We start from the raw sequence: 49,744 nt of genomic DNA on the forward strand, positions 1-49,744 counted from the left end.
GTCGTTGGGCTCGCCGTTGGCGTGATTCTGGGCCTGGTGACCAAAAGCCGCTCGGGCAGTTGGTGCCCCCGGTGTGGTGACCTCAAACGCTGCCTACGTGACCACGCGGGCGGGAACCGACCATGATCCGCGCACACGACCCCATGCGCCCGCTCTGGCGGTGCCGGGCCTGCGGCGCCGACTGGCCCTGCCAACCCGCGCGGCTCGCGTTGCTGGCCGAGTATCGCGGCAGGAGGTCAGCACTACTGGCCCACCAGGACAAGCTCCTGGCCGAGGCATCAGATCAGCTATCCCGACTCAACGGCACCAGACCCGACCTCAGGGAAAGGTTCGTCAACTGGTGCTGGCGGGCGGAACCCGAACACCCCACAACCAGCGCCTCCGAACCGGGAGACCTGGACCTGGACCTGGACTTGGTGTTTCGCGGAATCGAAATGATCATCCGTAGCCACTGGGGAGGACGAACCTGCCCCCGATGCGTGAACAAAGGCTGTCCGCACCTCGACTGGGCCGACGACTGGCTGGCCCACCTACGACGATCACCGCAAGGCGGTTAGACAGAACGCCCCGGGTAGCGTTTCGTCACTACTTCCAGCGGAAGTGAACGAAGAGCCGGCCGAAGTTCTTCGAGTCCTTCTCCACCCGGTGGTAAAGCGCCTTTACGTCCTTCTGATCAAGGAACCGCAGCACCCGCTTCTTGAGCTGGCCGGACCCCTTGCCTGGGATGATCTCCACCAGGGTGGCCTTCTTCGCCACCGCCTCGTCGATGATTCCGCGCAAGGCCCGGTCGATGTCAGTGCCCCGGTTGTAAATGTCGTGTAGGTCCAGCTTCAGCTTCACGGCCGGGCCTCCGCCGGGTCGATTCCGTTGCCAGCACCATGGTAGGTGGCCGGACGGGCGACGGGCCGCCCGGTGCGGGTCAACGACCGACCCGGGCCTGCACCCGACGTAACGCCGTCTGATAGTCGGCGTTGCCGTGGTGCATCGCCGCCGCGATGCGCAGATGCCGCAGCGCGTCCACCGGCCGATTCAGCCGCTCCAGCGTCCGGCCCAACACGTGGTGGGCGTAGTGGTCACTCGGGTCTCGATCAACCAACTCGCGTAGCTGCTCTTCGGCTCGGCTGAGCTGCGCCGAGGAGAAGTACGCCCGGGCCAGCAGTTGGCGCACGGCGGTGTTGCCGGGCTCGGCCGCGAGGATGGGCTCGAGCAGCCGAGCCGCTTCGGACGGATCCCCGGCTTCGAAGCACCGGGTCGCCCGTCGATACTCGGCCAGCAAATCCATCCGCCCCACCCCTCCTGTCGTGTCGACACCCTGCCCCGCCGCCGACATCACGACACGCTGGGCACCCTGCACCTCACCCGGCGGAAGCGAGCCGTCCTACCGGTTGAGAATATGTTCACCGGCCGAGGGCGGGAACCCGAAGCGACCCACGGCTGGATTCAGCGCGCCGAGACCAGGGGCATACCGGGCGGATTTTCGGGTAACGGGCGGCCGGAGGTGGGCCATGGTCGCGCTGGCACAGACACCGCCCTCAGCCCAGCGGCTGCGGGCGGTTGACGAATTCCTCGCCGAAGCCTGGGCAGACCAGGCGCGGCACGACAGCCGACTGCGGGATCTCGCCGTCGAGGTGGACTTCGACCGGGGAGTGGCCCACCTGACCGGGGAGGTCGATGAGCCGGGTGACCTACATCTGGTGCGGGAGCGGGTCGGCCGGCTCGCCGGGGTCCTGGCCGTCTGGGCCCGGGTCCGGGTCGGGGGCCGGAATCCGGTCGTCGTGGACCTGGGCTGCGGGGGGACCAAGCAGTGGCCGGACAACCTGGGCCTGGACATCTACCCCGCGGTCGGGGTGGACGCGGTAGCCGACCTGTCGCGCACCCTGCCGCTGGCCGACGACTCGGTGGACGTCTTCTTCGCCGTCCACATCCTGGAGCACCTGATCGACTTCCTGCCGTTGGTGGACGAGGCGCACCGAGTTCTCCGGCCCGGTGGCGTCCTGCACGTGATGAGCCCCTGGTGGGGGCATGTCAACGCGGTCGCCGACCCCACCCACGTACGGCTGCTGGACATCCAGACCATCAAGGGCATCTGCCTCCAACGCCCGCCGGACGCTCCGCGCTGGTACCCCCTGCACGCCGGCTGCGACGGGGCCAGCATCTTCGCCGACCTGACCCTCCTGCCGCCCGATGCGCCACCCCCCACGCCGGCCCACCTGGCCCGCTTCTTCGCCTGACCTCAGTCGGGCTCGGGACCAACCCGGGTGGGGTCCGGTGCACTCGGGGCGCGAAGTGGCCGCTCCAACGGACTGGCGAGTGCGGATGGGGCGACGCCAGTGGCGAAGCGGGTCGAATCAGCGGCCAAGTCCGGGTGTTCGACGCCGAGGGCAACCGCCGCCGCCTCCCGAATGCCCAACCCCGCGCCGTCGCCGTACGTCCGGTCGAAGGTGACATCGCCGAGCACCTCGCGCACCTGCGCCTGCCACCGCGCAAGGTAGTCGCCGTTGATGCCCGGCACCGCGCCCAGGGCGGCACCCCTCGCCTGCGCCGCGCCGAAGAGCCGGGCGGCGGTCAGCGGATCACCCCCTGCGGCGCAGCGCACCGCGATCGCCTGCATCGTGTCGCAGGCGCGGCGGTGGAAGCCGTGCGCCATCCGGGACCGCAGCGAGACCAACAGATGCTCGTGCGCGGCGATCAGGTCGCCGCGGGCCAGCGCCACCAGACCGAGCAGCATGTCCACCGTCCGGCGGCCCCGTTCCACCGGACGTCCCGCCTCCACCGGACGGGCCGCGCCGAGTAGTTCCGCCGCCTCGTCCAAGGCACCCCGACGCCACAACAACTCCGCCAGGCTGAGGACGGCGAAAAGGGCGTCGTCCACCACGTCCTGCCGCTGCGCCCAGTCAATGACCTCCCGGCACCCCTGCTCCGCCTCGGCGAACTGCCCCAGGTCAACCAGGGGGGCCGCCCGGCTGGCCAGCACCCGGGCCAGCAGACCGGCGTCGCCGGACCGCCGGGCCACCACCTCCGCCTGCTGCGATAGGCGCAACTCCTCGACGAAGTCGCCGTCCGCCCCGGCGTGCAACGAATGCGTGTGGTGCGCCGCCGCCAGCTCCACATCCGGGATGCGCTCACCGGTCTCGACGCTCCGGTCGTACAACTGGGACAACCAGAGCCGGCCTCGCCTGGCCAGGCCCCGCTCCCGCCACCATTGGTCCAGCCCGACGACGAGCGCGAGCCCCGCCCGAGCGCTACCGCCCGTCACGCACCAACGCAGCGCGGTTCGCAGTTCCCCGGCCAGCGGGTCGAACGCGTACAACGAGAGCGTTGCCGGCCGGCCGTCCGCTCCCACACCCAACCGCCGTAACGCGTGTGCGGACCAGGCCACGTGTCGATTCCGCGCCGCCGGCTCCTCCCCCGCCGCCGCCAACCGGCCGATCGCGTACGCACGAATCGGGTCGAGCATTCGATAGGTGCTACCGCCGATGTCCGGCTCGGCCAACACCATCGACTTCTCCACCAGCACCGACAGCGAATCGAGCTGGTCGTCCTCCAGCAGCCACTCCACTGTTGCCAGGTCCACCGGCTCGGCGAACACCGCCAGCCAGCGCAGCAGCCGGGCCGCTCCCACGCCCAGCTGCCGGTACGACCAGCGGAGGTTTGCCTGCATGCTGCGGTGACGCGCGACCAGCCCGGTCGCGGAATCACCCCGGCCGGCGTCGAGGACGCCCAGGACGTCATCGAGACGGTCGGCGAGCTGCCCGACCGAGAGCACCCGCAGCCGGACAGCGGCCAATTCGATGGCGAGCGGCAGGCCCTCCAACCGACGTACGACCCGATGCAGGTCCACCCACTCCGCCGGGTCCGGCCGCCGGCCGCCCCGCGCCGCCGTGGCGCGGTCGAGCAGCAGGGCAACCGCGTCGCTCTCCGCTCCGGCTATTGGTGGGTCAACCGAGAGTGGCGGAATTCTCCACACCACCTCGCCGGGAAGTCCGAAGGATTCCCGACTGGTCGCGAGCACCCGCACCCCCACCCCACCGGCGAGCAGCTGGGAGATCACCTGAGCTGACGCCGACAGCTGGGCGTCACCGGTGTCCAGCAGCATCAGCATCCGACGGGCAGCGGCGTGCTCCACCAGCGTGTCCACTATCGGGCGGCCCGGCTCCGGGCGGAGGCCGAGCTGGGCGGCGACCGCGTACGCCACCAGCCCCGGCTCTGCCACCGCGGCGAGGTCAACGAACCAAACACCGTCCGGATGGGACTCGAGCAGGTCGGCGGCGAGCTCCACCGCCAGCCGGGTCTTGCCGGCTCCCCCCGCGCCGACCACCGTGACCAGACGGTAGTTCTGCACCAGCCGGCGCAGCTCGGCCCGCTCGGCCCGCCGACCAACGAACGAGGTGACCGGAGTGGGTAGGTTGTGCGCCGCCGCGTCAGCGGTACGCGGACGGGGGAACTGCCGCTCCAAACCCGCTGCGGTCAGCTGGAAGAGCCGTTCCCGGTCATCGAAGCCACGAAGTCGGTGCAACCCCAGGTCGAGTAGGGAGGCGCCACCGGGCAACGGGTGGGCGTGCTGGGCAGTCGCTGCGGAGCAGAGCACCTGTCCACCGTGCGCAGCGGCGGCGATCCGGGCAGCCCGATGCACCTCTGCACTCACGTACTCACCGTCGCGGGGCTCCGCCCACCCGGTGTGCAACCCCATCCGTACCCGCGGGGTGGCATCCGGGGTTGGCCAGTCGTGGTTGGTCAGGGCACGTTGGGCGGCCAGACAGGCGGCCAGCGCGGCGGACGCGTCGGCGAAGACCAAGAAGAACGAGTCGCCCTCGGTGAGCAACTCCGCCCCCTTGGTGGCGACTACGGTCCGGCGCAGCAGGCGCCGGTGTTCCCGCAGCACTGGCCGGTAGTCCGGTCCGAGCAGTTGGGCCAGCCGGGTGGAGCCCTCGATGTCGGTGAAGACGAAGGTCACCCACCCGGTCGGGAGGTGGATCCGTGGCGACATGCGTGGAACCTCCGCCCAGGACGTCTGGTTCATGCTGCCTGAATGCTGCCTGAATCCAGCCCGTCACACATGGCGAGAATGACGGCCCGGTTCTGCTCCAACGTGCCACTCCGCGCCAGCGTCGGCAAGCACGGTGAGACGTCGACGAACCGATTGCCGACTCAGCAGCCGCAGCCACCGCCGCAGCAGCCACCACCTGCGGTGGGAGCGATCCCACCAGATCCGCTTCGACCGATTGTCGCGACCGTGGAAAGGAGTTTGACGGTGTTGTCGTGCCCCTGCGGGCAGCGGGTCGGCTCGGCGGCTCGGGCCATAGGCCGATTGACCTCGAAGGTGTCGCCGCAGTCGCGGCAGCGGAACTCGTACCGGGGCATGCCTCCAGCCTACGACCGCCCCGGACCATCGACCGAACATGGGTAATACTCGACAGGTGGTGGACGGCGAGGAGAAGCAGACCCTCCGGCCCCTGCGTCCGGCCGCACCGGGCGAGGGCGCACAGAGTGGATCTGGCGTGGCCGCGGGCGGACGGCTCGGGCCGGTGCCCCGACCGCGCCGACCGTGGCTGCAACCGCCGACGGACGAAGATGCGGAGCCGGCGCGGAGCCCCGACGCGAACCGGGCCGACGAGGTCAAGCCATCGAGCTCCACCGACGCCGACGCCACCGACAAGGCCAAACCAGCAAACTCCGCCGACGCCGACTCCGACTCCGACTCCACCGGCAAGGCCAAACCAGCAAACTCCGCCGACGCCGACGCCGACGCCGACGCCGACGCCGACTCCAGCTCCGGCTCCGACTCCGGCTCCGACTCTGACGCCGCCACGCCGGAGCGGGCCGCGAGAACCGGACGGCGCCGGGTTCGCTTCGCGCACGCCATCCGCGTCTCACCCGCCCGATTGACGGTCGGCGCGGCGCGTTCGGTACACCGTTGGTCACGGCGTCCCAGCGGCCAGCTCACCCTCCCTGGTAGCTTCCTGCTGCTCCTGGTCGCGGCGACCGTGGCGGCCGGCGCCCTGCTGGTGCCCACCACAGTGGGCTCCGGCCCGGATACCGCCATCACCGACGACGCGACGGCCGCGCCCGGCGGGCCGCCACCCGCCGGCACGCTGCCGCCGCCCGACGCCACGACGGCCGTCCCACCCCCCGGCCTCGGCCGACCCGCCGACACGCTCGCGGGCTGGGCAGCCCAGACCGGCCCGAAGGTTGGCATCGCACCGGTCGCGTTGCAGGCCTACGGCTACGCCGAACTAGTCCTCGCCCAGACCAACCGCAGCTGTGGTCTGAGCTGGACCACGCTCGCTGCGATCGGGCATGTCGAGTCGGGGCACGGGCAGGCCAACAACGCCCAGCTCGGGTCGGACGGGCGGGCCGCCCCAGAGATCATCGGCCTGCCACTGGACGGGCAAGGCGGGCGAATGCTGATCCGCGACACCGACCGCGGCACGCTGGACCAGGACGCCACCTACGACCGGGCGGTCGGGCCAATGCAGTTCATTCCGACCACCTGGCAGGAGATTGGGGCCGACGCGGATAACGACGGCCGCAAGGACCCACACGACATCGACGACGCCGCCCTGGCCGCCGCCAATTACCTGTGCAAAGGCGGCCGGAATCTGACTACCGCCACCGACTGGTGGAACGCCGTCCTGTCGTACAACGATGTGCGACAGTACGCTCAGGACGTCTTCGACAAGGCCAACCAGTACGGGCAAGCAAGCCGGAGCTGACGTGATCGTCCATGTTTCCGGGGAATCCCCTACTTCCCCCGAGCAGCGGTAGGCGGCAAGCTAGACGGGTGATGATGCGCGAATGGGATCTTAGGGCCGCGTCGTCCGCCGAGATGGCGTCCCTGCTGGACACGTTGAACGCGGTCCTCGCCGCCGACCTGCCGCAGGACCCGCCCTGGCAAGGGAGCTTCCTGCGGGAGTACCTGACTGAGATGATGCCGGGTGAACGGCGGATCTCCTGGGTGGCCAAGGCCGACCCGACCGAGGACGGCGGCGTGGCCGTGCCGGGGATGGTCAACGTGCTGCTGCTCGGCAGCATCGGCGTGCTTGAGGTGCTGGTGCACCCGTCGATGCGCCGCAGCGGCCTCGGCCGCGAGCTGGTCCTGACCGCTGCCCGCCGGGTCTACCAGGAGGGATTCCAGGCGATCGGCGTGGAGGTAGTCGGCGACACCCCAGCGGTCGCCTTCTTCGAGGCGCTCGGCTTCACCCGAGAATACGTCGAAACCCGCAGCGTGCTCGACCTGGCCGGAGTGGACTGGGCGGAGCTGGGCAAGACGGCCGACGGCGTCAGCCCGGGGTACGACGTGCAGTTCCACCCCGGCGGGCTGCCCGATCAGCTCATCGACGCGTACGCGCGGGCCAAGGCGGAGGCGCGCGATGTCGAGGAGGGTGAGCTCCGCCCCAGCTCCTACGACCCGCAGCGGCTCCGCGACAGCCTCGACTGCCTGCACCGACGGGGGATGACCCCATACATCGTCCTGGCGCTGCACGAGCAGACCGGGGAGGTGGCCGGGCTGACCGAGGTGGTGGTGCCGGCGCAGCATCCGACCCGGGCCGACCAGTACGACACGATCGTGGTGCCGGAGCACCGCGGGCACGACATTGACCGGGCGATGAAAGCACGCATGCTGTTGGAGTTGCGCTCGGCCGAGCCGGCGCTCACCGAAGTGCAGACCTGGAACGCGCAGGAGAACGAGGCGATGCTGAAGGTCAACGCCGAGCTGGGCTACCGCTCAGACCGGGAGTGGTACGAGTACAGCGTTGATGTCGCCGAGCTGGTGCATCGGGTCGACGCCACGCGCCAATAGTTCACCATCGGGCCCTTCAGGGGATAGAGCGAGGTAGGGCGGACCCTCTAGCCTTCGCTCGTTACCATCCACCCACCGTGGAGGCTCCATGCGCCCGCGCCGCGCACTCGCTCTATTCGCCACCGTCACCGCTACCGTGAGCATCGCGGCCGTCGGGGTCACGCCCAACGCCGCCGTCGCTGCCCCCACCGACCTGTTCATCTCCGAGTACGTCGAAGGCTCGTCCAACAACAAGGCGATCGAGCTCTTCAACGGCACCGGCGCGCCGGTCGACCTCGCCACCGGCGGCTATCAACTGCTGCTCTACTTCAACGGCTCCACCACGCCGACCACCATTTCCTTGACCGGCACGGTTGCGGCGGGAGATGTCTTCGTCTTCGCCCACTCATCGGCGAACGCGGCGATCCTCGCCCAGGCCGACCAGGTCACCGGTGCTGGCCTCTTCAACGGTGACGACGCGGTCGTACTGCGCCGCGGCGATGCCGTGCTCGACGCGATCGGTCAGGTCGGCGTCGATCCGGGCAGCGGGTGGGGCAGCGGCCTGACCAACACCGCCAACCACACCCTCCGCCGGCTGGGCAGCATCGCCTCGGGGGACACCGACCCCGGCGACAGCTTCGACCCTGCCACCGAGTGGGCCGGCTTCGACACCGACACGGTGGACGGGCTCGGCGCGCACCACTTCGGCGACGGCCCGGTAGACACCCCCGCCACCATCACCTGCGGCGATCCCCTGGTAACGCCGGCGGGCACCGCGGCCTCCCGGGAGGTCACCGCGACCGACCCGGACGATGAGATCGTCGACCTGGCGGTCACGTCAGTCAGCCCGACGCCGTCCACCGGCGCGATCAGCCGGACGGCGTTCACCCCGGCCGGAGCGGTCGGTGGCACCGCCCGGGCCACTGTCAGCGCGAGCGCCGACCTGGCCGCCGGGGCGTACTCGGTGGTCCTGAGGGCGACCGACACCGACGGCACCACCGCGACCTGCACCCTGCCGGTGCAGGCCACCCGGGAGCTGACGGTCGGTGAGGTGCAGGGCCCGACCACCGACGCCGAGGAGGGCGGCACCGACCGCTCGCCGCTCGCGCCGACCAGCGGCAACGGTGCCAGCAACGCGCGGTACGACGTCCGTGGCGTGATCACCCAGCGCACCCTGGCCCGTGACTCCGCTGGCGGGGACCAGCACGGATTCTTCCTCCAAAGCCGCGCCGACGCGACCGACGGCGACCTCACCAGCTCCGACGGCATCTTTGTCTTCATGGGCTCGCACACGTCGCTCATCGGGGGTTACGTACCGACCGTCGGCGACGAGGTGGTGCTCCGCGCCCGGGTCTCCGAGTACTACCACATGACGCAGCTCTCCAGCGCCTCGCTGGTCCGTCAGATCTCCACCGGGCTGGACGTGGACCGGGTGGTCACGGTGACCGACGCGGCGCCACCGGCCGACCTGGCCGACGCGCAGCGCTTCTGGGAACGGCACGAGGGGGCCCGACTGCGGGTACGCGCGGACAGTCAAACGGTGAGCGGCCGCAACGTCTACGCCTCCACCGCTGACGCCGAGACCTGGCTGGTCGACCGGGATGACCCGCTCCTGGACCGGAGCGACCCGCACACCCGCCGCGTGTTCCGCGACGCCCACCCGCTGGACAACGACCCCACCCAGATCTTCGACGACGGCAACGGCCAGCGGATCATGCTGGGCAGCCTGGGCGTCAAGGCCGTCAGCGGCGACAACACCACGCTGCTCCCACCGGCACGCACCTTCGACACGCTGACCGACGATGCGGTGGGTGGTCTTTACTACTCGTTCCAGAAGTACGGCGTCCAGGTCGAGTCCGCCGCCTTCGCGGCCGGAGCCGACCCGGCAACTAACCACCCGCCGCAGCCGGCCCAGCGGTCGACGGAGTACGCGGTCGCTGCGTACAACGTGGAGAACCTGTACGACTTCCGCGACGACCCCTTCGACGGCTGCGACTTCGCCGGAAACGACGGCTGCACCGGCGTACGACCGCCGTTCGACTACGTTCCGGGCAGCGAGCAGGAGTACGAGGATCAACTCGCCGCGCTCGCCGACCAGATCACCAACGACCTGCACTCCCCCGACCTGATCCTGGTCCAGGAGACCGAGGACCAGGACATCTGCGTGGTTGATGGCAACCAGTTGGTCTGCGGTAATACCAATGACGCCGACGGCGCTCCGGACTCGCTCCAGGAGCTCGCGCTGACCATCGCCGACATCGGTGGCCCGGCCTACGCGGCCGCCTACGACCGCAGCGGCGCCGATGCCCGGGGCATCACCTCGGCCTTCCTCTACCGCACTGACCGGGTCGCACTGGCCGAGGCGACCACTGACGATCCGCTACTCGGCGCCGCCCCGACCGTCCAGTACCGCGCGCCCGGGCTCCCGTCCAACGCCGACGTGCAGAACCCCAAGACACTCAACGCGGTCCTGCCGCCCGATGTGGATACCAGCACCGGCAAGGACGGCGACAACGTCTTCACCCGCGCGCCGCAGCTCGGCCGGTTCACGATCGCCGCCGCCCCCGGTTCGGAGGAACGGCTGACGGTCTGGGCGGCCAGCAACCACTACTCGTCCGGCCCGGACCGACGGGTGGGGCAGCGCCGGGAGCAGGCGGCGTACGGGGCTGCGATCGTCTCCGCGATCACGGCGGCGGACCCGGACGCCCGAGTGGTGTTCGGCGGGGACCTGAACGTCTTTCCCCGTCCCGACGATCCGATCGCGACGGCCGCGGACCCGACCCCGTCGGACCAGCTCGCTCCCCTGTACGAGGTGGGGCTGCGCAACCTCTGGGATGACCTGCTCGCCGACGCGCCGTCGTCCGCCTACTCGTACGGCTTCGCCGGCCAGGCACAGACGCTGGACCACCTCTTCGTCACCGCGGCGCTCCACGACGATCTGGTGCAGATGCGGGCCGCGCACATCAACGCCGATTGGCCGGCGGAGTACGCGGGGGACGGCTCGCGGGGCGCCAGCGACCACGATCCGCAGGTGGCCCGGTTCCGGTCCCGCCCGACGCTGACCGTCGCCGACGCCTCGGTGGTCGAAGGCGATCGGGGCCGCAGCGAGCTGGCCTTCACCGTCACCGTCTCGCGTCCCCTCTCCGAGTCGGCCCTGGTCTGCGCCCTGACCCTGGGCCGAAGCGCACGGCCGGGCGTTGACTACCGGTCGTACGCCGGTTGCCAGACGCTGCCGGCCGGCCAGACAGCGCTGACCTTCCCGGTGTCGGTGCGCGGGGACCGGAAGCGCGAGACCGACGAGAAGCTGACTCTGCTGGTGGTTGGGGGCCCGGGGCTCCAGATCGCCGATCCGTTCGGCACCGGGACCATCGTCAACGACGACTGACCGCCAACTGACCTCACCACCGCCGACTGATCGCCAACTGACCTCACCACCGGCGACTGATCGCCACTGACGTCGCCACCGGCGACCGGCCGACCTCAGAAGGCGCCACGGGCGACCTTGGAAGCGGCACGGCCCGCCGGCCCGGTACTCGACCGGGCCGGCGGGCCGTTGCGGTGCTGCGGACCCGGCTGCCGCCAGTGGGGCGACCGGGCGCGGCGGCGTCAGTAGCGCTGACGCAGCAGCTGCGCGGCCTCGACCGCCCAGTAGGTAAGGATGATCTGCGCTCCGGCCCGACGAATCGAGGTGAGTGTCTCCAGCATCACCTGCTCCCGGTCGATCCAACCGTTCGCCGCGGCCGCCTCGACCATCGCGTACTCGCCGGAGACCTGGTAGGCGGCGACTGGCACGTCAACGGCGGCCCGGACCGCCGCGACCACGTCGAGGTACGGCAGCGCTGGCTTGACCATCACCATGTCCGCGCCCTCGGCCACATCCAGCGCCACCTCGCGCAGGGACTCCCGCAGGTTCGCCGGATCCTGCTGGTAGGTCCGACGGTCGCCGTCCAGCGTTGATTCCACCGCGTCCCGGAACGGGCCAAAGAACGCGGACGCGTACTTCGCCGCGTAGGCGAGGACGGTCACGTCCTGGTGGCCGGCGGCGTCCAACGCCCGCCGGACCACGCCGACCTGACCATCCATCATTCCGGACGGCCCGACCACGTGCACCCCGGCCTGCGCCTGCGCCACCGCCATCTCGGCGTACGCGGCGAGGGTGGCGTCGTTCGCCACCGACCCGTCGGACGCCAACACACCGCAGTGGCCGTGCGAGGTGAACTCGTCCAGGCAGAGGTCGCTCATCACCACGGTGGCGTCGCCCACCTCGGAGACCACGTCCCGGATGGCGGCGTTCAGGATGCCGTTCGGGTTGGCCCCGCCGGAGCCGAGTTCGTCCCGGTGAGCCGGCACCCCGAAGAGCATGATCCCGCCAACCCCGGCCTGGACCGCCGCGACCGCGGCCTTGCGCAGCGACTCCCGGGAGTGCTGGAGCACCCCCGGCAGGGATGACACGGACCGGGGCTCGGTCAACCCCTCCTTGACGAACATCGGTACGACCAGCTCGGCCGGGTCGACCCGGGTCTCGGCGACCAGCCGCCGCAGAGCCGGGCTGCGACGCAGCCGCCGGGGTCGGATCTCGGGGTACGGCACGGGTCCTCCAGGGTCAGCGGAACCGGAGGGCGGTCGGCCCCTGCACCTTCGAGCCGCGCCGCTGCTTCGCCGGCATCGCGGCAAGCTTCTCGCGCAGCTCGACGGCGTAGCCGGCCAGCGCCTCCACCAGGTCGGGGACCGAGGCGTGCGGTGGCTGCACGTCAACCCGAAGGCCGAACTCGGTGGCGGTCTCCGCCGTCTTGGGCCCAATTACCGCAACAACGGTCCGCGCGTGTGGCTTCCCGGCGATGCCGACCAGATTCCGGACCGTGGACGACGAGGTGAAGAGCACCGCGTCGAACCCACCCGACTTGATCGCGTCGCGGATCTCGGCCGGCGGCGGCGCCGCCCGAACCGTCCGGTAGGCGGTCACGTCGTCAACCTCCCAGCCGCGCTCGGTGAGCCCGGCGGCTAGGGTTTCGGTGGCGATGTCGGCGCGCGGCAGCAGCACCCGACCGACCGGGTCAAGCACCTCGTCGTGCGGCGAGAACTCGGCCAGCAGCCCCTCCGAGGACTGCTCCCCGGCGGGGATCAGCTCCGGCCGGATCCCGAAGGCGCGTACCGCGTCGGCGGTCGCGTCGCCGATACAGGCGATCTTCACGCCACCGAAGTGGCGGGCGTCGAGGCCGTGCTCGGCGAACTTCTCCCAGACCGCCCGGACCGCATTCACCGAAGTGAAGATCACCCAGGCGTACCGGCCGTCGACCAGCCCCTTGACCGCACGCTCCATCTGCGCGGGGGTACGCGGCGGCTCGACCGCGATGGTCGGCACCTCGCAGGGGATCGCGCCGTACGCGCGCAGTCGGGCGCTCATCACCCCCGCCTGCTCCTTGGTCCGCGGTACGAGCACCTTCCAGCCGTACAGCGGGCGGTTCTCCCACCAGCTGAGCTTGTCCCGCTGGCCGACGCCCTCGCCGAGGGTGAGCACGACCCGGCCGGTGAACCCGAGCGCCGCCGCGACGAAAGAGTCCACTGTCGACGTGGTCGTGTACTGGGTCTCGCCGGTGCCGTCGCCGGTCACGCCGACCGCGGTCGCATCGTCGACTCCGGCGGCGAGCAACCCGTCCCGGATCGCGGCGAGGTCCCCGGCGTCCACCGCGAGGGCCAACGGACCCCGGGTGACGGCGGCGGCCAGCGCCTCGAAGTCGAGCGTGGTGACATCCTCGACGTCGGCCGCCGTCCGGACCCCGGGCAGCGGCACACCCGCGTAGGTCGCCACCCCCTCGGCCTGGCCGACGCCCGGGACCACCTCGAACTGGCCGGCGGTTCGGGCGACCGCCTGCACCTCCCGGACCACCGCCTCGTGGCCGAACGGGTCACCGGCGACCAGGTGCACCGCGTTCAGCCCGGAACGGGCCGCCGAGATCAGGACCTTCGCCACATCGCCCGATCCGCCCTCGGCCAGGGTTAGCTGAGCCTCCTGCTTCGCCTGGCCGCGGACGACATCGAGCAGCGCCTCGGGGACTCCCCGGTCATATACCACCTGGTCGGCGCTGACCAGGGCGTCGTATCCCCGGCGGGTCAGCAGGCCCGGATCGCCGGGACCGGCCCCGACGAACGCGATGCGGCCTACGGGCTTACGGGTGCGGGTCATACTGTGCTCCCAAATTGCTGGGTCCCCGGGCCAAGGTTCCGTTGCTGGCCGAGGATCGAGTCGGCGCCGAGGTCGAGGAGATCAGTGGCGAGGGCCTTACCGATCTCCACCGCGTCGGCGGGCGTTCCGGTGCGGGACAGCCGGAGGTCACGAGTACCGTCCGGACTGATCACCGCCCCGCGCAGGTAGATCTCTTCACCGACGTCGCCTTCGGCGAGTTCGGCGTAGGCGGCGACCGGGGCACTGCACCCGGCCTCCAGGGTGGCGAGCAGCGCCCGCTCCGCGACGACCGTGGCGCGGGACGGTGCGTGGTCGAGTACCGCAAGCAGCTCGACCAGAGCCGAATCGTCGGACCGGCACTCCACCGCCAGCGCCCCTTGAGCGGGAGCGGGCAGCATCAGCATCGGGTCGAGCGTCTCGGTGATCGTGTCGGTGCGATCCAGGCGGGCCAGCCCGGCCCGCGCCAGAACCACCGCGTCCAGGTCGGCCTCCGGCCCGAGCACCCGCGCCAGCCGGGTACCGACGTTACCCCGGATCGGCTCGACCTCGAGCTGAAGCCCAAGCGCGTGCAGCTGGGCGATGCGACGCAGCGCGCCGGTGCCGACCCGGGCGCCGGGCGGCAGCTCGGCGAGGGTACGACCACCGGTGGCCACGAGCGCGTCCCGGGGATCCTGCCGGGCTGGGACGGCGGCGACGTACAGGCCGGGGGCCGCCGCGGTCGGCAGGTCCTTGTACGAGTGCACCGCGAAGTCGATGGTGCCCGCGGCGAGGGCGTCCCGAAGCGCGGAGACGAACACGCCGACACCGAGCTGGTGCACTGGGGCCGCGGAGCGGTCACCGGTGGTCACCACCTCGACCAACTCCACCGGGGTGCCGGTGGCCGCGGTGAGGGCCGCCGCGACCTGCCCGGACTGGGCCATCGCCAGGGCGCTGCCCCGAGTACCAAGGCGTAGGGGGACCTTCATCACTCACCTCCGGTGGGTAGCGCCTCGGCGTCGCCGCCGAGCTGGGGATCGACGTCGGGCACCACCACATCGGGGACGGTGCCGACCGCGGAGGTCTGTGGCACCTCCAGGTCGAAAAGCTCACGCAGCAGCGCCGTGTACTGGTCCCCGCCGGGCTCCGCCGCGAGCTGGCGAACCCGTACGGTCGGCTGGTGCAGGAGGCGCTGGACGACCCGGTGCACTGTCCGGGCGACCTCGGCCCGCTGGTCGTCGGTCAGATCCGGGCGACGCTGGGTGAGCCGGCCCAGCTCCGCGGCGACCACGTCGTCGGCGCGCCCCCGCAGCGCGGCCACGGTCGGTGCGACGTCCGCTCCCCGCAGCCAGGTGAGGAAGGCGTCAACCTCGGCGGCGACGATCTGCTCCACCGCGGCGGCGTCGGCGGCGACGGGGCCGCCGGCGACCAATGCCGCCATCCGGTCGATGTCGATGACCTGGACGCTGGGCAGGTCGGCCACGCCGGGCTCGACGTCCCGCGGGACAGCCAGGTCGAGCAGGACCAGCGGCCCCCGGGATGGGTCCCGACCAGCGAGTGCCTGGGTCACCACCGCGCGGGTGAGGACCGCCTCGGGGGCGGCCGTGGCGGCCACTACGATATCCACTGTGGAAAGCGTTTTGGTGAGGTCGGCGATCGGCACGGCAGTACCGCCGTACGACTCGGCCAGCCGGATCGCTCGATCGGCACCTCGGTTGGTCACGGTGACCGGCGCGGCGCCCAACCGGGAGAGGGTGGCCGCGCCCAGCGAGCCCATCGCCCCCGCCCCCACCACCAGCGCAGGGCGGCCGGCCAGGTCGCTGTCGAGTAGCTCGGTAGCGAGGCCGAGGGCGGCAGTGACGACGCTCTGCCCGGCCCGGTCGATGCCAGTCTCGGAATGGGCCCGCTTCCCGACCCGTAGGGCCTGCTGCATCAGCTCGTGCAGCAGGCGGTCAACGGTTTCCGCCTCGGACGCCCAGTGGTACGCGTCCCGGATCTGGCCGAGGATCTGGGCCTCGCCCACGACCATGGAGTCCAGGCCGGCGGCGACCCGAAAGACGTGGTTGACCGCGGCGGCGTCAAAGTGCACGTACAGGTGGTCGGCGAGGGCAGCCGGCTGGCAGCCGGTCGGCTCGGCCAGGACAGCACAGATGTCACCGAGGCCGCCATGGAAACCGGATACAACAGCATATACCTCCACCCGGTTGCAGGTGGAGACGAGCACCGCTTCACTCACGTACGGCTGCGCTACCAGGCGGGCCAGAACGCGGGGGAGGTCAGCGGGGGCGACCGCCAGTCGCTCCAGAGTGGCGACCGGGGCGGTGCGGTAAGACGCGCCGACGACTAGCAGTTTCACGTGCCGATCGCCTCCTGGGGGTCGGTGGCGGCGAGGTTACCCGGCAATGGGGTGAGGGCGGCCTCGCCGGCGGCGGGGAGTGCGGTCAGGGACGCCTTACGGTGCTCGTGGAAGGACAGGATCTGCAGCTCGACGGCGAGGTCGACCTTACGGACGTCAACCCCGTCCGGCACGGTTAGCACGCAGGGCGCGAAGTTCAGGATGCTGGTCACTCCGCCGGCGACCAGCCGGTCGGCGACCCGCTGCGCGGCGGCGGCCGGGGTGGCGATCACGCCGATCGCGATCGACTCCTCGGTGGCGACCCGGGACAGCTCGTCCACGTGCTGGACGACCAGGCCGTTAATCTCCTCACCAATCCGAACGGGGTCGGCGTCAAAGAGCGCGGCGATGCGGAAACCACGGGTGGCGAAACCGTCGTAGCCAGCGAGGGCATGGCCGAGATTACCCACCCCGACCAGGGCAACCGAGCGCCGCTGGGTGAGCCCCAGGACGTACTCGATCTGATCGATCAGCAGGGCCACGTCGTAGCCGACTCCCCGGGTGCCGTAGGAGCCAAGGTGCGACAGATCCTTGCGGAGCTTGGCGGAGTTAACTCCCGCAGCCGTGGCCAACCACTCACTGGACACCGTCTCGTGACCGTTTTCGGCCAGGTTGTGCAGGGCGCGGAGATACTCGGGAAGCCGGGCGACGGTCGCCTCCGGCAGGTCTGGCAACGCCGGCACGGCGACAGGGCGTTCGGGTGCGCCGGGCGGGCGGTGCTGACTCATGAAACTCCGTGCGGTGGGATCCTGGGCCAACTCCGCCGGGCCGGGTCGGGACTCCCGCTGGCCACCGAGAAGACCGGCTGTGCTAGCGGGGCGGGTCGGAACTACAGAGTAAGCGCTTGTGAAGACACGCACAAATCGCGATCTTGGTCGCCCACGACGCGACTCCACCCGGCCCCCCGTTCCACAAGATCAATGTCTCGACTCCGCCCACGCCGTCCGGCGATTATTGCTCAATTACGACTTCTCTGACCAATCACACGGGGGGCGCGTCGCCCACTTCCCGACGGGCGTGGTACACCAGCCCCTCCCGAAGCGTGGTAGCGCCAGGCCCTCCCGAAGCGTGGTAGCGCCAGCACCTCCAAATTTTCGGCGGCGTGCAGGATGGGTGGTTTCGGTCTCACTGCCTAGCCTCAGGGCATGACAGCTGCACGCGTGGCCGCCACCCCCACCTCCAGCCCGCTGCGCACCCTGCTCCGCCAGCTCCTGCGCGACTCCGGCTACGTCCTCTCCGGCCTACCCCTCGCCCTGGTCGGCATCGTGCTGGCCGCCACCGGGATCTCCCTCAGCCTCGGCCTGTTGGTGACCACGCTGGGCCTGCCGATCCTGACCGGAACGCTCTACGCCGTCCGCGTCCTGGCCGATATCGAACGGCTCTGGCTGCCCTCCGTGCTGGGCATGCCCCGGATCCGCCCCGTCTACCGAAGCCCCGATCCAGGTGCCGGCTTCTGGGGCCGAGCCCTGGCGCCGGTACGCGATCCGCAGTCCTGGCTCGACCTGCTCCACGCGTTCAGCAAGTTACTGGTGGCGACACCGGCCTTCGCCATCCTGGTCAGCTGGTGGTCCGTGGCGCTCGCCGGCGTCTGCTACCCGATATATGACCGGTATCTACCGCATGGTCCGGACAGCACTTCCCTCAGTGAGCTCCTCGGGATGGGTGCCGGTGCCGGCGCCCGGATCTTCCTGTACACCGCCATCGGCCTCTTCGCCCTGCTCACTCTGCCGTTGGTGGCCCGGGCCTGCGCGCGGACCGAGGGTGGCCTGGCCCGCGCTCTGCTCACCGGCGTGGCCGAGTTGCGCAACCGGATCACCACCCTCGAAGAACAGAAACGCGCATTCGCCTCCGCCGAGGCGAATGCGCTACGCAAGCTGGAGCGAGACATCCACGACGGGCCGCAGCAACGGCTGGTTCGACTCGCCATGGATCTCAGCCGGGCCCGTGAGCAGCTCACCGACAACCCGGTAGCGGCCCGGCACACGCTCAACGAGGCGGTTGACCAAACCCGGGAAACCCTCACCGAGCTACGCGCGCTGTCCCGGGGTATCGCACCGCCCATCCTGGTGGACCGCGGGCTGCCGAGCGCCCTCGCAGCGCTGGCCGGGCGCGGGCTGATCCCGATTGAGCTACAGGTTGACGCCGGGCTAGGCGAGCCCGGCGGCCGGCTCGACCCAGCGGTGGAGAGCACGGCGTACTTCGTGGTCGCCGAAGCGCTCACCAATGTCGCCAAACACAGCCGGGCCACCGAGTGCCGGGTATTCGTGGAGCGGACCGGACGGCGACTGCGGGTCGGCATCGAAGACGACGGCCAGGGCGGTGCGCACCTGGCCAAGGGGCACGGGCTGGTCGGCATCGCGGACCGGATCCGGGCCGAACTCCCCGCGACGACCGGGTAGTGGTAGACACGCAGTCATGCGGATCGTGATCGCTGACGACGCCGTCCTGCTCCGAGAAGGGCTAGTCCGACTTCTCACCGAACGCGGCCACCAGGTGGTGGCCGCTGTCGGTGACGGCGACGCCCTGGTGCAGGCGGTGGTGACCCACCGCCCCGACGTATCGATCGTTGATGTACGAATGCCGCCGTCGCACACCGACGAAGGGCTCCGGGCCGCCGTCCAAGCACGTGATCTGGTGCCAGCGACGCCGATCCTGGTGCTCTCCCAGTACGTCGAGGTGTCCTACGCCGACGACCTCCTGGCCACCGGGGTCGGGGTTGGCTACCTACTCAAGGACCGGGTGGCCGCGATCGGCGAATTCCTCGACGCGCTGGACCGGGTCGCCGCCGGAGGCACCGTTCTCGATCCCGAGGTGATCACCCAGCTCTTCGCCCGCCGCCGCCGCGACGATCCGCTGCGGGCCCTGACCCCGCGCGAACGTGAGGTACTGAGTTTGATGGCCGAGGGCCACTCCAACACCGCGATCGCCCGCAGTCTGGTGGTGACCGACGGCGCGGTCGAGAAGCACGTCCGCAACATTTTCACCAAGCTCGACCTCCCACCGGATATCGAGCAGCACCGCCGGGTCCGCGCCGTCCTGGCCTACCTCCGCGGCTGAGGCGAGGCATGATCAATTCGAGTGGGCCAGGGCGACCGCCTCGGTGAGGGTCTCCGCCACTGGATGACCGGAGGCCCGCAGCCGGGCAGCGTCGGTGAGACCCCCGGTGTAGAGGACCGCACGGCCGCCCACCGATAGGGCCGCTTCGGCGTCGTCGAGCGAGTCACCGATCAGCACCACGTCCCGGCCATCCAGCCCCAGCTCGACCAGGTGCCGGGTCAGTGACTCGGCCTTCCGGTCCCCACCGACCTCGGTCCGGAGCCCGTCCACCCGCAGAAAGTGCTTGGTCAGTCCGTAGGTGTGCACGGTTGGCACCAGATCCTCGTGGAACCACATGGAGAGCAACGACTGGCTCCCGGGCCAGGAGGACATCGCGTCCACCGCGTCATGTGCCAACGCGCAGGTGGTCAGCCCGTCCAGGTACGCCTCGTGGAAGATCTTGTCCAGCTGGCCGAACGCCGCCTCATCCACGGCCCGCCCGAGCACCTCCGCGTAGTAGTCAGCGATCGGTCGACGAAACCGCACCCGATGCTCGTCGGCGGTCACCGCCGGCCCGCCGACGCTGGCGAAGGCAACATTGGTTGATGTCACGATCAGGTCCAGGTCGTCGAGCAGGGTTCCGTTCCAGTCCCAAACCAGGTGCGGGTACGCAGAACTCATCGCCGCACCCTACCTGGAAGCCTCAGAGCTGAGGAGTGGTCAGGTCGCGGAGCAACCGCTCCTCCTCGACCCGCCAGTAGCCGTGCTCCTTGCCGTCGAGCAGCACCACCGGCAGCCGGTCCCCGTACTCGCGCTCCAGCTCCACATCGTCGGTGACGTCCTTCTCCACCCACCGGTCATTGGTGACCGAGACCACCCGCTCAAGCGCCGCCTTCGCGTCTTCGCAGAGGTGGCAACCAGGCCGGGTGATCAGGGTGAGGCGGGGTTCACGCATCGGTCTCCTCCGTTGGGACGGCCCCGGCCCGACGACCGGAGCAGTGTCTTGCGGCGCGTACGCGTGGACAGTTTCGCCGCTGACCGGGTGTGAAACACCCCGTACCGCCCTGCACCACACCTGGGTGACCCGGCGAGTACCAGCTTCACCTCGCGCGGAGAAGCGTTCGCACCGTGGCCGGGCACCTCCTGCACCGCCGTCGAGTCTGGCACAGCGATGAACGACCGACCGCACCGGCGCCGGGGAGCGCGGTACGGGCGCCGGGGAGTGCGGTGCAGGCGCCGACCGGCGACACGCCGCGGCGTAGCGACGCCACCTCGATCCGTCCTGCCAACAGGACTGAGCCGTCACGTGCCGTGAGATTGAGGGCGCCCTCCACATGCCACCGCTGGCGGCAGCTGCCGCCGGCTCGCCCCGCCGACCGACCAACGCGCACCTCGCCGCGACCATCCACACCCCAACCCACCTGGGAGTCTCCCCAAGACACTGAGGAATCCGAAAGTCAACCGCACACGACGGACAACTGGTCCGGCAGCAGTGCGACACGACCGGAAATACTTTGGCCCTGTGTAACGGACTTGCCACGCGCGGGTGACGTTGACCCCTATCATCACTCGGGTTGGCTCACCCCGTTTTCCGTGAGTCAACAACCCCTCAGCCCGAGGAGGCCCCCGTGCCCGATAGCGCATTGGACCAGCACCTCAAGGGGATCGGCCGCACGCCGGCACATCCCCTACCCAAACCATGCGTGCCCGATCTACCCCAACCTCGCGCCGGGGACTCGGGCCGTTCGACGGAGGTGCCCCGATGACGACCTTCGGCTACGCGCAGCGGCCAATCGGCCTGGGTGACCCGCCCTCCCGATCCACGACGAATGAGCGGTTGACACCCCGCGGGCCCCGAGATGACAGCCAGCTCGGCGCCTGGAGCGAAAACGGGGTACGCAGCCGTACCCATCCCAACGAGGCCCCCGCCCGGAGCGGGACACCGGGCGCGAACGCCAAGCCGATCGGGGCCCGAGTCGCCGCACCAGCCCGGCCGGCCATGCCCGTACAGGGCCGCCGGAGTGCCGACCCATCCACCACCACCGAGTCCGCCGCCACGGACACGGCGGTACTGCCGGCGCTGCCCGCCAGTACCCCCGCCACCGGCTTCCCGAGCCGTCCCGACCCGTCCGACCCGGCGACCGAAATCTGGGCCCTGGTCGAGCGAGCACAGGCCGGCGAGGCCGAGGCCTTCGGCCTGATCTACGACCGGTACGTGGACACCGTCTTCCGGTTCGTCTACTTCCGGGTGGGCAACCGCCAGCTGGCAGAGGACCTCACCTCCGACACCTTCCTCCGGGCGCTGAAGCGAATCGGTAGCTTCACCTGGCAGGGCCGAGACCTCGGGGCCTGGCTGGTGACGATCGCCCGCAACCTGGTGGCAGACCACTTCAAGTCCGGCCGCTACCGGCTCGAGGTGACCACCGGCGACGTCCTCGACGCCGAGCGCGAAGACCGGGGGCCGGAAGGCAGCCCAGAGGCGGCCGTAGTCGAGCACATCACCAACGTCACCCTGCTCGGCGCGGTCAAACAGCTCAATCCGGAGCAGCAGGAGTGCATCGTGCTCCGCTTCCTCCAAGGCTTCTCGGTGGCGGAGACGGCGCGGTCCATGGGCAAGAACGAGGGCGCCATCAAGGCCTTGCAGTACCGGGCGGTTCGGGCCCTCGCCCGGCTGCTCCCAGACGGCTTCCGGGCATAACTACGCTGGCAGCGGCGGCGACGCCGGGGAGATCAAAATCCGATGAAATCGGTCACTTTCCGTGCTTTCTCCGCCACTGGCCCCGTAACCCCGACCCGGCGCGGCGCGTTCATCCGGGTGCGACCGATGCAGTCCCGGCGTCCCCCGGGTTTCTCGAGTCCGGCTCGGCTGCCGGCCTCGAGCCTCCCGCGATGCCTGCCCGTCCCCGGTCGCCGGTAACGATCGCGGCCGACCGGCCGCGCCCAGCGAGGGAGGTGCCAGCGGTGAACAGCGACCTCTTTTTCTCCCGTCGGCGCGCCGAGCGCTTCGCGCAACTTCTCGACGAAGCAAACGGCGGCCGACGACACCATGTCCGATCCCGAGTCGACGAAGAGCTCACGGACCTCGTCGAGGTCGGGCAGCAGCTCGGTGACGCCGCCCCGACGGTCGAGGTCAGTACCGAGTTCCGGACCGGCCTACGGGCGATGCTGCTGGCCACCGCCGAACGCGAGGGCCTCGGCCGCCCCGCCCCGACGGCCACCACCGACCGGACGGAACACCGCCCGGTACCGAACCGCTCCTTCCTCCTCCCCGCCGTTAGCGCACGACGGGCCCGGGCCCGCGGTGCGATCCTGATCGGCATCGCCACCGGCGCCGTCGCCGTCTCCGGCATCTCCGCGGCCAGTGAGAACGCGGTACCGGGCGACGCACTGTACGGGATGAAGCGGTCGACGGAGCGCGCTCAGCTCGCGTTGACCGGCTCGGACCACAGCCGCGGGCAGCTCTTCCTGGACTTCGCCCGGACTCGCCTGAGCGAAGCGGCCCAACTGAGCGGCGACCGGACCGGCTACAGCGGTGTCCTAGACGATATGGACGCCGACACCCGCCAGGGAATTCGCCTGCTCACTACCGCCGCGGTACAGGACCTCGACCTGACGGCGCTGGACGTGGTCAACACCTTCGTCGCCGCGCAGCGTACGGCGGTCAACGAACTCGTGGGCGACGGAACCCGCGCCGACCGCGACCGCACCCAGCGCTCACTCGCGCTTCTCGACGATGCCCTTCGGCGCTCGGACGCGCTGCGGGCCGCCATCGGCTGCGGCCTGCCCGCGCCGAGCGGCAGCGACGCGCTCGGTCCTACTCCGGCGAACTGCCCCGCAAACCGCTGACACCGCCCGCGGCGGGCCGGCCCCGCTCCCCCCGAGGAACCAGCAGCCACCGCCGGCCCGCCGCACACCTGGGTCGTTTGCCCGGTTGCAGGCCCGCCTCGGTGGGCCACCCGGCTACCCTCGCCAGGTGGCGCACGGTGCGCCGGTCGTACGGAGGGGGAGCACGTGGCCAGCCGAGAGGTGCCCGTCGACACCGACACCCGTAGGCGCATCTCCGGTGGGAGCTCGGCTGGCGGCGCGCCGACCCCGCCGCCGGATCGGGGCGCGGCTGCCTTCTTCGACGTGGACAACACCATGATGCAAGGAGCATCGATCTACTGGTTCGCTCGTGGACTCGCCGCACGCAACTACGTCACCACCAGTGACCTACTCCGATTCGCCTGGCAACAGCTGCGGTTCCGGGTACTCGCCACCGAGCATGTCGGCGACATGTCGCAGATCAAGGAGGCCGCGCTCGCGTTCGTCGAGGGCTGGCGGGTGGAGGACGTGGAGCGCCTCGCCGAGGAGATCTTCGACGAGCTGATGGCGCCCCGGATCTGGGCCGGCGCCCGCCAGCTCGCCCAGGGTCACCTCGACGCCGGGCAACGGGTCTGGTTGGTCAGCGCTGCCCCGGTGGAGATCGGCCGGGTGATCGCCACCCGGCTGGGGCTCACCGGTGCCATCGGAACGGTCGCCGAGGTAGTGGACGGCGCGTACACGGGACGGCTGGTCGGCGACCTGATGCACGGGCCCGCGAAGGCGGAGGCGGTGACCCGACTCGCCGCGGTGGAAGGGCTGGACCTGTCCCGCTGCACCGCCTACAGCGACTCCTCCAACGATCTACCGATGCTCGCCGCGGCCGGCCGCGGGGTCGCCGTCAACCCGGATTCCGCGCTGCTGCGGGAGGCCCGCCGACGCGGATGGGAAGTACGGGACTTCCGTACCGGACGTCGGGCGGTGAAGATCGCCGTCCCATCAACCGCCGCCGTCGGGCTGGTCGCCGGAGCGGTCACTGCGGGGCTGGCCCGGCACCGCCGCCGCACGTCCATCCGGACGTGAGCTCCCCCGCCAACACGCTCGCGCCGCCGTCAGTGGGTGGTTGACCCGGCCGGAACCGGCGTTGGTGCCGGATCGTCGGTGTGGGCGATGTGGGCGAACTGGCGCCACAACCCCCCGACGAGCAGTGCCGAGCCGGCGAAGGCGAACCAGAATGGAGCGGTCATCCCGAGGAGGGTGACGAGGGGGCCGCCGAGCGCCGAGCCGACGACCAGCCCGCCGTACCCACTCATGGTGTAGATGCTGTTGACCCGACCCTGAAAATAGATCGGCACCGCCCGCTGCCGAATGGTCAGGGCGGTGGTGCCCCAGGCAAACGCGTGCGCCCCGAAGACGAAGAGGATGCCCGAGGCGACCCAGGGCGAGGTGGTGACGGCGAGACCGAGATGGGTGAGGGTTTCGATGATCAGCCCAGCCCGCATGATGCCCCCGAGGCTCACCCGGCGGGCGAGCCAGCCGTACCCGACGGTGGCGAGCAGCCCGCCCGCCGCCATCGCCGTGCTGATCAGGCCGAAGCCGACGGCACCGAGGCCGAGTCGCGCATCGGCGTAGAGCACCAGGATGGACCAGGCTGCGCCGTAGGTGATGTTGAAGAACAGAGCGGTTAGGCAGAGCGTCCGAACGGCCGGATGACGGACGGCCCAGTGAAACCCAGCCACGATGTCACCGCGCAGATCCCGGGTCTGCCCCGCCGCGGCCGGCGCCCGCGGTGGCAGCGACACCCGGGTCACCAACAGCAGCCCGGCCGCGAGGAGAACCGTGTTGGTGGCGAACGGCCAGGACCGACCGGCCGCGAAGAGCACGGCCCCGAGCGCCGGGCCGGCCAGTTTGTTCAGCGTGATGACCCCGGCCAGGACGCGGGCGTTGGCGATCGCCAGGTCCTCCCGACGCACCAGCATCGGCGTCAGCGTCCCCGTCGTGTTGTCCGCGAACACTTCGGCGCTGGCGAGCAGTGCCAGCGTCACCAGCACCACCAGCACCGACACCCGGTCGGTCACCAACGCCCCGACCAGCACGCCGAGGGTGCCCACCCGGACCGTATTAGCCACCAGCACGATGCGCCGCCGGTCGAGTCGATCGGAGAGCACCCCGGCCCAGAGGCCGAACACCAGCGGCGGCGCCCAGCGCAGCAGGGCCGCCAACGCGACCAGGAGCGGGTTGGTGGTCAGCGACGCCACCAGCAGCGGCCCGGCCGCAACCGCGATCCCGTCGCTCAGGTTCGTCGCCCACGACGAGGCCAGCAACCAACGGAACCCGTTACCCAACCGAGCTGGCACGACCGCCTCGACGACTCTCCGCACAACGAGCACCGTACGAAGGCACCAGTCGATCGCAACCGAATTCCGCCCGCCCGCGGGCTCGCCGCTGGTGGCGCCCCTCGTCAGGGGCCGAACGGGTCCGGCCGCTGCTCCAACAGCCGGTGCAGGGTCTGCTGAATGGTCTCCCGCACCTGGTCGGCGAGGTTGAACACGACCAACGGGTCATCGGCCGAGTCGGTCAGGTGCTCGGTGGCGATCGGCGGGCAGAACTCGATCAGCCACTTACTCGGCAACGGCACCATGCCCAGCGGACCGAGCCAGGGGAAGGTCGGCGTGACGGGGAAGTATGGCAGCTTCAACAGCCGGGCGAGGGGCTTCACATCGGCGAGCATCGGATAGGTCTCCTCACCCCCGACTATCGCCACCGGCACGATCGGGGTACCCGTACGCAACGCCGCGGAGACGAAACCGCCCCGACCGAATCGTTGTAGCTTGTAGCGCTCCGCGTACAGCTTGCCGATGCCCTTGAAGCCCTCGGGGAAGACGCTGACCAACTCACCGGAGTCGAGCAGACGCTCGGCGTCCGGGTTGCAGGCGACCGTGCCGCCGCCCTTGCGGGCCACCGCCGACACCACCGGCATCCGGAAGACGAGGTCCGCACCGAGCAGCCGGAGAAATCGGTGCTGGGGGTGCTGGTCGTGGAGCACCGCCGAGAGAATCAGCGCGTCCAGGGCCACGGTGCCGGAGTGGTTACCCACTACGAGGCCCGCCCCCATGTCGGGCACATGCTCCAGCCCGGTGACCTCGGTGCGGAACCAGTCCCGGTAGAGCAGTCGCAACAGTGGATGAAAGACGGATCCGGTGAGCTGCGGGTCGAAGCCGAACTCGTCAACCTCGTAGTCGCCGGCGAGGCGTCCACGCAGAAACGCCAAGCCACTCGCCACCTTCCGATCCCAGTGGTCGCCGGGCTGCTCGGAGACCGCCCCGCCGCTCACGACCGCTCCCGAGCCGCGGCGGAGCGAACCTGCCGGACCCCGTCGAGCACCAGCTGCTCAGCGGCGGCTAGCCGCTCCCGGGTCATCACGACGCCGTTGCGGTGGGCGCGGATGAAGTCGTCGAAGGCGGCAGCAGTGGAGCGTGGGGTGAAGCCGAACTCCCGCTCCAGCCGGTTGGTGTCCACGACGCGACCATGCACGAAGAGGTCAACCTGGTCCAACCCGTAGCGGCCGAAGCCGAGCGTCCGGGCCAACGCGGCCGCCCCGGACAGGCCCGGCTCCAGCACCGGCACCGCGACTCGGCCGGCGCGCCGAATGGCCTGGGAGAGCGCCAGCACCCCGGGGCCGGCGACGTTGTAGGTGCCGGGATGGTCCAGCACGACCGACCGGTGCAGCACCTCCAGCGCGTCCTCGAAGTGCAGGAACTGCAGCCGTGGGTCGCGGCCGAACACGGTGGGCACCAGCGGTTGGGCGAAGTAACGAGTGAGCGTGGTGTCGGCGGTCGAGCCGATGAACGGCGCGAACCGCAGCACGGTGGCGGTTACGTCGGGGCGACGGCGGCGAAAACCTCGCACGTACCCCTCGATGTCCAGGATGTCCCGGCCGAAGCCACCGCGCGGTACTTCACGCGGCTCGGTCTCCTCGGTGAAGACCGCCGGGTCGCGGAAGGACGCGCCGTAGGCGGCGGTCGAGGAGCGGATGACGAGCTTGCGCAGCCGGGGCGCGTGCTGTGCGGCGGCGAGCAGCTGCATCGTGCCGATGACGTTCTGGTCCTTCATGGCCGCTCGGCCCCCGTGCTGCGGGTCGGGAGCGCTGACCAGGGCCAGGTGCACCACCGCGTCAACGTCGAGGTCGGTGAGGAGGCCACCGATCGAACCAGCATCCACCCGGACCCGCTCGACCCCGTTGAGCAGGTCGGTTAGCTCGCCACCCGCCTCGGATGGGTCGACTCCGAGGACCCGCCCGACCCGTGGGTCGGCGGCGAGCCGTGCGGCGACGTGGGCACCGAGGTAGCGACTGACCCCGGTCACGACGACGACCCCCGGGGCACCGGAGGGGCCACCGGGGGTCATGCCGCACACCGTCCTCGGCAGGCGGGATCGAGCCGGAATATCCGTGGCTTGATCACCTAAGCCTCCGAGGGTCGACAGCTGGCACGTGATGACGGTGCCGGGACCAGCCCGGCACCGGATCACTTGCCGAGACGGCGACGCTGGACGCGGGTCTTGCGCAGCAGCTTGCGGTGCTTCTTCTTAGCCATGCGCTTGCGGCGCTTCTTGACCACCGAGCCCATACGACAGCCTTTCGATGCAATGTGCGGGGCGGACCGGATGACACCGGCGTCCGCTTGCGGACAACGGACCGGACCTGCGGGACGGGCGGCGGAGCGCATCTGTGGTCACGGTCGGGTCCAGGGTAGCCGGGAAGCCTCAGCAGGACCAACGCGGCCCCTCAATGCCGGTCACCGCGGCCGGTCCAGGCCCGCGGGCGGGCGGTTCAGGCGGTTTCCTGAAAGGCACCGCGCAGGTACTCGTGCACCGTGTGCTCGGGGACACGAAACGACCGACCGACCCGGATGGCGGCGAGCTCGCCGCCGTGCACCAAGCGGTAGACCGTCATCTTTGACACCCGCATGACCGTCGCCACCTCGGCGACGGTGAGGAACCTGACCTCCGACAGCTGACTGTCGGACCGCGACCCGGCCATGGCTCACCGCCTATCCCATGCCCGGCGCGTGCTATCCCGACGGGGCTTCCGCCGGACCAGCGACGCGCGTGTTACCAGTACGGTAGCGGGGCCGATGTGACCGGCGCGATCTCTTCGGACAAACCGTCACGATTCACACCAGTGGAGTCGAGGCGCTCCCGCCGCCAGCGGCACGGCACCCCGCTCAGTCCCCACGGAGCCCGGTGGCGCCGGTGGCGCCACCGGTGCCACCGGACAAGCGCCCCGAGCCGCTTCCGGACGCGGACCGGGGCTCCGTGCTGGGAGCAGGCACCAGTGTGTCAGGGCGCCCGTCGACGCCCGACACCGGTAGATCATGACCGCCGCCGGTACGCGACTACCGACCCATCAGGGCGTGGGCGAGGAACCCCAGATTGGCGGGGCGCTCAGCCAGGCGACGCATGAGATAGCCGAACCACTCCTCGCCGTACGGCACGTACGTGCGCACGGTGTATCCGTCGCCGATCAGACGGGCCTGATCGGCGGAGCGGATGCCGTAGAGCATCTGGAACTCGAACTGCTCCGGTCCCCGGTCGAACCAGCGGGCCCGGTCCTCGCCGATCGCGATCAGGCGGGGGTCATGCGTGGCGAGCATCGGGTAGCCGGCCCCGGCCATCAGAATGCTCAGGCACCGTACGTAGGACCGGTCCACGTCCCGAGCGGACTGGTAGGCCACCGATTCGGGCTCCCGGTACGCGCCCTTGCAGAGCCGGACCCGGGAACCGGCGCCGGACAGCTGCCGGCAGTCGGACTCGGTCCGGCGCAGGTACGCCTGGAGCACGGCCCCAGTGGACGGGTAGTCCGCGCGCAGTTTGACGAGGATATCCAGAGTGGAGTCGGTGGTGGTGTGGTCCTCCATGTCGAGAGTGACCGTGGTGCCCCCGGCCTCGGCCGCCGCGCAGATCGCCCGGGCGTTGTCGTAGGCGAGCTGCTCGTCGAAGGTCTGCCCGAGCGCGGAGAGCTTGACGCTCACCTCGGCGGCCGGGGTGAGCTTGTCGGCGGCGAGCGATTCCAGCAGGCCAAGGTACTCATCACGAACGGCACGGGCCTGCTCGGGTGTGACCGTGTCCTCACCGAGGTTATCCAGGGTGACCGCGAGCCCGTCGGCAACGAGGGCACGGGTGACCCGCAACGCGTCCTCGGGCCGGGGGCCGGCGACGAACCGGCGCACCACGTTCCGAGTGATCGGGGCTGTCGCGACGAGCCGCTCGCACCGCGATGACCGGGCCGCAGCGAGAATGACGGTACGAAGCATGGGGCGAGAGTAACGCTCATAGCAGCAAAACGGTGGGGCTGTCACATCGCGCTACATCGACACGTCGCATGCCGGGAAGTCGTCTACGGTGGTTGACGTGAACTTCGACGCGTACGCCCGAACCGGAGTCGATCTGATAAACATCCGGTTGGACGACCTCGACGCCCTCCGTTCGCTCTTCCCCGACGACGTCTCGTGGATGCGGGACGAGGTGTCGGAGCGAGATCTCACGATCTTTCGACGGGCGCAGAAGCGACTTCGCGATGTCTTCGAATACGGCACGTCCGGACGGGACGTCCAAGCCGTCGCCGAGCTGAACGCGCTGCTGGAGGCGTACCCGGTGCAACCGCGCATCTCCGGGCATGACTCCAGTGACTGGCACATGCACGTCACCAGCCGCGGCGCCTCGGTGAGTGCGGAGTACCTGGCCGGCGCGGCCTGGGGGCTGTCGGTGTGGCTCTGCGAATACGGCAGCGCCCGGTTCGGGGTCTGTGCGGACGAGCGGTGCGGCAACGTCTACCTGGACACCTCGTCGAACTGCTGCCGGCGGTTCTGTTCGGAGCGCTGCGCAACCCGCTCCCACGTGGCGGCGCACCGGGCCCGCAAGCGGGCCGCGATCCGCGACCGGGTCGCGGTGGCGGCGCAGTCCACCGCCCCGGCCGACAACCTGACTGCGGTCAGCTGAGCGTCGGCCTCCCACCGGGATGCTCCTCGGCTTCCCGGTCGCCCGGCCGCACCGGCTCCGATCCGGCAAGGCTCGCGGCCGGTGGGTCGAGGTGCTGGCGGGCGAAGGCCAACGCCGCCCGTAGGTCCGCTTCCCGGACCGCGCGACTTGGCGCCCGCCGGGTTGACACCTCCACCGCGACCGAGCCGGTGAAGCCGCGACTGGCGAGTGAGCGCAACAGCTCGGCGCAGGGTTGGGTCCCCCGGCCGGGAACAAGATGCTCGTCGCGTCCCTCACCGGTGCCATCGCCAAGGTGAACGTGGGCTAGGCCGGAGCCCATCCGGTCGGCCAACTCCAGCGCGTCGGTGTGGGATGCGGCGCAGTGCGACAGGTCGAGGGTGTAGGTGGGGTACCCCGTCGTGGTCGGATCCCATCCCGGAACGTACGGGACGAACTGCCGCCCCGCCATCCGCACCGGATACATGTTCTCGACCGGGAAGCTGATGCCACTGAACCGCCCGGTGACCTCATCCAAGCCCTCGGCGAAGTTACGGGCGTAGTCCCGCTGCCAGGTGAACGGGGGGTGCACCACCACGGTCGGCGCGCCCAGCGTCTCGGCTAGCTCACCAGAACGGCGCAACCGCTCCCACGGGTCGGCGCTCCACACCCGCTGGGTCACCAAAAGGCACGGGGCATGCACGGAGAGCACTGGCACGCCGTAGTGCTTGGCGAGTCCGGCGAGCGCACCAGCATCCTGGCTGACCGCATCGGTCCAGACCATCACCTCGACGCCGTCGTAACCAAGCGTTGCGGCCAGCTGAAACGCCGCCGCGGTCCGCTCGGGGAAGACCGACGAGGTGGACAGGAGAACCGGAACTCGGGAAGGCACAGCATCGAGAGTAGCCGGCGCCGATAGGGATCTTCAGGATGAGTCCCGGCAAATACCGCTGGCTACCGAGGATGCGTCACATCGGTGCAAGCTGATCCAGCCGGCGCAGGATCACTCCCTCCCGCAACGCCCACGGGCAGATCTCCAGGGTGCCGATGTCCAGCCGGCGCATCGCCGCCTCGGCGACCACCGCACCAGCCAACAGCTGATGTGCCCGGCCGGCGCTGACCCCATCCAGCTCGACGAGCTGCGCCGGGGGTATGTGCCGGATAAACCCGAGCACCTGCCGCAGCCCGGCCCGGGTGAGCCGACGGCGGGCCCAGACGCCCGCTCCGGAGGGGGCCGCGCCGGCAAGGCGGGCCAGGGTCCGGAAGGTCTTCGAGGTAGCGACCGGACGCTCCCAGCCCACCTTGTTCAGCTCCCCGGCCACCGCGTCGAGCTGGCCGTCCACGTACGCCCGCAGCTTCTCCACCTGCTCGACCCCGGGCGGGGTGGTACTGCCCGCAGCGACCCGGAGATGGCGGCGGGTGAGCCGACCAGCGCCCAGCGGCAACGACACCGCAGCGTCCGGATCCTCGTCAATGCCCGCCGCGATCTCCAGCGAGCCTCCGCCGATGTCCAGCACTAACAGCCGCCCGGCCGACCAGCCGAACCAGCGGCGCACCGCGAGGAAGGTCATCCGGGCCTCGTCGGCACCGGTCAGGACCTCCAGTCGAACCCCGGTCTCCGCCTGGACCCGGGCCAACACCGCAACCGAGTTGGTTGCGTCCCGAACCGCGGAGGTGGCGAAGGCGATCAGGTCGTCGGTGCCCAGCCCGATTGCGGACTCCTTCGCGGACGCGACCGCCCGCACCAGGGAATCCGCACCGGCGGTGGTGAGCGCGCCATCCGGGCCGATCTGTTCGGCCAGTCGCAGCACTGCCTTCTCGGAGTGCGCCGGCCAGGGGTGTGCACCCCGGTGAGCGTCCACCACCAGCAGGTGCACCGTGTTGGATCCAACATCAAGGACGCCCAGCCGCATGAGGCAAACCCTAGAGGCAACACCCGGCCGCGGCGCACCGGCCCAGCGATCCGCTGGCGCGTACGCTGGTCAGGTGAGAGGGCAGATCGAGCTCCATACGCGGCTAGCCGGTCCACGCGGCCGGGAGGTCCCGCTGGACTTCCCCCGGGAGTGGATCGAGTTCGGCGATCCGGCCGACGATATCCACCTGATCCGGGCCGACCTGACCTGGCTGCTGTCCCGGTGGACCTGCGTCTACGGGCGCGGCTGTCACGGCATCAACGCCGACCGCCCCGCCGACGGCTGCTGCTCGCACGGCGCGTTCTTCACCGACGCCGACGACGAACAGCGGGTCCAGTCGGCGGTCAAACGGCTGACCCCGGGTACCTGGCAGCACCACCGGCAGGGCTTCAAGAACTGGACCGAGACCGACACGGTTGACGAGAAGACACCCGCCCGGCGGACGGCCACCCGGCCCGACGGCCCCTGCGTCTTCCTCAACGACGCCGGCTTTCCCGGCGGTGCCGGCTGCGCCCTGCACGCCCAGGCGCTCCGCGACGGCGCCCACCCGTTGGAGTACAAGCCGGATGTCTGCTGGCAGCTGCCGATCCGCCGCGAACAGGAGTGGGTCCAGCGCCCGGACGGCACCAAGGTGCTCCTCTCCACGCTCGGGGAGTTCGACCGTCGCGGCTGGGGCGCCGGCGGGCACGACCTGGACTGGTGGTGCACCTCGTCCCGGGACGCACACGTGGCGGCCGAACCGATGTACATCTCGTACGCCCCCGAGCTGACCGCCCTGATCGGTGCGCCCGCGTACGCCGAACTGGCCGCGTTGTGTGCCGCCCGGGCCCGCCATGGGCTGGTCGCCCCGCACCCGGCCGACCCGGACTGAACCGGCACGACGCGGGCGCGGGACGGGCACAGCCGCAACTGCGCTCGGCCGGGTTGACGCACGGCTGTTCCGCGCGAGACTGGGCCACGCGCCGCTGTTAGCGCAGACCGGGCCGTGCTGCGGCCGTTCAGCGCCGCAGCGGGCTGCGTGGACGTCCGGTCACGGCTCGAACTTGTAGCCCAGGCCTCGCACGGTGACGATGTAGCGGGGAGCGGATGGTTCCGGCTCGACCTTGGAACGCAGTCGCTTGACGTGTACGTCGAGGGTCTTCGTGTCGCCGACGTAGTCGGCCCCCCACACCCGATCGATCAGCTGGCCCCGGGTGAGCACCCGACCGGCGTTGCGCAGCAGCAACTCCAGCAGCTCGAACTCCTTCAACGGCAGTTGCACCGGGGCGCCGGCGACCGTGACCACGTGCCGCTCGATGTCCATCCGAACCGGGCCCGCGGCCAACGTCGCCGCACCGGTCTCCACCGTCTCGACGCTCTTGCGGCGCAGCACCGCGCGGATCCGGGCGACGAGCTCCCGTGGCGAGTACGGCTTCGTCACGTAGTCGTCGGCGCCGATCTCCAAGCCGACCACCTTGTCGATCTCACTGTCCCGAGCGGTGACCATGATGATCGGCACGTGCGAGCGCTGCCGGAGCTGCCGACACACCTCAGTGCCCGACATCTCGGGCAGCATCAGGTCGAGCAGCACGATGTCGGCACCGGTCCGGTCGAACTCGCTGAGGGCGGAGGGGCCAGTCGCGGCAACCGAAACCTCGAAGCCCTCTTTACGGAGCATGTACGACAGGGCATCGGAGAACGACTCCTCGTCCTCGACCACCAGAACGCGGCTCAACAGAGGTTTCCTTTCACTGTCACGTCTGCTGGGACTCGGCCGGTTCGGCCTCGATCTCAGCCGAGGGCGGTATCACCAGAAGGTCGTCCGGGGGACGGGCGGGGAGCCGGAGGGTGAACGTCGAGCCCTCGTCGGGAGTGCTCGCGACCTCCACCCGTCCGCCGTGATTGCTGGCGATGTGTTTGACGATGGCGAGCCCGAGACCGGTGCCGCCGGTCGCGCGGGATCGGGCCTGATCGGCCCGGTAGAAGCGCTCGAAGATCCGGTCCACGTCGCTCGGGCCGATCCCGATGCCCTGGTCGGTGACGGCGATCGTGACGTGTTCGTCGTCGCGCTGGGCGGTGATCCGGACGGTGGTGTTCTCACCCGAGTAGTTGATGGCGTTCTCGACCAGGTTCGACACGGCGGTGGCCAGCTGGGTGTCACTGCCGTACACCGTCAGTCCCCGCTCGCCGGCTACCACCACGTCGATCCGGCGGGAGCTGGCACCGGTCCGGGTCCGATCCACCACCTCGCCGACCACCCAGTCCACGGCGACCGGCTCCGGCGCGGGCTGCGGGTCGGCGCCCTGGAGTCGGGTCAGCTCCAGCAACTCCTGCACCAACCGACCCAGCCGGGTCGACTCATGCCGGATCCGTTCGGCGAACCGGCGAGTGGCGACCAGATCCTCGGAGAGGTCCGGCTGTTCCTCGTCGACCGGCTCGGTCGCGTCCAGCAACGCCTCGGCGAGGAGCTGGAGCGCCCCGATCGGGGTCTTGAGTTCGTGACTCACATTGGCCACGAAGTCTCGCCGGACCCGGGCCAGCCGGTGCGACTCGGTCACGTCCACAGCTTCCACAGCGACGTGGCCGCCGCCGAGGCCAACCGCCCGCAGGTGCACGCCGAGCGGATTCTCCGCGGCGACGCCGTCGCTCCCCCGAGGCAGGTCCAGCTGGATCTCTCGCCGTACGCCGGTCCGCCGCACCTGCCCCGCGAGGGTTCGGATCAACGGATGGGCGGCGACCGTGCCCGGCGTGCTGCCAGCGCGGAGCAGCCCCATCGCCCGGGCTGCCGGGTTGACCAGGACGGGCTCGTCGTCGTCGGCGAGCACCACAACGCCGACCCGGAGAGAGTCGATCGTCCGACGACCGAGGCCGGACGATGAACCGTCGGCTATCGCAGGCCTCCCCCCGGGCCGAAGGGAGCCGGACTGGCGGCTCCCGACCGAGATCGATCCGACTCGCCGCGCCAGGACGAGCCGGGTCAGCAGCACGCCGACCACCAGTCCCACGGCCACCGCGACCGCCACTACCCACTCCACCGGGCGATCGTAGGTCCTGGTTAACCCAGCATCCGAACAGATCAGGACGAAATGTCCTCACTTTCGCGGATATTCATCACCCCGTCCGACCCCGTTCACCAAGGCTTTCCCTGCCCAGGGCCCAGCGCCGTCGGGGTCGCTCGGCCCGGGTCAACGGCCCTGGTTCGCCACCGCCGCAGCGGCTTCCCGCGCCGCCGCCGGGTCCAGGTAGGTACCGCCGAGCGTCATCGGGCGCAGCTGCGGGTCGAGGTCGTACCGCAGCGGGATCCCGGTCGGGATGTTCAGCTTCGCGATCGCCTCGTCGCTGATCTGATCCAGATGCTTGACCAGCGCGCGCAGCGAGTTGCCGTGCGCGGCCACCAGCACGGTCCGGCCGGCCAGGATGTCCGGCACGATCGAGTCGTACCAGTACGGCAGCATCCGCTCGACGACGTCCTTCAAGCACTCCGTCCGCGGCATCAGCTCGGTCGGCAGCAGCCGGTAGCGCGGGTCACCGACCTGCGACCACTCGTCCCCGTCCGCGATCGGCGGCGGCGGCGTGTCGTACGAACGGCGCCAGCGCGTGAACTGCTCCTCGCCGTACTCGTCGAGGGTTTGCTTCTTGTTCTTGCCCTGGAGAGCGCCGTAGTGGCGCTCGTTGAGCCGCCACGACCGACGCACCGCGATCCAGTGCCGATCGGCGGCGTCCAGCGCGAGCTCCGCGGTGCGAATCGCCCGGCGCAACAGGCTGGTGTGCACCACGTCCGGCAACAGGTTGTGCTCCCGCAGCAACTCGCCACCACGACGCGCCTCGGCCTCCCCCTTGGCGGTCAGGTCCACGTCGACCCAGCCGGTGAAGAGGTTCTTGGCGTTCCAGTCGCTCTCACCGTGTCGCAGCAGAACCAGCGTCCCGATGGTGGGCCCTTCACTTGCAGTCATGTCGGCCATCCTGCCCCACCGACGAACCGGTCACGTGCGAAGGGGTGACTACCACCACCAGGAATTCCGGTGACCAAAACGCCGCCCACCACTAGGTTGTAAGGCGCTTAGACGATGCCGTTCATTACGGAAGCGGGGCGCCGGGTGCGGACCATGCGAGGTTGGTTACACGAAACGGCCGGTGGTCTTCCCCACACCTTCTGGTATCTGTGGACCGGCACCCTGATCAACCGGCTTGGCTCGTTCGTCCTCATCTTCATCGCCATCTACCTCACCCAGGAGCGGGACTTCTCCGCTGCCCAGGCCGGCCTGGTCCTGGGGCTGTGGGGGGTCGGCGGCGCGGTGGGCACCACCGTCGGTGGCATGCTCGCGGACCGGTGGGGCCGCCGGCCCACGCTGCTCACCGCGCACCTCGGCGCCGCGAGCTTGATGCTCGCCCTCGGCTTCGCCCGAGACCTCTGGTTAATCGCACTCGGCGCCCTCCTGCTCGGGCTCTTCGCCGAGGCCGCCCGGCCCGCCTTCGGCGCCATGATGATCGATGTCGTGCCGGCGAAGGACCGGTTGCGCGCCTTCAGCCTGAACTACTGGGCGATCAATCTCGGCTTCGCCTGCGCCGCGATCCTCGCGGGGTTCGCGACCGAGGCCGGCTACCTGCTGCTCTTCGTGGTCAATGCGGTCACCACCCTGATCACCGCGCTGATCATCTTCTTCAAGGTCAGCGAGACCCACCAACCGCTGGCCGCCGGCGGGCCGAAGGCCCAGACCGGGGCGCTGCGCGTCATCCTGTCCGACCGGGTCTACCTCGGGTTCGTGGCGTTGAACCTCTTCGCCGCGTTGGTCTTCCTCCAGCACATCTCGATGCTGCCGATCGCGATGGGCGACTCGGGGCTGAGCCCGGCCACGTACGGCGCGGTGATCGCACTCAACGGGGTGCTGATCGTGGCAGGCCAGCTCTTCGTACCGCGGTTGATCAAGGGTCGAAACCGGTCCCACGTGTTGGCACTGTCGGCGGTGGTGCTCGGGGTCGGGTTCGGGCTGACCGCATTCGCCGAGACCGCCTGGTTCTACGGTCTGACCGTCCTGATCTGGACCGTCGGCGAGATGCTCAACTCGCCGTCCAACGCCACCCTGATCGCCGAGCTCTCCCCGAATGAGCTACGCGGTCGCTACCAGGGGGTCTTCTCGCTCTCCTGGCAGATCGCCGGTGCCGCGGCGCCGGTGCTCGGCGGGCTCGTCCGGGAGGGGTCCGGCAACGCCACCCTCTGGCTGGGCTGCGCCCTGATCGGCGGACTGGTGGCGGCGGCACACCTGATCTCCGGACCGGCACGGGAGCGCCGGGCCGCCGCGCTGCGGGCAGTCAACCAACCGCCGCCAACCGTGGTCGGGAAGCAGCAGGCAACCGAGGTGGGGTGAGGTTGCCTGGCCACCGAAATACGCGAAACGCCCATCGTGACTTCATCGATGGGCGTTTCGCTGCGTACGACCGGCGGCGGCGGGCGGCACTCACCCCCGTAAGCGGCGCCCGCTCACGCCGCCGGTCAACGGGTGGACACCGTCCCCCAACGGTGTTGCTCCACCCGTCCCCGCGCCACACTCGATGCTCGGATCTGATCGATCCTCCGCTCCCCCGAACGGAACCGAGCGCCGCACGGTGCAATAAAGTTAGTTCGCCCGGAATCTGGAAACAAATCGACCGGGTGTCTCGCCGGTCACAAGCCGGCTGCCCTTCGGTCCGGTCCGTCCTCCGGCCACCAGCGGACTACCCGCCCGGCAACTCCGGCAAACAACTCATCCGTCCTCCCGATCGGGTGACTCTGTACGGAAAAAGTTGCTCATTCTGCCGTCGCGCAGCCGCTCCTGATAGATCAAATTCAGCTTCCGCAGGTCAAAGGTCCGGAACCACTCGTCCCATGTGATTTCGCGCACCCGGGGGCTCTGCCGATACCCCGGCATGTTGAAAGTGAGCACCCCGGCCCGGCCATCCCGCTCGGTGCCCCGGATCGTCGCCGGCTTCGCCTTGCGCTCCCGCGCCCACCGCCGGATCACCTCGTGGTTCGTGGTGACCAGGCTCCGGCCCGCGCGCTCCGGCCGATCGGTCAGGGCGGAGATGACCTGCGAGGACCGCACCGACCGCGAGGTACGTGGCCCGGTACGCACCCCGGTGCCACCCGCCGACCGCCCGCTGGACGTCGCCCGGCGGCCCGGCCCCTTCGTACCGCCCGATCCGCGCTCCGCCCGCAAGGTCTTCACCAGCGTCCGCACCAACTCCGGCTTGCGCAACGCGGAGGTGCCGGTGACACCGTGCTGGCGCAACTGCCCACGGATCTCGTCCACCCGCATCCGAGAGATCGTGGCCTCGGACACCTGCGGTGTGTCCGAGCTCTGGTTTCCTGGCCGGCGTGCGGTCCGGGTCGCCGTACCGCCGCGGCCTGCGCTGCTTCGCTGAGCCATGGAACGCTCCTCCGCCAGTCCGTCGTCGGCGCGCGGCCGGTCCCAGTACCGCACCGCACACCACGGCGTACCCGTCAGGACAGCGCCGAATCCCCCGGGGCAGCGGTCGGGTGCCCGGCAGCGGTCGGGTCGGCAACTGACGGCGCGGCCCCGCCGTCAGCCGACTCGACCAGGTGGGCGAAGGCCGCGAGGTTGGCGGTCGACTCGCCGCGCTTGACCCGCCACTCCCACTCCCGCCGAATCGAACTGCCGAAGCCGATCTCCAGCATCGTGTCGAAGGACTCGTCCGCGTACGTGAGCACCGACCCGAAGAGCCGATCCAACTCGTCGGCGTCCACACCCGCCGAATTCATCCGGCCGGTCAGGTAGACGTCACCGACCGCGTCAATGGAGAACGACACCCCGTACATCCGGGCGTTGCGCTGCAGCAGCCACGCCCACAGTTCCTCGCGGCGCTCATCGGGCTGGCGCATCACGAACGCCTCGACCCGCAGCGCGTACTCGCCGATGATCAGATTGCAGATCGTCCGCAGCTTGTGGGTGCCCGGCAGGGTCACCGCGTACGAGTTCGGGCCGGTCGCCTCACAGGCCAGGTCCCGCTCCGCGCAGACCGCCTCGATCAACGCCCCGAGCTCGCTTCTCCCGTTCACCGCCCCACTTTACGACCGCTCCCGCCCAGCCGCGCCCCGCGCCGGTCCGGCCTCCATCGCCAGTGAGCGGTGCCGGGCCTCACCGGGAGGGTGGCTACGTCAGCCGACCGGGTTCGGTACTCGGCGACCGCCTCCCCGTAGACATCCAATAGGTCACGCACCGTCCGATCCCAGGAGAAATTGCGGGCCTGGCGTTGCGCGCCGTGAGCCAACGTCGCGCGCCGGCCGTCGTCTGGCAGCAGGCGACCCAGCGAACGGGCCCACGCAACCGGGTCGTGGCCATCCACGAGGACCCCGCTCACCTCGTCGCGTACCGCAGTGATCAAACCGCCGACGGCGGCAGCCACCACCGGCGTGCCGCAAGCCTGCGCCTCTAACGCGACCAGCCCAAAGCTCTCGTTGTAGGACGGGACCGCCACCAGGTCGGCCGCCCGGTACAGGGCGGGCAAATCGTCACCGGTCTGCGGTGGCAGGAACCGGACCCGATCGGCGACGCCCAACTCGGCGGCCAGTTCGATCAGGTGAGCCGGCCGCTCAAGCCCGCTGCCGCTGGGGCCACCGCAGACAACCACCGTCATGTCGTCGGCGAGCGCCGGATCCCGCTGGCGCAGCGCCGCCGCCGCGCGGATCAGCACGTCGGGGGCCTTGAGCGGCTGGATCCGGCCGACAAACGCCACCACGTAGCCACGCTCGGGCAGGCCGAGCCGACGACGGGCGAGGAGCTTCGCCCGGGCACGATCACCGTCTGGTGGGCGGAACCGGGCCAGATCCACCCCGGGTTCGACCACCTCAACCCGAGTCGGGTCGGCGTCGTACCGGTCGATCAGGTCACCGGCCTCGGTCTTGGTGTTGGCGACCAGCCGGTCGGCCTCGGCCACCACCTGCTCCTCGCCGATCACCCGGGCCTTGGGTTCCGGCCGGTCCCCGGCGGCGAGCTGCGCGTTCTTGACCTTGGCGAGGGTGTGCGCGGTATGCACCAGCGGAACCCCCCACCGCTCCTTGGCCAGCCAGCCGACCTGCCCGGAGAGCCAGTAGTGCGAGTGGATGAGGTCGTAGTGCCCCGCGGCCCGGGCGGCCTCGGCCCGCAGCACCCCCGCGGTGAACGCGCAGAGCTGGCCGGGTAGCTCCTCCTTGGTCAACCCGCCCAACGGTCCGGCGATGATGTGCCGGACGTGCACGCCCGGCACCATCTCGACCACCGGCGGTAGGTCGGCGGCGGTCGCCCGGGTAAAGATCTCGACCTCGACGTTCGCCTCCGCCAGCCGCCGGGCGACCTCCAGGATGTAGACATTCATCCCGCCTGCGTCACCCGTGCCGGGCTGGTGCAACGGCGAAGTGTGCACGGAGAGGGTCGCGATCCGGCGGGGCCGGGGCCACGGCCGGGCACCTCGCTGACGACCGACACCGGTGTGCTGTTCCGCCACGTCCGCTCCTTCTGTCACGGTTGCCGTCCCGCACGACCGGCGCTTCTCGGTCAACCTCCACGCCAGGTGTCATCTTCCCGATCGGGGTTCGGTAATTCCTTCCGGCCATCCCCGGGCGTGACGGACCTCATCGCCCCCGCTCCCGAGCTCGGGGCCAGAATGGGCGGATGGCATCCGTCGCTGTCGTCACCGGAGCATCCAGCGGGATTGGGGCGGCCACCGTCCGCCGACTCGCCGCCGAGGGGTTCCACGTACTGGCCGCCGCCCGGCGCACCGACCGCCTCGCCGACCTGGTCCAGGAGGTCGAAGCCAACGGTGGGTCGGCCACCGCGGTTGGCTGCGACGTGACCTCGGACGAGTCGGTGGCCCGCCTCGCCGCCGCAGCGGCGGCCGCGCCCGGTCCGGTCAACCTGCTGGTCAACAACGCCGGGGGAGCACGCGGCCTGGACCCGGTGGAGACCGGCGCGGTCGGTGACTGGCAGTGGATGTACGACGTGAATGTCCTGGGCACGCTGCGGGTTACCCAGGCGCTTCTGCCGGCGTTGGTCTCCTCGGGAGCCGGCACGATCGTCGTCGTGTCGTCAACCGCCGGCTTCACCGTGTACGAAGGCGGGGGCGGCTACGCCGCCGCCAAGCACGCGCAGACCGCGGTCGCCGGCACCCTGCGACTGGAGCTGTGCGGCCGGCCGGTTCGGGTCGTCGAGATCGATCCCGGGATGGTACGGACTGAAGAGTTCTCGCTGGTCCGCTTCGGCGGGGACGCCGACCGGGCGGACGCCGTCTACGCCGGAGTATCCGAGCCGCTGGTCGCCGACGACGTGGCGGACTGTGTCGCCTGGTGCGCGACCCGACCGCAGCACGTGAACGTGGACCGGCTGGTGGTCCGTCCGTTGGCGCAGGCCGCGCAGCACAAGGTCCACCGGGCCGGTTGAGCCGGGTGATGGCGGTGCCGGCACGACGTCCGTTCGGTGTCGTGACCCGCGGAACGACGAACCCCAACCGACTTCGCCGGGTGGACAACTGGATCGCCACCACCTGCGGGGATGTGCTGCGTGCGGCAGCGGACCCGCTCGTCGTCGACCTGGGCTACGGCGCCACCGGGGTCACCGCCGTCGAGCTGCGCTCCCGATTGGCCCACGCGGTCCGCCCCGACGTACGCGTGATCGGGCTGGAGATCGACCCGGTCCGCGTCGCCGCCGCCCAACCGGTCGCCGACCCACCCCGGCTCACCTTCGCCCGAGGCGGCTTCGAGCTGGCCGGTCTCCGCCCGGCCCTGGTTCGCGCCTTCAACGTGCTACGCCAGTACGACGAGGGTGCGGTGGCGGGCGCCTGGGCGACGATGACCGCCGCGCTCGCCCCCGGTGGCCTGCTGGTCGAGGGGACCTGCGACGAGTTGGGGCGGCTCGGCGGGTGGGTGCTGATCGACGAGGGTGGCCCCCGCACCTTGACCCTGGGTGCCCGGCTGGCCACCCTGGACAGTCCCGCCCGGCTCGCCGAACGGCTCCCCAAAGCCCTGATCCACCGCAACGTCGAGGGGGAGCCGATCCACGCCCTACTCCAGGCCCTGGAGAACGCCTGGCGGACAGCAGCCCCCTACGCCCCCTTCGGTCCCCGCCAGCGCTGGCTGCATACGGTTACCGCCGTCCGCGACGCGGGTTGGCCGCTGGCGTACCAGCCCCGCCGCTGGCGCCAGGGCCTGGTCACCGTCGACTGGGCGGCGGTGGCTCCCCGCTGACCGGTCAACTGCGCTTGCCGACCCGTCGAGTCAGAGAGCGCAGTTGATCAGGACGGGTTCGGGGTGCAGGGTCACGCCGAAGCGAGCCTGCACGCCGTGGCGAATCTCGCGGGCCAGGCGCACCAGGTCCTCAGTCCGGGCGGTGCCGGAACGGTGGGTCAGCGCCAGGGTGTGCTTGGTGGAGATGGTGACGACACCTTCCGGACCCGGGTGGCCCTTGCCGAAGCCGGCCTTGTCGATCAACCAGGCGGCACTGACCTTCACCGTGCCATCGGCACCGGGCCAGGACGGCGGCTCGCCGAGCTCGGTGGCCCGTTCCCGCAGCCGCTCGTAATCGGCCTGGTCCAGCACCGGATTGGTGAAGAACGAGCCCACTGACCAGGTGTCCGGGTCGGCCGGGTCGAGCACCATGCCCTTGCCCGCGCGCAGCCGCAGCACGGCAGCGCGGGCCTTCGCCAGCGGTACCCGGTCACCGACCGCCACGTCGAGCGCCCGAGCGAGTTCGGCGTAGCGAACCGGGCCGGACAGCGGCGACCGGTTGAGACGGAAATCTACCGACAGCACCACCCACCGGTCGCTGTACTTGAAGATGCTGGACCGGTAGCTGAACCCGCAGTCGCGGGCCTCGATCCGACCGGTGGTGCCGGCCACCCGGTCGTACACCTGCACCCCGGTGATGGTCTCGGCGACATCCTGCCCGTACGCGCCGACGTTCTGGATCGGTGTCGCGCCGGTGGAGCCGGGTATCCCGGACAGGCACTCCAGGCCGGACCACCCGCTGGCCACGGTCTGGGCGACCAGGTCGTCCCAGGGCTCGCCGGCCTCGACTCGCACCGTGACGGTGTCGGTGTCGGTGTCGGTGACCTGCAGCCCCCGGGACCGGACCAACACCACTGTCCCCGGGAAGCCCGCATCGCCGATCACCACGTTGCTGCCACCGGCGAGGACCAGGATCTCTTCGCCGCGCTCCCCCGCCTCCCGCACCCCGCGGACGAGGTCATCCGCACTGGTGGCGGTGACCACGCGGGCAGCCCAACCGCCGAGCCGCAGCGTTGTGTATCGCGACAAATGACACTCGGCGTCCCGTTGGGCCCCGGACGTCGACTGGAGAACCTCTGCCACGCCCCTCACCCTAAGCTGAGGGGTAGCCGCGGCACCCACTGGTGGCCCGGTCACCCCCGGGAGGATGGCGATGAGCAAAACGCACGGTACGAAGGACTTCTGGATCGGGGCGCTGCGGGCGGAGGGGCCGGCCTTCGCCGCGGCGATCGCCGAAGCACCCGCCGACGCTCCGGTGCTCTCCTGTCCCGGCTGGACAGTGACCGACCTGACCCGGCATCTGGCAAGCGTCTACCGCTGGGTGCACGGGACCGTGTCGGCCAACTCCGTCACCCCGCCGCCCCTCCAGTCCGAGCTGGTGGAGCCGAATCCGGACGAGACCGACCTCCAGCTGTGGCAGCGGGCGTACGACGAGCTGCTGGTGCGGTTCGACGCGCTCGACCCCGAGGCACCGGCGTGGAACTGGGCACCGCAGCCGAAGAAGGCCGGCTTCTGGCCGCGCCGGATCGCCCATGAGACGGCGCTGCACCGCTGGGACGCTCAGCTCGCCATCGGTGCGGGCGACCCGATCGAGACGAAGCTCGCAGCCGACGGAGTGAGTGAGGTGCTCGACACCTGCCTGCCGGCCGGCCGACGTCCGGATCATGGGCAGTGGCACGGAGTCGTGCACCTGTCGGCCTCCGATGCCGGGCAGGAGTGGTTCCTGCGGTTGCGCGGCGAAGGGGTTGCCCTGCTGGACACCGCCACGATCTTCGATGATCACGACCCTCACGCCCGGGTCCAGGTCGTCGGCACCGCCAGCGACCTACTGCTCGCGCTCTGGGGACGAGTCAGTTTCGACACCCTGGCGGTGACGGGCGAGCGCGCTCTCCTGGCTGGTCTCCGGACCAGCTGAGGCCGCCGGGCCACGTCCAGTCTTTGCCCGGACCGGGGCTGTTCGCGCACGAGCAGCCCCTGGCTCCACCCGCCTCGCACGGCTCGGAGTCCGCGGAGGGAGAGCGCTTTCTTGACATGGGGTAAAACATCGGGAGACGCTGCGCGACGGGAGGGAGACACCCCTATGAGTGCGCTTCATTTTCCGGAGAAGTTCCGCTGGGGCACGGCCACAGCGGCGTACCAAATCGAGGGTGCGGCCCGCGAAGACGGCCGGGGGCCATCGATCTGGGACACCTTCAGCCGTACGCCGGGCAAGGTCTATCAGGGCCACACCGGTGATGTCGCCTGCGACCACTACCACCGGTACGTCGACGACGTGGAGCTGATGGCCGGGCTGGGGATCCAGACGTACCGGTTCTCGGTGTCCTGGCCCCGAATCCAGCCAGACGGCACCGGCCCGGTCAACCCGCGCGGGCTGGACTTCTACGACCGCCTGGTGGACGCCCTGCTGGCCCAGGGGATCGACCCGATGGTCACGCTCTACCACTGGGACCTGCCGCAGACCCTGCAGGACCGGGGCGGCTGGGCCGCTCGGGAGACCGCGGAGCACTTCGCCGGGTACGCCGCCGCCGTCCACGGTCGCCTCGGTGACCGGGTGGACTCCTGGACCACCCTCAACGAGCCGTGGTGCTCGGCGTACCTGGGCTACGGCAACGGGGTGCACGCTCCCGGGATCACGGACCCGGGCGCCGCCTTCACCGCCGTGCACCACCTGCTGCTCGGGCACGGCCTGGCGGCCCGGGCGCTGCACGCGGCCGGCGCGGGGAGCGTCGGGATCACGCTCAACCCGGCCGACGTCCGCCCCGCCGACCCGGACAGCGCCGCCGACGCCGCCGCGGTACGTCTGGTCGACGGGCTCCAGAACCGGATCTTCCTGGACCCGCTGTTCCGGGCCGCGTACCCGGAGGATGTGCTGGAGCACATCGCCCGAATCGTGCCGCCGGCGTTCCTCCGGGACGGCGACGAGAAAACAATCGCCACCCCGATCGACCTGCTCGGCGTCAACTACTACGCGCCCCTCTACGTCGCTGGTAGGCCGGACGGCGCCGGCGGCGGTGGGGCGTTCCCCGGCACCGACGGGGCGGTGGAGTTCCTGCCACCTGCCGGACCGCTGACCGATATGGGCTGGATGATCGAGCCGGCCGGGCTCACCCGGCTGCTGGAACGCCTCGCCACCGACTACCCGGGCGTACCATTGATGATCACTGAAAACGGGGCGGCCTTCCCGGACCACGCCGCGCCGCCGGCCGACCCGGAGCAGCCGACGGCGGAGGGGGCCGGCGGGGTGGTCGACAACGACCGGATCGCCTACCTCGACGGACACCTCCGCGCCGCGCACGAGGCCATCGCCCGCGGGGTGGACCTACGCGGTTATCTCGTATGGTCGTTACTGGACAACTTCGAATGGGCCGAGGGCTATCGGAAGCGGTTCGGGGTCGTCCACGTTGACTACCTGACCCAGCGACGTACACCGAAGGCCAGTGCCCACTGGTACCACCAGGTGATCTCCCGGAACGGACTCTGAGCGGGAGGTCGAACCGGGAACGGGCGCTGTCCCCGGGGGGAGGGCGATGACGACGGCGCAACGACCGACGCTCGAGGCGGTGGCGCGTCGCGCCGGTGTCTCCCGAGCCACCGTCTCCCGGGTGGTGAACGGCTCCACCACAGTGGCCGAGCCGATCCGCGAGGCCGTCCGCCGAGCCGTCACGGAGCTTGGGTACGTACCGAACCTGGCCGCACGCAGCCTGGTCACCCAACGAACGGACTCGGTCGCGCTGGTCATGCCGGAGGCGGCCACCCGGGTCTTCTCCGACGACCAGTACTTCCCCGGCATCATCCGCGGCGCCGCCCAGGAGCTGGAGGCGGCCGACAAACAGTTGGTGCTCATGCTGGCCGGCTCGCCGGCCGGGCACGAGCGGGTGGAGCGGTACACCACTGGCCGGCACGTCGACGGGGTGCTGTTCGCCTCGCTGCACGGCGCCGACCCGCTCCCCGGCCGGCTGGCCCGGCTGGGCATTCCGGTGGTGTGCAGCGGCCGGCCGCTCGGAGGCACCCCGGTCCCCTACGTCGACGTGGACCACATCGGCGGGGTGAGCCGGGCCGTCCAGCATCTGATCGACAGCGGCCGGCGACACATCGCCACCATCGCCGGCCCCCAGGACATGGTGGGCGGGATCGAACGGCTGACCGGATACCAGGCCGCGATGACCCCGGCCGGGCTGCCGGAATGGGTGGCGTACGGCGACTTCACCCGCGAGTCGGGGGCCACCGCGACCCGGCGGCTCCTCGCCGAGCACCCCGACCTGGACGCGATCTTCGCCGCCTCCGACCTGATGGCACACGCCGCCCTGCGGACGCTACGCGCGACGGGGCGACGGGTGCCCGACGATGTCGCGGTGATCGGCTTCGACGACATCGAAACCGCCGCGTACACCGACCCACCCCTGAGCACCGTCCGCCAGCCGATTCAGGAGATCGGCCGGCGAATGACCCGCCAGCTACTGCGCCTCGCGGCCGGTGAGCCGATCGAACCGGCGGTGGTACTCCCGACCGAGCTGATCCTCCGCGACTCTGGCTGAGCCACCGACGAAACCAGATCGAACAACCGTCGGGACTGCACTAGCGTCACTTCATGCCCCAACTCCGCCACGTCTCCGCCCTCGCCGAGGCCGAGTACGCGTACATCAGCACTGTCGAGCCGGCAACACGCCTCGTCCTCACCGCCGGGGCGTGCCCGCTCGACGCGGACGGCCGTACGGTCGCCCCCGGTGATCATGCCGCCCAGGCCCGGCAGGTGATGGCCAATCTGGAGACCGCCCTCACCGCAGCAGGTGCCCGCCTCACCGATGTCGTCAAAACCACGGTGTACGTGGCTTCGGCGCACCAACCCGACCTGGTGACCGTCTGGCAGGTCGTCCGGGACGCCTTCGGCGACCACGACCCGCCCAGTACCCTGCTCGGGGTGGCCGCGCTCGGCTACCCCGATCAGCTCGTCGAGGTCGAGGCGGTCGCCGCCGTGAGTGCCGCATGAGGATCCGCGCCGCACAGCCCGCCGACGCGCCCGCCGTGGCGGCGCTCCGCACCCAACTCTTTCCGCAGCTGGTTCGCGGGGTGGCGGCAACGCGCCAGATGCTCTCCCAACCGCCCCCAGGGCGGCACTGGACCGCGTTCGTCGCCGAGGTGGACGACGAGATCGTCGGTTGGGTCTCGGCCTTCCGCAACGCCAGTTCCTTTCGAAGGGTCGGCGAGATCTCGCTCCTGCACGTCCACCCCGAGCATCGGGGACATGGGATCGGCAGCGGGCTGCTGACCGCGGTCCTCGACCACCTCGCCCCGCTCCGGCTTCCCCTGCTGCGTGGGCGGGTGCTACCCGAGTCGTTGCCGTACGCGCGGCGGCGCGGCTTCCTACCCAGCCGCCAGGAACGCTTCTCCGCGCTCGAGCTGACGGCCCTGCCACCCCTGGCCGTTCCCCCGGGCGCCCGACTGGTGCCGCTGTCCGAGGTTGACCCCCACCACGTGTACGAGGTGGAGCGCGACGCCAGCGCCGATGAGCCGGGAGACGTCGCCTCCGACGCCCTCACCTACGAGCAATGGCGGGCCGATACGTGGGACAACGTCGGCCTGGACCGGGAGGCCAGCACCGGCATCGAGGTCGACGGCGTCTTGGCGGCAATCAGCCTGGTCCAACGGGACGGTTCGCGGATGTGGTCGGACTACACCGCTTCCCGGCCGGAGCACCGGGGGCGAGGGCTCGCGGCGGCGGCGAAGCTGGGTGCCCTACGCCGGGCCGCGGCCAGCGGGGTGACGGTCGCATACACCGGCAATGACGAGGCGAACAAGCCGATGCTCGCGATCAACGAACGGCTCGGCTATCGACCGGTCGCCGCCCAGTGGAGTTGCCTCCGGGAGATGAGCTGAGCGACAGTGCGTCACGCGCCGTCCTGATCGGTCCCGATCAACCCTACGGTGGTGGGCTGGCCCAGCACCCGGCGGGCCAGTAGGGCAGCGCCCGCGACGGCAGCCGGCATGAGCAGCACGGCGCCGAGTGGGATCAGGAAGCTGACGAACACCGCCACCCCGAAGCCGAGCGCGGTCGGTCGGTCGGCCCGCAGGGCGGCCCGCCGGTCGGACAACCGCAGCCCCCGCCGGTAGAAGGGGGCGCCGACCAGCTCCACCGCGAGGAGCCAGCCGCCGATGGCCGCACCGAGTGCCGGCACCACGGTCTGACCGACCACCGGGATGAAACCGGCCACAAAGAGGGGCACGCCGAACAACACCGCCAACCCCACCAGCCGCAGTGAGTCGACGATGCTGTGCCACAGCGACGACCAGAACGGCACGTCCACCGCGTTGGGCGTACCGCCGAGGCCGTCCTCGACGCGTTCGGAGATCTTCTCGTAGAACGGGTCCCCGATGATCAGTGTGACGGCGGTGAACGCGACCACCGTGAGCAGGCCACCCAGCCCGAGCAGCGCCAAGCCGGCGGCTACCCGCGTCAGACCTCGTCCGGCGGCAGACCAGTCGTCGGCGAACGGTGTGATCAGCGCGGCCAGATCGTCCACGAAGTAGACGAGCGCACCGAACGCGGCGACGAAGAACACTCCAGAGATCAGGGCCGGTAGGACGCCGAGCAGCATCAGGCCGGGGTTGCGGAGGTAGAGGCCGATGCCACGCAGGAAGAGGCCGACACCGGCGAAGAATCGGCCGGCCACCCCGGTTAGGGGCGCGGCAAAAGCGGGGGATGCGTTCATGCTCGCCGAGCCTAGCCACGCCGAGTTCCACCCGGGCTAGCCAGCGATCTCCGCCCGGTCCGCCGAGGTCCGGCAGCTCGCGGACACTACGCACACCCTCCCCCAACCAACGTAAGTCACTTTCACCCAGTTTCGTGGGTTTTTTCGGGTTCATGTTCCTTTGCAGCTGTACTAGCCCTAACGTCCGAATTGGCTGCTACCGCCCGCCTGGTAGCCGAGAAGCGCCATGCCCGGTCCGCCCCGGGGTTGGCAGCTCCTCGCCGCACGGGGAAGGGGATCGACACCGCGATGAAGCACCAACACCACACGANATCTCCTGGCACAAGCCAGGCAGCGGCACGTCGACGGCGGCGGTGGGCCGTCGGGCTGGCCGGCGTGACCGGCCTCGCCCTCAGCACCGCCGGCCTCATCCCCGCCAATGCCGCCGCCAGCGTTGACGCCAACGCCAGCAGCGACGCCAACACCGTCGAACGACCCCACACCACCACCGGCGACCGCCTCCAGAACACCAACCAACCCCCCACCGACAACCACCGGGGCGACAACAAGAACAACGGAAAGGACAGCAAGGGGAAGAACAGCAAGGACAAGGGGAAGGAGGCTGGGAAGCCGCCGGGCACTCCCGTCCCCTGTGACGCCGACGCCCTGATCGCCGCCATCACCCTCGCCAACGCCCGCGGCGGCGCTGTGCTCGACCTCGCCAAAGACTGCACCTACCTACTCACCGCCGACATCGACGGCGCCGG

47 protein-coding genes and 2 pseudogenes are annotated in these 49,744 nt (G+C 70.5%); 21 read left to right on the forward strand and 28 right to left on the reverse strand.

Annotation, left to right across the window (positions count from 1 at the left end; translation table 11 throughout):
- Positions 1-122 precede the first annotated feature (122 nt).
- Positions 123-557 carry a flavin reductase gene (locus B116_RS27190; protein WP_223874661.1) on the forward strand — a complete coding sequence of 145 codons (435 nt, stop codon included), beginning with the start codon at positions 123-125 and terminating at the stop codon, positions 555-557.
- A 28-nt stretch (positions 558-585) separates the two neighbouring features.
- On the opposite strand, the gene B116_RS0123115 is transcribed toward B116_RS27190, so the two are convergent.
- Entirely contained in the window at positions 586-840 is a 255-nt protein-coding gene (locus B116_RS0123115; protein ID WP_018724185.1) for a Smr/MutS family protein, read from the reverse strand.
- A 79-nt stretch (positions 841-919) separates the two neighbouring features.
- Entirely contained in the window at positions 920-1,282 is a 363-nt protein-coding gene (locus tag B116_RS0123120; protein ID WP_018724184.1) for a tetratricopeptide repeat protein, read from the reverse strand.
- A gap of 223 nt (positions 1,283-1,505) precedes the next feature.
- Here B116_RS0123120 and B116_RS0123125 point away from each other — a divergent pair, with 223 nt between their 5' ends.
- A complete protein-coding gene (locus B116_RS0123125) occupies positions 1,506-2,231 on the forward strand; it encodes a BON domain-containing class I SAM-dependent methyltransferase (protein WP_027661461.1) in 726 nt (241 codons plus the stop codon).
- Positions 2,232-2,233: 2 nt separating this feature from the next.
- On the opposite strand, the gene B116_RS0123130 is transcribed toward B116_RS0123125, so the two are convergent.
- Together B116_RS0123130 and B116_RS27195 are read right to left on the reverse strand one after the other, a co-directional pair.
- Positions 2,234-5,020: an ATP-binding protein gene (locus B116_RS0123130; protein ID WP_082312877.1), complete on the reverse strand. Its 2,787-nt coding sequence runs from the start codon at positions 5,018-5,020 to the stop codon at positions 2,234-2,236.
- A gap of 128 nt (positions 5,021-5,148) precedes the next feature.
- Entirely contained in the window at positions 5,149-5,361 is a 213-nt protein-coding gene (locus B116_RS27195) for an FmdB family zinc ribbon protein (protein ID WP_020608325.1), read from the reverse strand.
- A 38-nt stretch (positions 5,362-5,399) separates the two neighbouring features.
- On the opposite strand from B116_RS27195, the gene B116_RS0123140 reads away from it, so the two are divergent.
- From B116_RS0123140 to B116_RS0123150, 3 genes are all read left to right on the forward strand, one after another.
- Positions 5,400-6,713 (forward strand): lytic murein transglycosylase, encoded by a 1,314-nt coding sequence (locus B116_RS0123140; RefSeq protein WP_082312878.1) that lies wholly within the window; start codon positions 5,400-5,402, stop codon positions 6,711-6,713.
- Positions 6,714-6,784: 71 nt separating this feature from the next.
- A complete protein-coding gene (locus tag B116_RS0123145; protein ID WP_027661464.1) occupies positions 6,785-7,801 on the forward strand; it encodes a GNAT family N-acetyltransferase in 1,017 nt (338 codons plus the stop codon).
- An 88-nt stretch (positions 7,802-7,889) separates the two neighbouring features.
- Positions 7,890-11,165 (forward strand): lamin tail domain-containing protein, encoded by a 3,276-nt coding sequence (locus B116_RS0123150; protein WP_027661465.1) that lies wholly within the window; start codon positions 7,890-7,892, stop codon positions 11,163-11,165.
- A 221-nt stretch (positions 11,166-11,386) separates the two neighbouring features.
- Here the strand turns inward: B116_RS0123150 and hemB are convergent, their stop codons facing one another.
- From hemB to B116_RS0123175, 5 genes are read right to left on the reverse strand one after another with little or no spacing between them, the layout of a single operon-like run.
- On the reverse strand, positions 11,387-12,370 hold the full coding sequence (gene hemB, locus B116_RS0123155; RefSeq protein WP_027661466.1) for a porphobilinogen synthase: 984 nt from the start codon (positions 12,368-12,370) through the stop codon (positions 11,387-11,389).
- Positions 12,371-12,383: 13 nt separating this feature from the next.
- Complete coding sequence (locus B116_RS0123160; protein WP_027661467.1) at positions 12,384-13,964, reverse strand: bifunctional uroporphyrinogen-III C-methyltransferase/uroporphyrinogen-III synthase; 1,581 nt, start codon at positions 13,962-13,964, stop codon at positions 12,384-12,386.
- Positions 13,961-14,929, reverse strand: a complete 969-nt coding sequence (hemC, locus tag B116_RS0123165) for a hydroxymethylbilane synthase (protein ID WP_027661468.1) — start codon at positions 14,927-14,929, stop codon at positions 13,961-13,963. The genes B116_RS0123160 and hemC overlap by 4 nt, the downstream gene beginning before the upstream one ends.
- Entirely contained in the window at positions 14,929-16,296 is a 1,368-nt protein-coding gene (locus B116_RS0123170; RefSeq protein WP_018724175.1) for a glutamyl-tRNA reductase, read from the reverse strand. Before B116_RS0123170 ends, hemC begins: the two co-directional genes overlap by 1 nt.
- Positions 16,293-17,063: a redox-sensing transcriptional repressor Rex gene (locus B116_RS0123175; RefSeq protein WP_026322069.1), complete on the reverse strand. Its 771-nt coding sequence runs from the start codon at positions 17,061-17,063 to the stop codon at positions 16,293-16,295. The genes B116_RS0123170 and B116_RS0123175 overlap by 4 nt, the downstream gene beginning before the upstream one ends.
- A gap of 417 nt (positions 17,064-17,480) precedes the next feature.
- Between B116_RS0123175 and B116_RS0123180 the strand changes: the two genes are divergently transcribed.
- Both B116_RS0123180 and B116_RS0123185 read left to right on the forward strand, forming a co-directional pair.
- Positions 17,481-18,734, forward strand: coding sequence for a sensor histidine kinase (locus B116_RS0123180; RefSeq protein ID WP_027661469.1), 1,254 nt, complete (start codon positions 17,481-17,483; stop codon positions 18,732-18,734).
- 16 nt (positions 18,735-18,750) lie between these two features.
- Positions 18,751-19,392 (forward strand): response regulator, encoded by a 642-nt coding sequence (locus B116_RS0123185; protein WP_027661470.1) that lies wholly within the window; start codon positions 18,751-18,753, stop codon positions 19,390-19,392.
- Positions 19,393-19,404: 12 nt separating this feature from the next.
- On the opposite strand, the gene B116_RS0123190 is transcribed toward B116_RS0123185, so the two are convergent.
- Together B116_RS0123190 and B116_RS0123195 are read right to left on the reverse strand one after the other, a co-directional pair.
- A complete protein-coding gene (locus tag B116_RS0123190) occupies positions 19,405-20,052 on the reverse strand; it encodes an HAD family hydrolase (RefSeq protein WP_027661471.1) in 648 nt (215 codons plus the stop codon).
- Positions 20,053-20,074: 22 nt separating this feature from the next.
- Positions 20,075-20,326 (reverse strand): glutaredoxin family protein, encoded by a 252-nt coding sequence (locus B116_RS0123195; protein ID WP_018254585.1) that lies wholly within the window; start codon positions 20,324-20,326, stop codon positions 20,075-20,077.
- Between the two features lie 807 nt (positions 20,327-21,133).
- Between B116_RS0123195 and B116_RS0123200 the strand changes: the two genes are divergently transcribed.
- The 3 genes from B116_RS0123200 to B116_RS0123210 all read left to right on the forward strand — a co-directional run bounded on the left by B116_RS0123200 (position 21,134) and on the right by B116_RS0123210 (position 24,255).
- The gene (locus tag B116_RS0123200; RefSeq protein WP_018724170.1) at positions 21,134-22,069 is read left to right on the forward strand and encodes an ECF subfamily RNA polymerase sigma factor, BldN family; all 936 of its coding nucleotides are present in this window, start codon (positions 21,134-21,136) and stop codon (positions 22,067-22,069) included.
- Positions 22,070-22,332: 263 nt separating this feature from the next.
- Positions 22,333-23,217: a DUF5667 domain-containing protein gene (locus B116_RS0123205; protein WP_018724169.1), complete on the forward strand. Its 885-nt coding sequence runs from the start codon at positions 22,333-22,335 to the stop codon at positions 23,215-23,217.
- 165 nt (positions 23,218-23,382) lie between these two features.
- Entirely contained in the window at positions 23,383-24,255 is an 873-nt protein-coding gene (locus tag B116_RS0123210; RefSeq protein WP_027661472.1) for an HAD family hydrolase, read from the forward strand.
- Positions 24,256-24,284: 29 nt separating this feature from the next.
- Here the strand turns inward: B116_RS0123210 and B116_RS0123215 are convergent, their stop codons facing one another.
- The 7 genes and pseudogenes from B116_RS0123215 to B116_RS0123240 all read right to left on the reverse strand — a co-directional run bounded on the left by B116_RS0123215 (position 24,285) and on the right by B116_RS0123240 (position 29,486).
- The gene (locus B116_RS0123215) at positions 24,285-25,562 is read right to left on the reverse strand and encodes an MFS transporter (RefSeq protein WP_033667820.1); all 1,278 of its coding nucleotides are present in this window, start codon (positions 25,560-25,562) and stop codon (positions 24,285-24,287) included.
- A 71-nt stretch (positions 25,563-25,633) separates the two neighbouring features.
- The gene (locus B116_RS0123220; RefSeq protein WP_027661474.1) at positions 25,634-26,506 is read right to left on the reverse strand and encodes a lysophospholipid acyltransferase family protein; all 873 of its coding nucleotides are present in this window, start codon (positions 26,504-26,506) and stop codon (positions 25,634-25,636) included.
- Positions 26,503-27,579 carry an NAD-dependent epimerase/dehydratase family protein gene (locus B116_RS0123225; protein WP_027661475.1) on the reverse strand — a complete coding sequence of 359 codons (1,077 nt, stop codon included), beginning with the start codon at positions 27,577-27,579 and terminating at the stop codon, positions 26,503-26,505. Before B116_RS0123225 ends, B116_RS0123220 begins: the two co-directional genes overlap by 4 nt.
- Before the next feature lie 119 nt (positions 27,580-27,698).
- Positions 27,699-27,800: a 30S ribosomal protein bS22 gene (locus tag B116_RS27205; protein ID WP_007465623.1), complete on the reverse strand. Its 102-nt coding sequence runs from the start codon at positions 27,798-27,800 to the stop codon at positions 27,699-27,701.
- A 203-nt stretch (positions 27,801-28,003) separates the two neighbouring features.
- On the reverse strand, positions 28,004-28,213 hold the full coding sequence (locus B116_RS0123235; protein WP_027661476.1) for a helix-turn-helix domain-containing protein: 210 nt from the start codon (positions 28,211-28,213) through the stop codon (positions 28,004-28,006).
- A gap of 184 nt (positions 28,214-28,397) precedes the next feature.
- Positions 28,398-28,556 (reverse strand): annotated as a pseudogene (locus tag B116_RS27735) (ABC transporter ATP-binding protein); the annotation flags it as partial.
- Positions 28,557-28,568: 12 nt separating this feature from the next.
- Positions 28,569-29,486, reverse strand: a complete 918-nt coding sequence (locus B116_RS0123240) for a proline dehydrogenase family protein (RefSeq protein ID WP_018724163.1) — start codon at positions 29,484-29,486, stop codon at positions 28,569-28,571.
- A gap of 97 nt (positions 29,487-29,583) precedes the next feature.
- Here B116_RS0123240 and B116_RS0123245 point away from each other — a divergent pair, with 97 nt between their 5' ends.
- The gene (locus B116_RS0123245) at positions 29,584-30,171 is read left to right on the forward strand and encodes a CGNR zinc finger domain-containing protein (protein ID WP_018724162.1); all 588 of its coding nucleotides are present in this window, start codon (positions 29,584-29,586) and stop codon (positions 30,169-30,171) included.
- On the opposite strand, the gene B116_RS0123250 is transcribed toward B116_RS0123245, so the two are convergent.
- Positions 30,164-31,039, reverse strand: a complete 876-nt coding sequence (locus B116_RS0123250) for a sugar phosphate isomerase/epimerase family protein (protein ID WP_018724161.1) — start codon at positions 31,037-31,039, stop codon at positions 30,164-30,166. The genes B116_RS0123245 and B116_RS0123250 overlap by 8 nt on opposite strands.
- Positions 31,040-31,115: 76 nt before the next feature.
- Positions 31,116-32,060 carry a Ppx/GppA phosphatase family protein gene (locus B116_RS0123255; protein ID WP_018724160.1) on the reverse strand — a complete coding sequence of 315 codons (945 nt, stop codon included), beginning with the start codon at positions 32,058-32,060 and terminating at the stop codon, positions 31,116-31,118.
- Between the two features lie 73 nt (positions 32,061-32,133).
- Between B116_RS0123255 and B116_RS0123260 the strand changes: the two genes are divergently transcribed.
- Positions 32,134-32,931: a hypothetical protein gene (locus tag B116_RS0123260; RefSeq protein ID WP_027661477.1), complete on the forward strand. Its 798-nt coding sequence runs from the start codon at positions 32,134-32,136 to the stop codon at positions 32,929-32,931.
- Between the two features lie 159 nt (positions 32,932-33,090).
- Here B116_RS0123260 and B116_RS0123265 read toward each other — a convergent pair whose 3' ends face one another.
- From B116_RS0123265 to B116_RS0123275, 3 genes are all read right to left on the reverse strand, one after another.
- Positions 33,091-33,774, reverse strand: a complete 684-nt coding sequence (locus tag B116_RS0123265) for a response regulator transcription factor (RefSeq protein WP_020608323.1) — start codon at positions 33,772-33,774, stop codon at positions 33,091-33,093.
- 19 nt (positions 33,775-33,793) lie between these two features.
- Positions 33,794-35,074, reverse strand: a complete 1,281-nt coding sequence (locus tag B116_RS0123270; protein WP_027661478.1) for a sensor histidine kinase — start codon at positions 35,072-35,074, stop codon at positions 33,794-33,796.
- Between the two features lie 150 nt (positions 35,075-35,224).
- Entirely contained in the window at positions 35,225-35,992 is a 768-nt protein-coding gene (locus B116_RS0123275) for a phosphoglyceromutase (protein ID WP_018724156.1), read from the reverse strand.
- 153 nt (positions 35,993-36,145) lie between these two features.
- Here B116_RS0123275 and B116_RS0123280 point away from each other — a divergent pair, with 153 nt between their 5' ends.
- Entirely contained in the window at positions 36,146-37,405 is a 1,260-nt protein-coding gene (locus B116_RS0123280; RefSeq protein ID WP_018724155.1) for an MDR family MFS transporter, read from the forward strand.
- A 375-nt stretch (positions 37,406-37,780) separates the two neighbouring features.
- Here the strand turns inward: B116_RS0123280 and B116_RS0123285 are convergent, their stop codons facing one another.
- The 3 genes from B116_RS0123285 to mshA all read right to left on the reverse strand — a co-directional run bounded on the left by B116_RS0123285 (position 37,781) and on the right by mshA (position 40,517).
- Positions 37,781-38,443, reverse strand: a complete 663-nt coding sequence (locus B116_RS0123285) for a hypothetical protein (RefSeq protein ID WP_026322067.1) — start codon at positions 38,441-38,443, stop codon at positions 37,781-37,783.
- A 74-nt stretch (positions 38,444-38,517) separates the two neighbouring features.
- Entirely contained in the window at positions 38,518-39,093 is a 576-nt protein-coding gene (locus tag B116_RS0123290; protein WP_027661479.1) for a type III secretion system chaperone family protein, read from the reverse strand.
- Positions 39,090-40,517 (reverse strand): D-inositol-3-phosphate glycosyltransferase, encoded by a 1,428-nt coding sequence (gene mshA / locus B116_RS0123295; RefSeq protein ID WP_027661480.1) that lies wholly within the window; start codon positions 40,515-40,517, stop codon positions 39,090-39,092. Before mshA ends, B116_RS0123290 begins: the two co-directional genes overlap by 4 nt.
- Before the next feature lie 167 nt (positions 40,518-40,684).
- Between mshA and B116_RS0123300 the strand changes: the two genes are divergently transcribed.
- On the forward strand, positions 40,685-41,449 hold the full coding sequence (locus B116_RS0123300; protein ID WP_018724150.1) for an SDR family NAD(P)-dependent oxidoreductase: 765 nt from the start codon (positions 40,685-40,687) through the stop codon (positions 41,447-41,449).
- 8 nt (positions 41,450-41,457) lie between these two features.
- The gene (locus B116_RS0123305; RefSeq protein WP_033667821.1) at positions 41,458-42,252 is read left to right on the forward strand and encodes a class I SAM-dependent methyltransferase; all 795 of its coding nucleotides are present in this window, start codon (positions 41,458-41,460) and stop codon (positions 42,250-42,252) included.
- A 30-nt stretch (positions 42,253-42,282) separates the two neighbouring features.
- Here B116_RS0123305 and B116_RS0123310 read toward each other — a convergent pair whose 3' ends face one another.
- On the reverse strand, positions 42,283-43,374 hold the full coding sequence (locus tag B116_RS0123310; protein ID WP_027661482.1) for a UDP-N-acetylmuramate dehydrogenase: 1,092 nt from the start codon (positions 43,372-43,374) through the stop codon (positions 42,283-42,285).
- Between the two features lie 70 nt (positions 43,375-43,444).
- Here B116_RS0123310 and B116_RS0123315 point away from each other — a divergent pair, with 70 nt between their 5' ends.
- The 5 genes from B116_RS0123315 to B116_RS0123335 all read left to right on the forward strand — a co-directional run bounded on the left by B116_RS0123315 (position 43,445) and on the right by B116_RS0123335 (position 48,165).
- Positions 43,445-44,206 (forward strand): maleylpyruvate isomerase family mycothiol-dependent enzyme, encoded by a 762-nt coding sequence (locus B116_RS0123315; protein ID WP_018724147.1) that lies wholly within the window; start codon positions 43,445-43,447, stop codon positions 44,204-44,206.
- A gap of 165 nt (positions 44,207-44,371) precedes the next feature.
- Positions 44,372-45,772: a GH1 family beta-glucosidase gene (locus B116_RS0123320; RefSeq protein WP_027661483.1), complete on the forward strand. Its 1,401-nt coding sequence runs from the start codon at positions 44,372-44,374 to the stop codon at positions 45,770-45,772.
- Between the two features lie 46 nt (positions 45,773-45,818).
- Positions 45,819-46,826, forward strand: a complete 1,008-nt coding sequence (locus B116_RS0123325; RefSeq protein ID WP_027661484.1) for a LacI family DNA-binding transcriptional regulator — start codon at positions 45,819-45,821, stop codon at positions 46,824-46,826.
- Between the two features lie 53 nt (positions 46,827-46,879).
- Entirely contained in the window at positions 46,880-47,278 is a 399-nt protein-coding gene (locus tag B116_RS0123330; protein WP_027661485.1) for a RidA family protein, read from the forward strand.
- Positions 47,275-48,165, forward strand: coding sequence for a GNAT family N-acetyltransferase (locus B116_RS0123335; RefSeq protein ID WP_027661486.1), 891 nt, complete (start codon positions 47,275-47,277; stop codon positions 48,163-48,165). The genes B116_RS0123330 and B116_RS0123335 overlap by 4 nt, the downstream gene beginning before the upstream one ends.
- An 11-nt stretch (positions 48,166-48,176) precedes the next feature.
- Here the strand turns inward: B116_RS0123335 and B116_RS0123340 are convergent, their stop codons facing one another.
- Positions 48,177-48,998, reverse strand: a complete 822-nt coding sequence (locus B116_RS0123340; protein ID WP_027661487.1) for an EI24 domain-containing protein — start codon at positions 48,996-48,998, stop codon at positions 48,177-48,179.
- Between the two features lie 375 nt (positions 48,999-49,373).
- On the opposite strand from B116_RS0123340, the pseudogene B116_RS27975 reads away from it, so the two are divergent.
- Positions 49,374-49,744 (forward strand): annotated as a pseudogene (locus B116_RS27975) (right-handed parallel beta-helix repeat-containing protein); the annotation flags it as partial.

Origin of the sequence: Salinispora fenicalii, assembly GCF_000514815.1 — a bacterium.
Lineage (GTDB): Bacteria > Actinomycetota > Actinomycetes > Mycobacteriales > Micromonosporaceae > Micromonospora > Micromonospora fenicalii.

Bases quoted from the DNA above. Each gene is read 5' to 3' on its own strand.
- B116_RS0123280 (WP_018724155.1), top strand. From the start codon at position 36,146: ATGCGAGGTTGGTTACACGAAACGGCCGGTGGTCTTCCCCACACCTTC.
- B116_RS0123175 (WP_026322069.1), bottom strand. From the start codon at position 17,063: ATGAGTCAGCACCGCCCGCCCGGCGCACCCGAACGCCCTGTCGCCGTG.
- B116_RS0123120 (WP_018724184.1), bottom strand. From the start codon at position 1,282: ATGGATTTGCTGGCCGAGTATCGACGGGCGACCCGGTGCTTCGAAGCC.
- B116_RS0123150 (WP_027661465.1), top strand. From the start codon at position 7,890: ATGCGCCCGCGCCGCGCACTCGCTCTATTCGCCACCGTCACCGCTACC.
- hemC (WP_027661468.1), bottom strand. From the start codon at position 14,929: ATGAAGGTCCCCCTACGCCTTGGTACTCGGGGCAGCGCCCTGGCGATG.
- B116_RS0123240 (WP_018724163.1), bottom strand. From the start codon at position 29,486: ATGCTTCGTACCGTCATTCTCGCTGCGGCCCGGTCATCGCGGTGCGAG.
- B116_RS0123145 (WP_027661464.1), top strand. From the start codon at position 6,785: ATGATGCGCGAATGGGATCTTAGGGCCGCGTCGTCCGCCGAGATGGCG.
- B116_RS27190 (WP_223874661.1), top strand. From the start codon at position 123: ATGATCCGCGCACACGACCCCATGCGCCCGCTCTGGCGGTGCCGGGCC.
- B116_RS0123255 (WP_018724160.1), bottom strand. From the start codon at position 32,060: ATGCGGCTGGGCGTCCTTGATGTTGGATCCAACACGGTGCACCTGCTG.
- B116_RS0123330 (WP_027661485.1), top strand. From the start codon at position 46,880: ATGCCCCAACTCCGCCACGTCTCCGCCCTCGCCGAGGCCGAGTACGCG.
- B116_RS0123300 (WP_018724150.1), top strand. From the start codon at position 40,685: ATGGCATCCGTCGCTGTCGTCACCGGAGCATCCAGCGGGATTGGGGCG.
- B116_RS0123195 (WP_018254585.1), bottom strand. From the start codon at position 20,326: ATGCGTGAACCCCGCCTCACCCTGATCACCCGGCCTGGTTGCCACCTC.
- B116_RS0123335 (WP_027661486.1), top strand. From the start codon at position 47,275: ATGAGGATCCGCGCCGCACAGCCCGCCGACGCGCCCGCCGTGGCGGCG.
- B116_RS0123125 (WP_027661461.1), top strand. From the start codon at position 1,506: ATGGTCGCGCTGGCACAGACACCGCCCTCAGCCCAGCGGCTGCGGGCG.
- B116_RS0123340 (WP_027661487.1), bottom strand. From the start codon at position 48,998: ATGAACGCATCCCCCGCTTTTGCCGCGCCCCTAACCGGGGTGGCCGGC.
- B116_RS0123160 (WP_027661467.1), bottom strand. From the start codon at position 13,964: ATGACCCGCACCCGTAAGCCCGTAGGCCGCATCGCGTTCGTCGGGGCC.
- B116_RS0123225 (WP_027661475.1), bottom strand. From the start codon at position 27,579: ATGACCCCCGGTGGCCCCTCCGGTGCCCCGGGGGTCGTCGTCGTGACC.
- B116_RS0123180 (WP_027661469.1), top strand. From the start codon at position 17,481: ATGACAGCTGCACGCGTGGCCGCCACCCCCACCTCCAGCCCGCTGCGC.
- B116_RS0123315 (WP_018724147.1), top strand. From the start codon at position 43,445: ATGAGCAAAACGCACGGTACGAAGGACTTCTGGATCGGGGCGCTGCGG.
- B116_RS0123185 (WP_027661470.1), top strand. From the start codon at position 18,751: ATGCGGATCGTGATCGCTGACGACGCCGTCCTGCTCCGAGAAGGGCTA.
- B116_RS0123140 (WP_082312878.1), top strand. From the start codon at position 5,400: ATGGGTAATACTCGACAGGTGGTGGACGGCGAGGAGAAGCAGACCCTC.
- B116_RS27205 (WP_007465623.1), bottom strand. From the start codon at position 27,800: ATGGGCTCGGTGGTCAAGAAGCGCCGCAAGCGCATGGCTAAGAAGAAG.
- B116_RS0123320 (WP_027661483.1), top strand. From the start codon at position 44,372: ATGAGTGCGCTTCATTTTCCGGAGAAGTTCCGCTGGGGCACGGCCACA.
- B116_RS0123325 (WP_027661484.1), top strand. From the start codon at position 45,819: ATGACGACGGCGCAACGACCGACGCTCGAGGCGGTGGCGCGTCGCGCC.
- B116_RS0123235 (WP_027661476.1), bottom strand. From the start codon at position 28,213: ATGGCCGGGTCGCGGTCCGACAGTCAGCTGTCGGAGGTCAGGTTCCTC.
- B116_RS0123130 (WP_082312877.1), bottom strand. From the start codon at position 5,020: ATGAACCAGACGTCCTGGGCGGAGGTTCCACGCATGTCGCCACGGATC.
- B116_RS0123200 (WP_018724170.1), top strand. From the start codon at position 21,134: ATGACGACCTTCGGCTACGCGCAGCGGCCAATCGGCCTGGGTGACCCG.
- B116_RS0123285 (WP_026322067.1), bottom strand. From the start codon at position 38,443: ATGGCTCAGCGAAGCAGCGCAGGCCGCGGCGGTACGGCGACCCGGACC.
- B116_RS0123305 (WP_033667821.1), top strand. From the start codon at position 41,458: ATGGCGGTGCCGGCACGACGTCCGTTCGGTGTCGTGACCCGCGGAACG.
- B116_RS0123275 (WP_018724156.1), bottom strand. From the start codon at position 35,992: ATGACTGCAAGTGAAGGGCCCACCATCGGGACGCTGGTTCTGCTGCGA.
- B116_RS27195 (WP_020608325.1), bottom strand. From the start codon at position 5,361: ATGCCCCGGTACGAGTTCCGCTGCCGCGACTGCGGCGACACCTTCGAG.
- B116_RS0123190 (WP_027661471.1), bottom strand. From the start codon at position 20,052: ATGAGTTCTGCGTACCCGCACCTGGTTTGGGACTGGAACGGAACCCTG.